Origin of the sequence: Chachezhania antarctica (genome assembly GCF_003646465.1) — a bacterium.
Lineage (GTDB): Bacteria > Pseudomonadota > Alphaproteobacteria > Rhodobacterales > Rhodobacteraceae > Chachezhania > Chachezhania antarctica.
The window spans coordinates 115,343-171,299 of the sequence record NZ_QZEX01000007.1; the positions used below are offsets into that span (position 1 = coordinate 115,343).

The window sequence follows — 55,957 nt, forward strand, 5'->3', positions numbered from 1 at the left end:
CGCAAGGGCACGACGCTGACCAAGGAAATGTTCCTGAACCACCTCTATGGCGGCATGGACGAACCGGAACTCAAGATCATCGACGTCTTCATCTGCAAGCTCCGCAAGAAGCTGTCAAACGCCACGGGCGGCGAAAACTATATCGAAACGGTCTGGGGCCGGGGCTATGTGCTGCGCGATCCGCACCATGTCGAACTGCCCAGCCCGCAGGTCGCCATCGGCGCCTGACCCTTCCACATGCAGTGCAAAGGCCTGCGGCAGGACTCCTGCGGCGGGCCTTTGCATGCGCGGCTGCGTCTGGACCTGAGGGCAGGGGCGTCCTATCACGTTCGGGCAGAGTCTGAAGGACCAATCCCCAAGTGACCGACCGGATCGACCCCGACGCCTTGACCGAAGATGAAGCCGCGCAGGAACTGGCGCGGCTCGCGGCGCTTCTGGACCGGGCCAACACGGCCTATCACACGGAAGACGCACCGGAAATCACCGATGCCGACTATGACGCGCTCAAGGCCCGCAATGCCGCGATCGAGGCACGGTTTCCGACCCTTAAACGCGATGACAGCCCGTCCGAACAGGTGGGTGCCCGCCCGGCGGACGGCTTCGCCAAGGTCGCCCATTCGGTACGGATGATGTCCCTGTCGAACGCCTTCGATGACGACGACATCACCGAATTCGACACCAGTCTCCGCCGGTACCTGGGTCTGGACGCCGACGCGACGCTGGCCTACACGGCCGAGCCCAAGATCGACGGCCTGTCCCTGTCGCTGCGCTATGAAGACGGCGTTCTGATCCAGGCTGCCACCCGGGGCGACGGCGCCGTGGGCGAAAACGTCACCGCCAACGCGCGCACCATCGACGACATCCCCGAAACGCTGGAAGGCGCCCCCGCCGTGCTGGAGGTCCGCGGCGAAGTCTACATGTCCCACGAGGATTTCGCCGATCTTAACAAACGGCAGGAGGAGGCCGGCGCCAAGACCTTCGCCAACCCGCGAAACGCCGCCGCCGGATCGCTCCGCCAGCTGGACTCGCAGATCACCAAGTCCCGGCCGCTGAAATTCTTCGCCTACAGCTGGGGAGAGCTCAGCGAACCGCTCTCCGACACCCAGAGTGGCGCCTTGCAGCGCCTGTCGGACCTCGGCTTCGTCACCAACCCGTTAACCAAACGCTGCGACGGCCCGGCCGAGATGCTGGCCCAGTATGCCGAGATCGAGGCCCAGCGTGCGACGCTCGACTATGATATCGACGGCGTCGTCTACAAGGTCGACGATCTGGGCCTGCAAGCGCGGCTTGGGTTCCGGTCGACCACGCCCCGCTGGGCCATCGCCCACAAGTTCCCGGCGGAACTGGCGTGGACGCGGCTGGAATCCATCGACATCCAGGTCGGCCGCACCGGCGCGCTCAGCCCCGTGGCCCGGCTCTTGCCCGTCACGGTCGGCGGTGTCGTCGTGTCGAACGCGACGCTGCACAACGAGGATTACATCCAGGGCCGCGATTCCAACGGCGAGCCGATCCGCGACGGCAAGGATATCCGCGTCGGCGACTGGGTGCAGGTCTACCGCGCCGGCGACGTGATCCCGAAAGTGGCCGATGTCGACCTGACCCAACGTCCCGAAGGGTCCGAACCCTACACCTTCCCCGAAACCTGCCCGGAATGCGGCAGCGAAGCGGTACGCGAACCCGGAGATGCCATCCGCCGCTGCACGGGCGGGTTGATCTGCCCCGCGCAACAGGTTGAGAAACTGAAGCATTTCGTCTCCCGCGCGGCCTTCGACATCGAAGGGCTGGGCGCGAAACAGGTCGAACAGTTCTATACCGACGGCTGGATCGCCGAGCCCGCCGACATCTTCACGCTGGAAGACCGCTACGGATCGGGGATGCAGCAGCTGAAGAACCGCGAAGGCTGGGGCGAGAAATCGGCCACCAACCTCTTCGCCGCCATCAAGGACGCCGCCAACGTCCCCCTGGGCCGCCTGATCTTCGCGTTGGGGATCCGCCATGTCGGCGCACAATCCGCCAACCTGCTCGCCCGTCATTACGGCAGTTGGGAGGTCTTCTCGACCGCCATGTCCGACGCCGCGCCGCTGGAGGGCCCGGCCTGGGACGAACTTCTGGGCATCGATGGCGTGGGCGCCGTCATGGCCACGGCCCTTGTCACCGCCTTCAATCAGGAAGCCGAGCGCGCCTCCATCGACCGGCTGGCCGCTCACCTGACCGTTGAAGAGGCCGCGAAACCCGACACCTCGTCCAGCCCCGTCGCGGGCAAGACGGTCGTCTTCACCGGCACACTGGAAAAGATGACACGGGCAGAGGCCAAGGCCCGCGCCGAGGCACTCGGCGCCAAGGTTTCCGGCAGCGTCAGCGCCAAGACCGACCTGCTGATCGCGGGGCCCGGCGCGGGATCGAAGGCCAAGAAGGCCGCCGATCTGGGGGTGGAGACGGTGGACGAAGACGGCTGGCTGACCCTCATCGGTGACGCCTGAGGCATGGCAGGCCGTCCCGAACAATTGTTCCCGCTTTTCTCCAGCCTGGAAGCGCTGGAGGGGTTCGGCCCCAAGACGGCCAAGCTCTTGGAAGCCACGGGCGTCGAAACCCCCGGCGATCTGCTGCTGTCACTGCCCTATAACGTCATCGACCGCCGGAGGCGGGAGACGATCCAGGGCGTCGATCTGCCCGCCACGCTGACGGTCGAGGTCACGATCGGCCCCCACCGCGCGGCCAGCCGCAAGGGCGGCGCCTACCGGATCAATGTCGAGGACCGCGATTTCGCGTTCCAGCTGGTCTTCTTCCACGCCCGCGGCGAGTACCTGAAGAAGATCCTGCCGGAAGGCGCGCGCCGGGTCATGTCTGGCCGGGTCGAACTCTTCGACGGCATCGCCCAGATGGTCCACCCCGAACATATGCTGCCCGTGAAGGAGGCGGAGGATATCCCGCCGTTCGAACCTGTCTACCGCCTGATCCAGGGCGTGACCCAGAAGGCGATGTTCAAGGCGACGCGGTCCGCGCTGGCCCGGGTGCCGGACCTCGCGGAATGGATCGATCCCGGCGTCCTCAAACGCGAAGGCTGGCCCGACCGCAAGGCGGCGCTGGAACAGGCCCACGCCCCCGAAGGCCCACAGGATCTGGCGGCCGAGGCGCCCGCCCGCGCGCGCCTGGCCTATGACGAGTTGCTGGCCCACCAGCTGACCCTCGCGCTCGCCCGCCAGAACGCCCGCAAGAAGAAGGGGCTGGTGACGCGCGGCACCGGCGCATTGCAGGACAAGGTGCTGGCCTCGCTCCCCTACAGCCCCACGGCCGCGCAAACCCGCACGGTGGCCGAGGTCGCGGGCGACATGGCCGCGCCGGAACGGATGAACCGCCTGCTGCAGGGCGATGTCGGCGCGGGCAAGACGCTGGTCGCGTTCCTCGCGCTCCTGATCGCGGTCGAGGCCGGCGGGCAGGGCGTGCTGATGGCGCCCACCGAGATCCTCGCCCGCCAGCATATTGCCGGGCTCGCGGGCCTCGCCGCAACGGCCGGGGTCCGGATGGAGATCCTGACGGGTCGCGACAAGGGTACGCAGCGATCCGAGAAGCTGATGGCACTGGCAGACGGGCGGATCGATATCCTGGTCGGCACCCATGCCGTGTTCCAGCAGGACGTCGCCTTCAACGATCTGCGGCTGGCGGTGGTCGACGAACAGCACCGTTTCGGCGTCCGCCAGCGGATGGAACTGGCCGCCAAGGGCATCGCTGCCGATGTGCTGGTGATGACCGCCACGCCGATCCCGCGCTCCCTGTCGCTGGCGCAATACGGGGACATGGATGTCTCGGTGCTCGACGAAAAGCCACCCGGACGGAAGCCCATCACCACCGCCGTCGTCTCCACCGAACGGATCGGCGAGGTGGTGGCGCATCTTCAAAAGGCGATCGCCGAGGGGCGGCAATGCTACTGGGTCTGCCCGCTGGTCGAGGAATCCGAGGTCTCCGACCTGGTCGCCGCCGAAGACCGGTTCAAGTTCCTGCGCGCGGCTCTGGGCGAAGGTGTCGCGGGGCTCGTCCACGGCCAGATGGCGCCGGGGGACAAGGACGCCGCCATGGCCGACTTCCAGTCGGGCCGCACCCGCGTGCTGGTCGCGACGACCGTGATCGAGGTCGGCGTGGATGTCCCCAACGCCTCCATCATGGTGATCGAGCGCGCGGAAACCTTCGGGCTCGCCCAGCTCCACCAGCTGCGCGGGCGGGTGGGCCGGGGCGAGGCCGCCTCGACCTGCCTGCTGATGTACCAGGGGCCGCTGACGGAAACGGGTCGCAAGCGGCTCGACGTCATGCGCGAAACCGAAGACGGCTTCCGCATCGCCGAAACCGATCTTGAAATCCGCGGCGCGGGCGACCTGATCGGCACGGCGCAATCCGGCCTGCCGAAATTCCACGTGGCCGACCTGGAACGCCAGACCGGCCTGATGGCCACCGCCCACGACGACGCCCGCGCGCTTCTCGCCACCGATCCGGAGCTCAAGGGCGCACGCGGCCAAGCCGCCCGCACGCTCCTCTGGCTGCTGCGGCAGGACCGTGCGATCCGCCTGATCGGCGTTGGCTGACAGGTTCAGACACCGGCCGGGCCACGGGCCAATCCCCTGTTTCTTCTTTTCAAAAATACTCTGGGGGAGTCGCGCCGCACGGCGCGGCGGGGGCAAAGCCCCCATGCCCGACCCGTGAAATCTGCCTTCGTTCTCAGATGTTCTCATAAAGTTCTTTACACATGCCCTCCGATATGAGAACAAAGCGTTAACAGATGATGACCCACCGCTTGATGGAGGCCACGATGCTCAAGGAAATCCGCTTTGCTCTAACCCGGTCGCGCGCGACCGTTCTGCAGGACGCCGCGGGCGTCATGGCCATCGGCGTGATCCTCGTGGTGGCGCTGCATCTGCCCACGCTGATCTGAAAGATTTCCCGTTTCTGCCTGCGTTCTCGCGCCGGCGCCTTGCCCGCATCCTGTCCCAACCGATGCTTCAGGACCGCCTGATCCTGATCCGCCTGACCGGTCGCCTCAGCCTGTCACGCCAGCAAGGCCCCGTATCCCACGCGAGACACGCACAGCCTGCCGCCGCCATCCTGCCCGGGATGTGCGGCGGTTTTTTTGTCTGGAGTGCGGAGAAATCAGTCCGGGGCGCAGGCGCGGTTGCCGTCCGCGTCGGCCATCGCCTCTGCCGTCGCTTCCAGCGCCAGCAGGATCGAGGCATGGCGATTGCGGTATTCGCGCGCGGGCAACAGGACGCCCAGGCCATTGAACGGGGCTTCGGGCGCAGGGCCTTCGGATTTCAGCATGTCGCGCAGCTGGTCGCGGGCGGTCTCGATCTCGTCCCGCGTGCGCCCGACGGCGACGCTGCCCACCACGGATGCCGCCGCCTGTCCCAGCGCGCAGGCCTTCACGTCCTGCGCGTAATCGGCGATCCTGCCGTCTTCCAGCTTCAGATCCACCGTCACGGTCGATCCGCAGAGCGGCGAACGGCGCTTGACGCTGACATCCGGGTCCTCGAGCCGCCCCAGCCGCGGGATATCCGCCGCAAGCGCAAGGATGCGCGAGGAGTAGAGCTTGATCAGGTCGTTTTCGCCGGACATCTGGCTTTCCCTTGCAGTGCGTATCCTACATAAGGCGCGCATCGGCGGTTGCAAAAGGTTTTCACGGTCATGGCATTCGATCCCGCCACACTGAAGTTCAACGATCAGGGTCTTGTCCCGGCGATTGCCCAGGATCACGGCACGGGCGATGTGCTGATGATGGCGTGGATGAACGCCGAGAGCGTGGCGCAGACGCTGGCGACGGGCAACGTCACCTACTGGAGCCGCTCGCGTTCATCGTTCTGGGTGAAGGGCGAAAGCTCGGGCCATGTTCAGAAGCTGGTGGAGATTCGGGTGGATTGCGACCGGGATTGCTTGCTGCTGCTGGTCGATCAGGTCGGGCCGGCCTGCCACACGAACCGGCAGAGCTGTTTCTACACCGCGGTGCGGGACGGCGAAGAGGTCGAGATCATGGAGCCTGTGGACTGACGTCCGGCGCATGAATGGCCCTGCGGGCCATGCCTTCGGCGAGAGTATTTTCGGAAAGAAGAAGCAGGGGACGGTCTGTCATAGGCCGACCAGCTTGCGGATATCGGCCGGGCTCAGGCCGTCTTCGCGGTAGCGGGCGATGGCGCGGGCGTCGTCGCGTTTCGCCAGCCTTTTGCCGGCGTCGTCGCGGATCAGGCGGTGGTGGTGATAGGTCGGAGTCGGCAGACCCAGCAAGTGTTGCAGCAGGACGTGGATGCGCGTGGCGTCGAACAGGTCCTCTCCGCGGATCACGTGGGTGATGGCTTGCGCGGCGTCGTCGACCGTTACGGCGAGGTGGTAGGAGCCGGCCATCTGGCGGCGTTCCAGGATCACATCGCCGATGGTGGTTTGCAGATCGTCCGCGTTCAGCGCGTGGGTGCCGGCGAAGGCGGCGCCGGTTTCCGTGAATGTGAGCGCCGGCAGCGCTTCGGTGGCGCGGGCGATGTTCAGGCGGATGACATCTTCCGGTTGGCGGTCGGCCATGGGGCGATTGCGGCAGGTGCCGGGGTAGATGCGGCCGTCGGGGCCGAATTGCGGCACGCCTTCCTGCGGGGCGCCTGCGGCGGCGTCGATGTCGGCGCGGTTGCAGCGGCAGGGGTAGAGGAGTCCACGTGCTTCGAACTGCGCCAGCGCTTGCGCGTAGGCCGCGCCGCGATCCGATTGGCGCATGGCGGGCTCAGGCCAGGTGAGGCCCAGCCAGTGGAGGTCGTCCGCGATCTGCGCCTCCCAATGCGGGCGGGCGCGGGATTGGTCGAGGTCTTCGATCCGGAGGTGGAAGATACCCCCCGCCGCGTGCGCCATGTCATGGGCCAGGAGTGCCGAATAGGCGTGGCCCAGGTGCAGCGGCCCGGTGGGCGAGGGGGCGAAGCGGGTCGTGAAAGTCACATGCGTTCGAGCACGTAGACGCGGGATTTCAGGCCGCGCGCGGGCAGGTGATCGCCGTGGGCTTCGAACAGCAGCCCCGCATCGCCGGCGTCGAGCCGGGCTTTCACGCGCGCCTCGTAAGCGGGATCTTCCAGCGTGTGATCGTTGAAGGAGAAGACGAGGCGGCCGCCGGGGGCCAGAGCCTCCAGCAGCGCGTCGAAGACCGACAGGGGGGCCGCGCCCGCACCGATCACGCCCACGGCCGCGATGGCCGCGTAATCGCCGGGCTTGACGGGCAGGGGCGCGTCGGCCTCGATCCGGGTCAGGGTGCGATAGATGTCCTTGGCCTGCGCCTGGGCCAGCATCTCGTCCGACAGGTCCATGCCGTCGAGCGTGATGAAGCCCTGTTCGACGAAGGCCATGCCCGACAGGCCAGTGCCGCAGCCGAAATCTAGGATCGGCGCGCCGAGATCTGTCATGTGGGCGGCCAGCGCCTGCGCGCAGCGGACGGGTGTTGCGTAGCCGTTGCCGCCGACTTCGCTGTCATAGCCCGTGGCCCACTCGTCATAGAGCGTGCGGGTTTCTTCGGGCGTGCGGGCCTCGTAGACTTTTTCGAGATAGAGATCGGTCATTCGTGTCTGCCTTTCGCGTTCGTGTCGGCGCGCATTTTAGGCAGGGTCTCAGGCAGCGTCCACCGCTTGCGGGGCCAGCCATGCGCTCCAGTCCGCCTTGGCGCGGTCGGTATAGGCCTGGTAACGGTCTCGGCGCCCGCGGCGGCCGCCCTTCAGGCCCTCGACCGGCGGAAACAGGCCGAAATTCACGTTCATCGGCTGGAAGGTCTTCGCCTCGGCCCCGCCGGTGATGTGGGTGACAAGCGCGCCGGTGGCCGTGGTGGGTGGCGGTGCGTCTGCGGTATGGCCCAGGATTTCGGCCGCGGCCAGACGACCCGCCAGCAGCCCCATCGCGGCGCTTTCGACATAGCCTTCGACGCCGGTGATCTGGCCTGCGAAGCGGATATTGGGGCGCGAACGCAGGCGCATCTGTGCGTCCAGCAGCGTGGGCGAATTCAGGAACGTGTTGCGGTGAATGCCGCCAAGGCGCGCGAACTGAGCGTTTTCAAGGCCCGGGATCGTGCGGAACACCTCTGTCTGCGCGCCGTATTTCATCTTCGTCTGGAAGCCCACGATATTGTAGAGCGTTCCCAGAGCGTTATCGCGGCGGAGCTGGACGATGGCATGGGCCTTCACGTCCGGCTGGTGCGGGTTCGTGAGGCCCACGGGCTTCATGGGCCCATGCCGCAGGGTTTCGCGGCCGCGTTCGGCCATGACTTCGATGGGCAGGCAGCCGTCGAAATAGCCGGCGGTTTCGCCTTCGTGGAACTCCGTCTTGTCGGCGCCCAGCAGCGCGTCGATGAAGGCGTCGTACTGCGCCTTGTCCATCGGGCAGTTGAGGTAGGCGGTGCGCTCTTCCTCCGTCTCGCCCTTGTCGTAGCGCGATTGCATCCACGCTTTCGACATGTCGATCGAATCGAAATAGACGATGGGGGCGATGGCGTCGAAGAAGGCCAGCGCCTCGGACCCGGTTTCCCGCGCGATGGCTGCACCCAGGGCGGTGGAGGTCAGCGGGCCGGTGGCGAAGATCCAGTGGCCGTCGGCGGGAAGCTCCGTCACCTCCTCGCGTGAGAGCGAGATCAAGGGGTGGGACAGCAGTTTCTTGGTCACGTATTCGGCGAAGGGATCACGGTCGACGGCCAGCGCTCCGCCTGCGGGCAGGCGGTTGGCGTCGGCGGCTTCCATCACAACGCCGCCGGCGGCCCGCATCTCCCAATGAAGCAGACCCACGGCGTTCTGTTCGTCGTCATCCGACCGGAAGGAGTTCGAGCACACCATTTCGGCCAGATGTTCCGTCTTGTGCGCGAAGGTGGCGACGAGCGGGCGCATTTCGTGGATGACCACGGGAATGCCCTGTTTGGCTGCGGCCCAGGCGGCCTCGGACCCGGCCATGCCGCCGCCGACGATGTGAAGCGTATCTGTCATGGGCGGCATGTAGGGCAGGGCGCGCGTTGGCGCAATGGTTTCACTGGTCCCACGCGGGGGGGCGTTTTTCCAGGAAGGCGGAAATCCCTTCGGCGGTGTCGCGGTCGATCATGTTTTCGACCATCACGGCACCGGTATAGGCGTAGGCCTCGTCCAGCGGAAGCTCGAGCTGCTTGTAGAAGGCTTCCTTCCCGATGCGGACCGCGCTGCCCAGCTTGGAGGCCAGCGTTTCGGCCAGATCAGAGGTGGCGGTTTCAAGATTCTCGGGGGCTACCACGCGGTTGATCAGACCCAGCTCCTCGGCCCTTGCGGCGTCGATGAACTCGCCCGTCGTCAGCATTTCGAACGCCTTCTTGCGGGGGATGTTGCGGGAGAGGGCGACCATGGGCGTGGAACAGAAAAGGCCGATATTGACGCCGTTCACGCCGAAACGTGTGCCTTCGGCCGCGACCGCCAGATCGCACGAGGCGACAAGCTGGCAGCCGGCCGCGGTGGCGATCCCGTGGACGCGGGCGATGACGGGCTGGGGTAGGTCGCGGATTGCGGTCATCACTTGGCCGCAGCGGGTGAAGAGATCAGCGAAATAGGCCTTGCCGCCGTCTTCGGCCTGCCGGCCTTGGGTCATCTGCTTCAGGTCGTGGCCCGCGCAGAACGCCTTGCCTTCTCCTGACAGGATCACGACTCGGATGGTCGTGTCGTCCTTCAGCGCGGCGAAAGCATCGGCGAGATCCGCCAGCATCTCGTCCGACAGGGCGTTCAGCCGCTCGGGCGCGTTCATGTGCAGATGCGCGATTGCGCCGGTGTCGTGACGTTCCAGAATTGCCATCTTGCGTCCTCCCTTGGGCCGGGGACAATTCTAGGCCGAAGATGAGGCGAGGGAAAGAATGGTGCTGGCACTGAACCGCGACGAATTGCAGACCTTCCTTGTGGAGGTGTTTCCGGAGGTCATGGACCTGTACCGTGTCGAGGCGTTGACCGAGGACACGGTCCAAATGCGGTTCAAGGTGGGCGCGGGCAATTTGCGCCCGGGCGGCACCGTATCGGGGCCGGCCATGTTCGCGCTGGCGGATGTCACGGTCTACGCGATGGTTCTGGCCAAGATCGGGCGCGAGGCGCTGACGGTGACCACCAACGCGACCATCGATTTCATGCGCAAGCCCGAAGGCGGGCGCGACCTGATCGCCGACTGCCGTTTGTTGAAGCTGGGCCGGGCGCTGGCGGTCTGCGATGTGCTGATCCGGTCGGACGGGTCCGAGGGAATCGTCGCGCGGTCGTCGATGACCTATTCCATCCCGCCGCGGCGCTGAATCCGGCGCGGCTGTCAAAAGGCCGGGACTGCGTCCCGACACGATGTCTGGCCGGGACGCGGTCCCGGCGTGCGGAAGCTGCCGATCGGTCTGACAAAAAAAGGCCGGGGCGAACCCCGGCCAGGAGAGGTAGTCCTCTCGGGGAGTGGTGTCAGACCTGCCAGAAGGGGCGGCGTGCCTCGGTGCGTGCCTGGCGGTAGGTCAGCCCGATATCTTCCAGCATGCGGTCATCGAGACGCGACAGCGCATTGCGGCTGCGTTTGCGATAATGCCATTCGGTAATCACTGTTGCGATCTTGACTGCCAGCACAGCGGCAAGCGGCAGCGAAGGCGCCGCGGCAAGGGGGGTCAGGTCATGTGCAGTCAAAACGCGTGTCATCGTATCGTCCTTTCGATTGTATTGACACAAAGTGATCGTACCAAGTACAATGATTGATACACTCTGAAATGTACCGAGAAAAGCGAAAGATTGTAATGGATACAATTTGGGCCACGCCGCTGCCGGATGCCAAGGGACCGAAATACACGCTTGTTGCCGAAACGATCCGGCGGGCGGTGAGTGATGGGCAGCTGGAACACGGCGCGAAGCTGCCCCCGGTGCGGGACCTGGCCTTTCGGTTGCAGATCACGCCCGGCACGGTGGCGCGGGCCTATTCGATGCTGACGGACGAAGGCCTGCTGGTGGGCGAGGTCGGGCGCGGGACCTTCGTGGCCGAACCGCGCGCCGTCGCGTTGGACGAAGACAACGAATGCCTGCTGGAGATCGACGTGATCGCCCACGGGTCGGAGCATCGGAACGCGGGCGACGTCAACCTGTTCTCGCCGCATCTGCCGGCGGTGGGGCAGACGACGCTGATCCGGAAGCTGCTGGCCGATATCGCCAAGGATCCGCCGTCGGGCCTGATGCACTATCCCAGCCGCCAGTCGTCACGCCCCGCACGGCAGGCCGTTGTCAGCTGGATGGAAGGCGCGCCCATCGGGCCGTTCGGGGCCGAGGACGTCGTGCTGACCAATGGCGGGCAGAACGCGATATCCCTGATCCTGCAGGCCGTGTTGAAGGGGCGGCGGCCTGCCGTGCTGGTCGAGGAGCTGTCCTATCCCGGGTTCCGGCGTGCCGCCGAGCTGCTGCGCGCCGACGTGGTGCCGGTGGCGATGGATGCCGACGGGATCGACCCCGCCGCGCTGGAGGCCGCGATCCGCAGTTGCGACGCGCAGGTGCTGTGTACCTCGCCCGAAGTGCACAACCCGACGCTCCTGCGCACACCGCTGGCCCGCCGCCGACAGATCGCCGAGATCTGCCGCCGTCATGACGTGCAGATCATCGAGGACGAGGTCTATCGTACCACCCGCGCCGAAGTGCCGACCTACCGGATGCTGGCGCCGGAGCGAGCGTGGTATGTCTCGTCGATCTCAAAACTGATCACGCCGTCGCTGCGGGTGGGATTTGCCGTGGCGCCCGAAGGCTCCGTCGCCGCCGTGCGCCGGGCCAGCGAACACGGCTTCTTCGGCGTCGCCACCCCGATTGCCGACCTGACGGCCATGCTGCTAGGCCACCCCCGCATCGGCGATCTGCGCGATCAGGTCTGCGAACGGATCGGGGCCTACGTGCAATGCGCCGTCAACGTGCTGGGCATGTACGATCTGCACTGGCGCGAGGACGTGCCGTTCCTGTGGCTGGTCCTTCCGCTGGGCTGGCGCGCGGGCGCCTTCTGCCGTGCCGCGGAAACCCAGGGCGTGCAGATCCGCTCGGCCGAGGACTTCGCGACCCGCAACACCAACACCCCCCACGCCGTGCGCATGGCCATCAACGCAGGCGTCCCGCTGCCCACCTTCGAGGCCGCCTTGACACGCCTCCGCCGCCTTCTGGACGAGCCGCCAGAGCAGCTGGAGGTTTAAAACATGTGGTATTATGATACCATATTTTCAAGCCATTGATTTCGTAAGGTTATTTCAGGCATAGCGGTCTTGACTGTCATGCCCACAGCCCGTAAATCCCGCAAATCCGAATTCAGGCCGGCCCCATCGGTGCCGGTCTTTCCATCAGAACCAGGACCGACTGCAATGAAAACCTTTTCTGCAACGCCTGCAGATATCGACAAGAAATGGATCCTGATCGACGCGGAAGGCGTCGTTCTGGGCCGTCTTGCCTCGATCGTCGCGATGCGTCTGCGCGGCAAGCACAAACCGTCGTTCACGCCGCACATGGACATGGGTGACAACGTCATCGTCATCAATGCCGACAAGATCCAGATGACCGGCAAGAAGCGCGACGAGCACTTCTACTGGCACACGGGCTATCCCGGCGGGATCAAGAGCCGCACCAAGCAGCAGATCCTTGACGGCAAGTACCCCGAGCGCGTGGTCATGCAGGCCGTCAAGCGCATGCTGCCCGGTAACAAGCTGAGCCGCACGCAGATGACCAACCTGCGCATCTACGCCGGTGGCGAGCATCCCCACGAGGCCCAGTCGCCCGAAGTGCTCGACGTCAAGGCGATGAACAAAAAGAACACCCGGAGCTGACCCAGAAAATGGCTGATCAGATCAATTCCCTGGAAGAACTGGCGTCCGTCGCCGGTATCGAGTCGACCCCGGTCGCCGATGAAACCATCATCTACGAAGCCAAGCGCGACGAGCTTGGCCGTTCCTATGCCACCGGCAAGCGGAAGGACGCGATCGCTCGTGTCTGGATCAAGCCGGGTTCGGGCAAGGTGACGGTGAACGGCAAGGAACTGAACAAGTACTTTGCCCGCCCCGTTCTGCAGATGATCCTGCGCCAGCCGTTCCAGGTTGCCGGCGTCGATGGTGAATTCGACGTGATGGCAACCGTCAAGGGCGGTGGCCTGTCGGGGCAGGCCGGTGCGGTCAAGCACGGTATCTCGAAAGCGCTGCAATACTACGACCCGGCCCTGCGCCCGGCGTTGAAAGCGGCAGGCTTCCTGACCCGCGACAGCCGCGTGGTGGAACGCAAGAAGTTCGGCCGCCGCAAGGCCCGCCGGAGCTTCCAGTTCTCGAAGCGTTAAGCTTTGCCGGATTACGTTTTGGAAATGGCCCCCTTGTGGGGCCATTTTTGGCTGTTTGGTTAACGTGTGCCCAAGCCGAGATAAACTAAACTAGTACTCCTTCTATTTCCTGCCAATTCATCCAGCAGGTCGATCAAGCTATCAGTTCTCTCCGTGTGCTCAAGGAAGTCTTTTTGTTTGAAGGCTTCGTTTATCTCCGGAGGACTGCCATGAAAAAATATTTTGTCTTTGGAGTATATCTGGGTAATCTGATTTATCCGCTCGACCATCCAAGGAGCCGCACTAAAAGATGCGCAATTTGGCGACCTTGTCATGGATGTCGGCGTGCAGAAATAGATACAGATATGGGGCGTTAAAGGCACCAATGCCTTTCCTCGGAAGGAATTGAAAGTTAGCCCGCTGGTCAGCCAATCCAAACACCCATCACCAAAAACAAATTTTTTTATTGGCGAGTGAAGTAGCACAAAGAATTGATTGGTGATGAAGCCTTCTTTGCAAAGCTTAGTTGCAAAATGATAGCTTTGCGACATGTTGCCCTTTCCGACGTTTTCGTTGGGAGGGAGTCCGAGCATTTGAGGATAGGATTCATATCTTGATCGCGATGCTGGGCTTCTTATCAAGAGCGAGAAAATAAAAAGTAGCAATTTTCGGTGTAGATCTTCTTCCAGCCGATAGAATTTGCACATATCTTTGAGCTTGCGATCTTTCTTTGTAAAAAGTCTTAGCAGCTGAAAAAATTCCTTGGCGTTTCGGCCAAATGGTTTTAGCTCTTGGATCTGCCCGATGATATTCGGAATGTCGTTGTCAATTTCGAAATCCTTCTCGAAATTACTTTCCCATTCAGTGCCTTGGAAAATCGTGTGTCCGTGAAGGCTGTATCCAATTTTGCGGTTCTTGGCTTTCTTTCTGTCGACCGTTCCATCTGGCTCTATCCAGTGTAAGTTACCTTGCCTGTCGGTCCAGTGTTTCTGTAGGGTGACCGGCCACCAGTGATGATTTCTTGATTTTCTTGCTCGCGCCACTGGCTACCCCCCGAGAACGTTTCAGGCTGTGATACTGCTAGACTGCAGCAAAATGCCGCCAGTTGGGCCCTGGCGTGAGGTTTTGCTGAGCTTTGCGCAGAGTTTCATGGATGCGAAGCCTTCGAAAGGTGACTTGGAAGCCCAGCTCAGTTTCACTGATCCGGCGGTATCAACCCCAGCCCCCGCAGGTAGATCCCGATCCCGGTCTCCAGCAGATCCTCGGGCGGATAGGGGGATTGGGCGCCCGGGGCGGCGCGGGCGTATAGCTCGACCACGCCGTGGCTCATCGCCCAGATATGGGCGCTGAACATCGTGGCCGGGGGGCGGCGGTCGGCCGGGATGTGCTGGGACAGATCGACGGCCGCCTTTTCCAGCACCCCGCGCGCGCGGGCGGAGGCGGCGGCGAGCTCCGGCGTGCGGTTCACCGACAGGCCGCTTTCGAACATCGCGATGTAATGGCCCGGGAACTTGCGGGCAAAGGCAAGGTAGGCGCGGCCCGTGGCCTCGAACGCCGCAAGGGCCGAGGGCTGGCCGCTGTCATAGGCGTGTTGCATCAGGTCGGCGAAGATCTCGAACCCCTGCCGCGCGGCTTCTGCGATCAGGTCGTCGCGGCCTTCGAAATGGCGGTAGACGGCCGCGGGGGTGACGCCGGCCTGTTTCGCGGCCTCGGACAGGGTGAAGCCCTGCGGCCCGCGTTCCTCGATCAGGGGCAGGGACGCGTCGATCAGCGCCTGCCGCAGGTTCCCGTGATGATAGCCGCGCTTAGGCATCGTAAAGTTCGGGCCCACCGCAGATCAGGGGATCGGCCGCACCGATGGCCGTTTCGTCCTTGCCGTCATACTCCAGCGCCATCAGCACGTGCCGCATCGTGGCCAGCCGCGCGCACCGCTTGTCATCGCCGCGAACCACGGTCCAGGGGGCAAGTGCGGCGTGGCTGCGGGTGAACATTTCCGAAATCGCCTGGGAATACGCATCCCATTTCGCCAGCCCTTCGACATCGATGCGCGAGAGTTTCCACTGTTTCAGCGGGTCCTGTTCGCGGGCAAGGAAGCGCGCCAGCTGTTCGGCGCGCCCGATGGTGATCCAGAACTTGAACAGGTGCATCCCGTCGGCGACCAGCGCCTCCTCCAGCGGGAGGACCTGCCGGAAGAAGCGTTCGCGCTCATCCGCGGTGCAGAAGCCGAAGACGTGTTCGACAACGGCGCGGTTGTACCACGACCGGTCGAAGAACACGATTTCCCCCGCGGCGGGCAGATGCGCGATGTAGCGCTGGAAGTACCACTGGCTTGCTTCCGTCTGCGACGGTTTGGGCAGGGCGGCGACACGGGTTCCGCGTGGATTAAGGTACTCCGTGAACCGCTTGATATTGCCGCCTTTTCCCGCGGCGTCCCGGCCTTCGAACAGAAGCGCGATGCGCTGGCCGGTCCGCTTGGCCCAGGCCTGCATCTTCACCGCCTCGACCTGCAGCGCCTCCAGCGCGTCATGGTAGGCGTCGCTGTCCATGTCTTTCTTGTAGGGATAGGCGGGGTTCATGACCCGGTGCTTCTTCGCGCCCTCGATCTCCCGGCGCACCGTCTTGGGGGCGTGGTTCTCGAAATAGTCGGTTATGGCACCGTCGAAGGGCAGGTCCATGGTGGCTCCTTGGGGCGATTGCGGGATCTGTTTCGCAGAGCGACTATGGAATGTTAAGGCTGTTCACGCAAACCCGCCCGCGCGGCGGCGCGGGCGACGGCGGCGGTGACGGTTTCGGTGGCGGTCTGGTGCGGCATGTGCCCCGCTTCGGGCACCCGGGTCAGCGTGGCGCCGTCGACGGTTTGCGACAGCGGGATCGCGTGGATCTTCATCCCGACGGTGGTGTCGGCGGTGCCGTGCACGATCCCGGTCGGGACGCCGATGGTGTCGAGCCGCGGGGCCAGCGCGGTGATCTCGTCCAGCAGCGTCGCGCGCTGAACGGCGTTCGCGCGCATCGACACACGGCGGAGCGTGAGGCCGGGGCCCAGATGGTCGGCATAGCCATCGGGCGGCGTCTCCGGATCGAAGATCGATTCCAGCGAGGACGCGACATAGGCGTGCGGCGCGAAGGCGGTGATCAGGGGGACGACAACGGCCTGTCCGAACCCGGACGACGTGATGCGGTAGAACGGATCGAGCGGCGCGTCCCACGGGTGAGAGGGAGAGGAGACAGGGATGAGACCGGACAGGCGGTCGTGATGCTCCACCGCCCAGGCCAGCGCAACGGCGCCGCCATAGGACTGGCCCAGCACCAGCGGCGTCTCGGCGCCAAGCTTCACGGCCGCTTGCGAGAGCAGATCGGCCTGCGCGAAGATGCTCTCGTCACCCTCCAGCCGGTCGGTGTAGCCGAAGCCGGGACGGTCGAAGATGATGACGCGGTAATCCTCGGCCAGTGCGGGGGCAAGGCGGAAGGTCATGTCGCGGGTGTTGCCGCCCGAGCCGTGGATCAGGACAAGGTCCGGGCCTTCGCCCATCACCACCGCATGGACCCGCGTGCCGTTCACGTCGACGAACCGGCCTTGCGGCGGGTAGGCGGCCTCGGCCTTCGTTTCGCGGGCCTGCGCGCGCCACAGGACGACGCCCCAGATCAGCACCAGGGCGGCGGCAAGGGCGAGGAATATCTTAATGGCCAATCTCGCTCGTCTCGTAAGGCGTGGACTGATAGATCTCGTTGATCCAGTTGCCGTATAGGAGATGCGCCTGGGATCGCCAGCGGTTCTGCGGCGGCAGGGTGGGATCGTCGAACGGATAGTAGTTGACCGGCACCTCGATCGGGACACCGGCCGAGACGTCCCGGTCGTATTCCTGCTTCAGCGTATCGCTGTCGTATTCGAAATGGTTGAAGATATAGAGCGCCCGGTGCTCGGGATCGGCCACAAGGCAGGGGCCGACCTCGTCACTGCCGACAAGGGTTTCGAGCGCAGGCACGGCGTCGATCTCGTCCTGCTTCATCTCGGTCCAGCGGCTGACAGGGATCACGAAGTTGTCGGAGAACCCGCGCAGGAAGGGGGACGATGTCGACCGGCAGGCGTGGCGGTAGCAGCCGAACGCCTTTTCTCCCAGGATATGCTTTTCGATCCCGTGGAAATGCTGGATCATCGCCATTCCGCCCCAGCAGACGCCGAAGGTGGAATGCACGTTGGTCTGGGTCCAGTTCATGATCTCGGTCAGCTCGTCCCAGTAGGTGACCTCGTCGAAGTCGAGCGTCTCGATCGGAGCGCCGGTGATGATCAGGCCGTCGAACTTCTCGTGCTTCACCTCTTCCCAGGTCCGGTAGAAGCTGTCCATGTGCTCGGGCGCTGTGTTCTTCGGGTTGTGGCCGGTCATCGAGATCAACTGGAAATCGATCTGTAGCGGCGTCGCCCCGATCAGGCGCGCGAACTGGGTTTCGGTCTGGATCTTGCGGGGCATCAGGTTCAGCAGACCGATGCGGAGCGGGCGGATATCCTGGCGCATTGCCTCGTCCTCCGTCATGACCATGACGCCTTCGCGCTTGAGCACGTCGAAGGCGGGCAGGTCGGCGGGAAGCTTGATGGGCATTGCATAATGTCCTCTGACTCTCTGGCTCGATTTATACAGACCCGGGCCATAGTCAACGGCCCTGAGCGAAGACCCTTACGGGTATGTGAACCAAGATCCGCGGGCAGGGAATCGCGCGCGCGGCGGCCCGCCCGCCCATCCCCCGTCGGATCCCGCGGGCGGGATCCTCCTTGCCGCCGCGCGCGCGATTCCAGTGACCGGCCGAAAGGCAGGACATGTTCGCGCGGGCATGGCGAAAGGTCGGGCGCGATCCTTCTTGCCGGGACCGTCGAATTGGGGCGGGCAACGCTGGCCGGAAGTGGCCGGGCCCTTGGGGTCAGGCGCCGTCGCCCGTGTTGCGGGCATCGATCGCCTTGGCGATGATGTCGACGAAGCCCTCGGGATCCGAGATCTGCTCCATCTGCGCGGCGGGCACTGTCACCCCCCATTTCGCCATCGCCTCGTAGCGCGGCTGGCGGTGGGCCAGCGCACGGGCATACGCATAGCGGATGAACCCGTCGGGGTCCACCTGATCGGGTGCCGCACCCGTCTCGTCCAGGTAGGATTCCCATGTACGTGCCAGAAATTCCGGCTGGTATGACATAGGTTTGGGCGCCCGGTCGAACCGGCGGACCAGCGCTTCGGTATGCGCATCGTCGCCTTTCAGCCAGATCATCAGCGTGCAGGCGGACAGGGCGGCCATCACTTCGTCGGCCGGATCGAAGGGATCGACCCATTCGCAGATCGACCCGCCGGTGTCGCAGATGAAGTGCGGATAGCCATAAAGACGTTCGGAGCGGCTGATGAAATACTCGGTATCCAGCAGTGCGCGCACCTCGGCGATGCGGAACTGATCCTGCCGTTCCTGGAAGTTCTCCAGCGGCAGGCCGCCGCGGTCGGGATCGCCCGGCTTGCCAAGATAGGCGGTGACCGCGTTCAGGTTGGAGAACGACAGGTTGGGGATCACGGAAATCGAATCCGTCATCAGAAGGTTCCGCAGGAACGGGACCTGCATCATGTAGGCGCGGGCATCGTCGGTGATGTATTCGCCCATGTACCGGGTGCCGATGCGGTAATCGATCGAGTAGTGAAACCAGTCGCCGCTTTCGCGCAGGATCTGCGACAGGAAGGTCTTGCCCAGCCCAGACATGCCGAAGACAAGCACGCGTTTCTGCGGGGCGGCCCGCCATTCGTCACCGGTTTCGTAGATCATGACTTGCCCTCGATTGATCCGCCGGTCTTTAGCAGAGCGTCAGCGGGGGTCAATCGCAGGGTGGCGGAGGCGGCGGAGCAGGGCGCCCCGGAAGAGCGTTCCGTTCAGGGTCAGCAGCCCAACGGCCAGGATCGCAAAGCCCGCGAAGGCGCGGGGGGCCAGTTCCTCGTCCAGTCCCACGGCGCCGATCACGATGGACACGGGCGCAACCAGAAGCGTGACGATCAGCAGGTTCCCCGACCCGGCCGAAGACAGGATGCGGTAGTACAGAAGGAACGCCCCGGCGGTCGCGATCAACGCATAATAGGACACCGCGGCCCAAGTCTGCGGTTGCAGGTCAAAGCTGGGCAGGCCGTCGGCGGTGATGGCGATGGGCAGCATCCAGATCGTGGCGCCCGTCAGCATGCCGGCAGCGGCGACGATCGGGGACAGACCGCCCAGATAGGTCCGCGCGAAGGCCCCGGCAAAGGCATAGCTGACGGTGCCCGCGATGACCGCCAGTTGCGCCAGGCTGTGGAGGTCGAGCGCCATCAGGTTCGACAGGCCAACGGTCGTGGCCACGCCCAGAAAGCCCAGCACCACGCCCGCCAGCTTGCGCGTCGTCAGCCGTTCGTCGGCAAAGACCAGCGCCGCCACCAGCACCCCGAAGATCGCGGTCGAGGCATTGAGGATCGCGGCCAGCCCGCTTTCGATATGAAGCTGGCCCCAGGCTTGCAGCGAGAACGGGATCGCGTTGTTTATCAGGCCCATGACAAGGAACGCGGCCCAGGTGCCCGGGTTTCTGGGCAGTTTCTGCCGCGTGACCAGCGCCAGCACCCAAAGCGCCAGCGCCGCCCAGAACGTGCGATGCAAGACGGCCGTGAGCGGCGTCAGTTCGAACAGGGCCACGCGGACCGACGGGAACGTGCCGCCCCAGATCAGGGCCAGCAGGAACATGAGACCCCAGTCGCGCGGGGAAAGCGATTTTTGCTGTGTCATGACACAGGATTACTCGGCGCCGGCAGAGGAGACGATCCGAAGCTTGCGGTTCTCGGCCACGATGTTGATGTAATTGCCGGCAAAGATCACGACAGCGCCGGCCAGCACCCACAGGTCCAGCGCCTCGCCATACAGCAGCATGCCGATGACTGCGATCACGGGCAGGCGGACGAAGTCGAACGGAACCACGGTGGACGCCGGCGCGATCTTCAGCGCGTTGGTGACGCAGAAATGCGCCGACAGCCCGCACAGGCCGATCAGCGCCAGCCACGGCAGGGATTGCAGCGTGGGCAGCGCGATATCGCCGTCGATGCCAGAGGCCAGCAGCCCGAACACCGCTTGCATCCCCGTCAGCCAGAACAGGATGCAGGCCACCGTTTCGGTGTTGGTCAGGCGCTTGGTGAAGATGAAGGTCAGCGCGAAGAACACCGCCGCCGCCGCGCCGAAAATGATGCCCGTATCGATGCCCGACACGTCGGGCCGGGCCACCATCAGCACCCCGATGAACCCCAGGACGGCCGAGGCCAGCCGCACCACTGTCAGCTTCTCGCCCAGCAGGAACGGCGCCATGAACACCACCCACATCGGCGACGTGAATTCCAGCGCGAAGACCTGCGCCAGAGGGATCATGGTGATCGCGGCCAGCCACAGGTTCTGCGCGGTGAAATGCGCCCCGTTCCTGAGGATCTGTTCGCCGAACCGGTTGGTGGTTACCTGGCGCCAATGCCCGGTGACCGTCAGCACCGCCGACACGATCACGATCCCCACGATGGAGCGGTAGAGCATGATTTCGAAGGTGTCATGCACCTCGGCCGCGATCCGGCCTGACACCGCCATCAGAGAGAACGAGACGATCGCGCCGATCATCCAGATCCCAGCCTTGATGACCGGGCTCATGCGCATGTCACGGGATTGGGGCCACAGATGGACCGACCCCTGTCAGGCTGGCTGTCGCTCGGCCCCATGCCTCATTCCCACTCGATGGTGCCCGGCGGTTTCGAGGTGATGTCGTAGGTCACCCGGTTGATGCCCTTGACCTCGTTGATGATGCGGGTCGCGGTTTCGCCCAGGAAATCGTGGCTGAAGGGGTAGAAATCGGCCGTCATCCCGTCGACGGATGTCACTGCCCGCAGCGCGCAGGCGAAATCGTAGCTGCGCGCGTCGCCCATCACGCCCACGGTGCGGACAGGCAGGATCGCCGCGAAGGCCTGCCAGATCTCGTCATAGAGCCCGTGCTTGCGGATCTGGTCGATATAGACGGCATCGGCGCGGCGCAGGATCTCGAGCTTCTCGCGCGTGATCTCGCCCGGGCAGCGGATCGCAAGGCCGGGACCGGGGAAGGGGTGGCGACCGATGAAATGCTCGGGCAGGCCCAGTTCGCGGCCCAGTTCGCGGACTTCATCCTTGAACAGTTCGCGCAGCGGCTCGACCAGCTTCAGGCCCATCTTTTCGGGCAGGCCGCCGACATTGTGGTGCGACTTGATCGTGTGCGACGGCCCGCCCGAGAACGAGACCGATTCGATCACGTCCGGATACAGTGTCCCCTGCGCCAGGAAGGCGGCGCCTTCGATCTCGTTGGCATATTTCTGGAAGACGTCGATGAACAGGCGCCCGATGATCTTGCGCTTGGTTTCGGGGTCCGACACGCCGTCGAGCTCGCCCAGGAACAGCTCCTGCTCCTGCGCGTGGATGACCGACAGGTTCATGTGGTCGCGGAACATGCCCACGACCTCGTCAGCCTCGTTCAGGCGCAAAAGGCCGTGATCGACGAAGACGCAGGTCAGGTTTTCGCCGATGGCCTCGTGCAGAAGCGCCGCGGCGACCGAACTGTCGACACCGCCCGAGAGCGCGCAGATGACTTTTGAATCGCCCACCTGATCGCGGATGATCTGGACCATCTCGTCGCGGTAGGCGGCCATCGTCCAGTCGCCGGTGAAGCCTGCCATCTTCACGAAGTTCTCGTAAAGCTTCGGTCCGTTCGGCGTGTGGTGCACTTCGGGGTGGAACTGCACGGCGTAGAAATGCCGGCTTGCATCGGCCGTGACCGCAAAGGGCGCGTTGGGCGAGGTGCCGTAAACTGTGAAGCCCGGCGCCAACTTGCTGACATGGTCGCCATGGCTCATCCAGACCTGCTCGGGTCCTTCCACGAACCAGCCGTCCAGAAGATCCAGCGGTTCGACCGCAGTCACCTTCGCCCGTCCGAATTCGGCGGTGCCGTCGCCGGACAGCACTTCACCACCTAGCTGGTGCATCATCACCTGCTGGCCGTAGCAGATGCCAAGGATCGGCACGCCAAGGTCGAACACCTCCTGCGGGGCGCGCGGGCTGTCGGGATTGGTGACCGATTCCGGGCCGCCGGAGAAGATCACCGCCTTGGGCTTCAGCTCGTCCAGCAGGTCGGCCGTCACCGTCTGGTAGGGGCGGATTTCGCAATAGACGTTCAGCTCGCGCAGGCGGCGCGCGATCAGTTGCGTTACCTGGCTTCCGAAGTCGATGATCAGAAGGAGTTCGTGTGAGGTCTCTGGCATGGCAACGCACTAGTCCGGCGGGCCGATCTGCGCAAGAGGGCGCGGTCGCCCGAACCACCTTGCCGCACAGGTTGTATCACCCCCGGCACCCGATTACTTATTATTTGAAAGCAATATTTGTTCCGGGGGAACGGGCACGATGTTCAAGCACATCCTGATGGCATCAGACCTGTCGCCTCGGTCCGAACGCGCGTTGCGCCGCGCCTTTCTGCTGGCGGAAGAGTTCGATGCAAAGCTGACCGTATTGTCGATCGTCGATTCGGACCTGCCGGAAATGATCGCGGCCCAGCTCATGGCCGATACCGAATCCGCCCTGTCGTCGCTCTGCGCGACGGTCTCGGACCGCGGGGCCGAGATCCTGGTGCATGTGGACAACCCGGTCGAGGGCATCGTGGGCGCCGTATCCGAGTTCGATACCGATCTTTTGTGCCTGGGCGTGCATCGCCCGCGGCCCTTCTGGGACCTGTTCTCCGGCACCACGATGGAGCGCATCGTGCGCGGATCGCGCTGCCCCGTGCTGTTGGTGAAGGATCCCGCCGATCACACCTATGACCGCGTGCTGGCGGGAATTGACCTGTCGCCGGCCTGCGTGGCGGCCGTCAACACCAGCTGCGCCATGGCGCCCGATGCCGATGTGACCGTCTTCCATGCCTACCACGTGCCCTACAAGGGCATGATCGCGCCCATGTCGGGCGATGCGGCCTTCGCCCCGTTCGAACGTGAAGCGGCCCGTGCGCTGGACGACTGGTGGGAGAAGGTCGACCTGCCGGACCGGATCACAAAGCCCGAGCCGGAGCCCACCAACCGCGCCCATGCCCTGTCGCAGCATCTTTCCGCGATCCGGCCGCAGCTTCTGGCCGTGGGGGCCCATGCCCGTCACGGGCTGGCGCCGACGATGCTGGGCAGCTTCACCGAACAGATCCTGCGCGATCCGCCCTGCGACGTGCTGGTTGCACGACGCGCCGAAACCCTGGTCTGAGGCGCGGGCCGGGGGCGTTCAGAACGTCCCGGTGTCGCTTTCACCCCTCACGCGCCGCAAAAATCGCCTTCGCCCGCCCCGGACATGCGCTATCACGGGCTGACCCCGGGCTATGCGCGCTGGGACAAGGACCACGAGGACCGATCATGAGCGAAGAGGGCGGGCGTGCACGACGCGCCAGAGGCGGCGGCGGAGCAGCACGGCGGGCGGAACGGTCCGGCGTGCGGATCGAGGCGGCACGCTACATCGAACGAAACATTCCCATCATCGAGCTCCTGAACGAAGAGGCGCTCGAGATCATCGAGACCAACGCCGAAACGGTGCTGGCCGAGATCGGGGTGAATTTCGTCAACAATCCGGCCGCGCTGGACCGCTGGCGGGACGCGGGCGCCGAGGTTGAAGGCGAACGGGTGAGGATCCCGCGCGGTCTGGCCCGAAAGCTGTGCGCCACGGCCCCGGCATCGTTCACGCAGCACGCCCGCAATCCGCAAAGGAACGTGGAGATCGGCGGCAAGACCATGGTCTGCGCGCCCGTCTACGGCCCGCCCTTCGTGCGCGACCGGACCATGGGCCGCCGCTATGCCACGATGGAGGATTTCCGGTCCTTCGTGAAGCTGGGCTACATGTCGAAATACCTGCATCATTCCGGCGGGACGGTATGCGAACCGACCGACATCCCTGTCAACAAGCGCCACCTGGACATGCTGCATGCCCACATGACGCTGTCCGACAAGCCCTTCATGGGCTCGGTGACCGAACCGTCGCGGGCGCGTGATTCGGTCGAGATGTGCGAGATCCTGTTCGGCAAGGAGTTCGTCGACCAGAACTGCGTCATGACATCGCTGATCAACATCAACTCGCCGCTCACATTCGACGACACGATGATGGGCGCGCTGGAAATCTACGCCGCGGCCGGGCAGGCGGCGATCATCTCTCCCTTCATCGTCGGTGGCGCGATGTCGCCGGTGACGGTGGCCGGGACGCTGACGCAGGTGCTGGCCGAGGTGCTGGCCGGCATCGCCTATTCGCAGCTTGTCCGCCCCGGTGCCCCGGTGATCTTCGGCGCCTTCGTGGCCTCGATCGACATGGGCTCGGGCGCGCCGACCTTCGGCACGGCGGAAGCCAGCCAGGTGCTTTACGGTGCGGGCCAGCTGGCGCGGCGCCTTGGTGTGCCGTTCCGGTCGGGCGGCGCGCTGTGCGGATCGAAGCTGCCCGACGCGCAGGCAGCGTACGAGACGGCGAACACGCTGAATGCCGCGCTGATGGGGGGCGTGAACTTCATGCTCCATTCCTGCGGCTGGCTGGAAGGCGGGCTCGTTGCCAGTTTCGAGAAATTCGTGATGGATGCCGACCAGCTTGGCGTGCTGCACCGGATGGCCGAAGGCGTGAAGATCGACGAGAATGCCCAGGCCATGGACGCCTTGGCCGAAGTCGGCCCGGGCGGGCATTTCCTGGGCTGCGAACACACGCAGGCCAACTTCAAGACGGCGTTCTGGACGTCGGACATCTACGACACGAAACCCTTTGAAACCTGGTCGGAAGAGGGGTCTCCCGACACGTTCGAACTGGCCGCGCGCCGGGTCGACAAGCTGCTGGCTGCCTACCAGCAGCCGCAGATGGATCCGGATCTCGCCGGAGCCCTTGCCGCCTACGTGGCAGAGAAGAAGGCCTCGGCGCCCGACGCCTTCATGTAAGCTGCGCGGTCTCGACGGGGGCGAGGCGCGTGCGCCCGCCCCTTGAGGCCGCCTGCGCCACCAGTTGGTCGGCCTTTGCCGCCTCGCTAGCACGCGCGCTTTGCAGGATCTCGGCCTCGCCCATGATCGCGATCAGCAGGTCCAGATGCCGGGGCAGGGAATAGCTGGCTTCGTTTGCCTTTCGCCAATCGTCCTGCTCGCGCTCCAGTTCCATCAGACGCATCAGCGCCGTGGCCGGCCGCGGCAACGCGCCATAGCCCAAAATCCGTTGCAGATGCCGTTCCCGGCGGTATTCGCGTGCCCCGAACCGGGCGGCCCTGATCAGCAGCCGCGGGCGTCTCAGGCTGTTCAACATGCTCAGAATATCTTGCATCGCGAAACTGTCCCTTTTCGGATTCGATGTGGACAGAAAATATACAACGCCGACCGGTGTTGCGTATTGTCGATGACTCGCGAACGATGGATTCAGCACTGTTTATTATTTGCAAACAATGATCTGCACTGTCTCGGTTTGTTAAGCGTTTGGTAACAGGTAGCCTCCTAGGGTTGTGGATAAAAAAGGGATAAGTTGACTAAAACTGTGCATAACCGACGGTCGGACTGGATCATGCCCGAACCCGACCCTTTGCCGGGTGAGGCGCCCGATTGGGTGCCGGCAGAGGTGCGGCGTTACATCGAACATACGGTGTCGGGCATTTCCATTCGTACATTGGCGCGCATGGCGGGATGTCATGCGTCGACGGTTCTGCGGCAGATTCGCAGGATCGAACATCGGCGCGACGATCCGCTGGTGGACGCGGCATTGGACCGGTTGGCCGCACTGCATGGGCTGGATGGGCCCCAGGCAAAGGATTCAAAGGGAATGACAGCAACGGAGACCCAGCCCGGAATAACGGGTGCGGCGCCGGTCCGCCGCGCGGATGGCGTCGCGCAGGTCAAGACGCCGGGGGCAGCGACCCCGAGCGATGCAGTCCTGGAGCGCGAGGCGCCGCGGATCCTGCGGCGGCTGTGCGAACCCGGCGCGGTGATGGCCGTGGCCGAGAACATGGAAAAGGCCGTGGTGGTCCGCGACGACGCCGAAGGCACCAGCACGCGCACCGCGGTGATCGATGCCGCGATCGCGCAGGCCATGGCACTGAAGGAATGGATCGTCTGCCCGTCTCCCGGGCGGGTCAGCAAGTACCGCATCACGGGCGCAGGCCGGGCGGCGCTGAACCGCTTTCTGGCAAAGCTGGAAAACTCGGCACGCGAGGTCAATGACCACGGTTTTGCCGACGCGCAGCGCGGGTTCTCGGGCCCCCGGGTCATTATCGAGGAGCGCGACGATCGCGACAGCGGCAGCCGACGGCTGCGGTTTTCCCAGGCCGAAAGCCCGCTCACGGCCCTGTCGCGGCGGCGCGACCGGGACGGAAAGCCGTTCCTGGCGTCGGATCTTGTCCGCGCGGGCGAACGCATGCGCGAGGATTTCGAGCTGTCGCAATTCGGCCCGCTGGCGATCCACGACTGGGACGGGGTCCTGGCCGGGATGATGTCGGACGGGGCCGATCCCGGGACCGCCAACGCGCGCAAGCGGTTGCACCGGGCGCTGTCGGATCTTGGCCCGGGCCTGGGCGACGTGGCGCTGCGCTGCTGCTGCTTTCTGGAAGGGTTGGAGACGGCGGAAAAGCGGCTGGGCTGGTCGGCGCGGTCGGGCAAGATCGTGCTGCGCATCGCGCTCCAGCGGCTGAAGCGGCACTACGACGAAGGCGCAATCCAGGACCGCATGATCGGGTGAACGGGCCCAGGCGCCCCTGCGGCGCCCGGACCGGTCCGGGTCAGGCTGCCAGCGACGACAGGCTGTCCATCAGGTTCTCGGGCGAGCTTTCGCCGTACGGGTCCTCGCCATGGTTGTCGCAGCGGCCCGGTTCCTCGAACCATGCCTCGACGACGCCGTCATTGATGATCGCCGCATAGCGCCATGACCGCTGGCCGAAGCCCAGGTTGTCCTTGGCCACCAGCATGCCGATCTGGCGGGTGAATTCGCCCGATCCGTCGGGGATGACCTTCACGTTCCGGATGCCCTGCGCCTCGGCCCACTTGTTCATGACGAAGCTGTCGTTGACCGACATGCAGTAGATCTCGTCGATGCCCTGCGCCTTGAAATCCTCGGCCATCTTCTCGAAGCCGGGAAGCTGGTAGGTCGAGCAGGTGGGCGTGAACGCGCCGGGCAGCGAGAACAGGATCACGCGCTTGCCGGCGAAATAGTCGGCCGTCGTCTTGTCTTCCCAGCGGTAGGGGTTGGGTCCGCCGACGCTTTCGTCGCGGACACGGGTGTGGAACGTCACTTGGGGGAGCGTGTCACCAGGCTGCATGTCGGGTCTCCTGAACGTGTAAGACAGTTGCGTCGGCAACCTAGAAATCTTCCAAAAACCTGCAAGACCTATCCTGCTGCACTGCGGCAATCGGGCCGGGTTTCCGTAACGGCAAGGTGTAACCGCATATTATCAGTGCAGATTTTCCATGTGCATGCTGCAGAAAACGCCATGCGCGCCGATGCCGGGAAGGTCACTGGTTGTCTATGCCTCAGTGACCTATATTGAAGGGTACGTTCTTACCCTTGCAGCAAAGGCCAGGTGCCCCATGCGCGATCTCAAACTGCCCGACCAGCGTCATCCCGAAAAGGCCCACCGCGTGTCCAACGCGCAGCCCAAGAAGCCCTCGTGGATCCGGGTGAAGGCCCCCGGCAGCGAAGGCTACCGCAAGACGGCCAAGATCATGCGGGAAAACAACCTCGTCACCGTGTGCGAGGAAGCGGGCTGCCCGAATGTCGGCGAATGCTGGAGCCAGGGCCACGCCACCATGATGATCATGGGCGAGATCTGCACCCGCGGCTGCACCTTCTGCAACGTGGCCACCGGCCGCCCCGACGCGCTCGACGCGTTCGAACCGGGGCGCGTGGCCCATGCGGTGGAAAAGCTGGGGCTGAACCATGTCGTGATCACCTCCGTCGACCGGGACGATCTGGACGACGGCGGGGCCGAGCACATGGCCCAGACCATCCGCGCCGTCCGCCACCGCAGCCCCGACACCACGATCGAGGTGCTGACCCCGGATTTCCTGAAATGCGGACCGGACGCGCTGGAAACCGTGGTCGAAGCGCGCCCCGACGTCTTCAACCACAACCTCGAAACTGTCCCGGGCCTTTATCCCGAAGTCCGCCCCGGCGCCCGCTACTTCCATTCCCTGCGCATCCTGCAGCGCGTGAAGGAGCTTGATCCGTCGATGTTCACCAAGTCGGGCATCATGGTGGGGCTGGGGGAAGAAACCTCGCCCGTGCGGCAGGTGATGGACGACCTGCGCGCCGCCGACGTGGATTTCCTGACCATCGGCCAGTACCTGCAGCCCACCCCCAAGCACCACGCCGTCGTCCGCTTCGTGACGCCAGAGGAATTCGCGGCCCACGAAAAGGCGGCCTATGGCAAGGGGTTCCTGATGGTCTCGGCCACGCCGCTGACGCGGTCGTCCTACCATGCCGGCGACGATTTCGCCCGCCTCCGCGCTGCGCGGCAGGCCAGGCTGGGCACCGCCTAGGTTTCCGGGCGTCCCGCAAATTCTCCCCGCCGGACCGCCTCCGGCGGGAGTACTTGGGAAGAGAAGAAAGCGGGGAAAGCGCCTGTTTTTCTTCTCTTCTTTCCCGAAATACTCCGGGGGAGTCCGCTCCGCAGGAGCGGGCGGGGGCAGAGCCCCCGTGCCACGCGCGCCATCCCGGTGCAAAGCCTGCCTTATTGCGCAGGCAGCGCCTTCAGGTAGGCGGCGATGGCGGCGCGATCTTCCGGGGCAAGGTGGCTCAGGTTGGTCACGACCTTGGCCATGTGACCGCCCGCGGAATCGAAGTCCGGGGTGAAGCCGGTTTCCAGATAATAGGCGATATCCTCGGCGCTCCAGTCGAGCTGGCCGGGTGTCAGCCCCGGGATGCGGCCGTCGCCGGTGGGGTTCTCGGCGCCTGTCAGCCATTGGCCGCGCTCCAGCCCGCCGATGGGGCCGCGGGGCGTGTGGCATTCGCTGCAATGGCCCGGACCTTCGACAAGGTAGCGGCCGCGGGTCCGGGCCTCGGGCAGGTCGCCCGGTATGGCCCAGTCCTCCGTCAGGTAGAGCATGTTCCACAGCCCGAGTCCCCGCCGTATGGTGAAGGGGAACGAAATCTCGTGCGGTTCATTTGGCGTGGCATCTGCGGGCAGGGTGCGCAGGAACGTGTCGAGATCGGCAATATCCTGCAATTCCATGTGGATATAGGATGTATAGGGGAAGGCCGGGTAAAGGTGCCGGCCGGCCGGGTCTGTCCCCCGGGTCAGCGCGTTGGCAAGATCGGCGCGCGTCCAGTCGCCGATGCCGTGAGTCGGATCGGGGGAGATATTGGGCGCGATGAACGTCCCGAACGGAGAGGCCAGCCGTTCGCCCCCTGTCAACACCAGCAGATCGTCGCCTTCCGCCTCGGGCGCGGCGTGGCAACTGGCGCAGCCGCCGGCCCAGAACACGGTCTCGCCGCGGGTGGCGTCACCGGACAGGCCGTCAAGTTCGGCCAGTTCGGCGGCGGGCAGGGTGGCCGGGCGGGTCAGCACAAGGAAGACCGCCGCCCCGGCCAGGGCAAGCGCGACGCAGATGATCAGGAGGCGCCGCATCGGCCCGGATCAGTTCTTGGACACGCGGTAGACCTTGTGGCAGGCGCTGCATGCGCCGCCGACATCGCCCATGGCCGCGCCGATGGCCTGCTGGCCTTCACCGGCGGCTGTCTTCATCGTCTGGGCGGCCTTGTGGAGATCCTCCCACTTGGCAGTGAAATCGGCCTTGTCGCCCCAGATCTCCGGCTTGGCGCTGCTGCCTTCCATCGTGCCGGTCTCGGTGCCTTCGGGCCACAGCATGCTCTGGTCGATGCTGGTCACGGCGACGAGCGTGTCGGCGGCCACTTCGGCGCGCAGCTTGTCGTATTCGATCTGCCCCTTGGCCATCCCGCCCAGCACGCCAAGGCTGTGGGCAAGCAGGCGCATTTCACCGTGGCGCGCGGCCATCGCGGCCTCGTTCGCGATGACGGGAGCCGCGGTCAGCGACATGGCGGCTATGGCGGCGGAAAACAGGATGGATTTCATGACTTTCTCCCAAAAGGCAGCACCGTTGGGGCGGTGCGTCGGAAATGGCTTTGATCCCGAGACTGACGATGCGTAAACCGCGGCGACCTGTCCACCCCGCACAGAAGGCGGGCCTGCAGAAAGTCATGACATTTCCGCGAGCGTTGCCCCGTCAGTCCCCGTTGCCTGTCGTCTCGGCGGGAGCCTTCTGGACGGGGACGGAGCGGTGGCGTTCGGCCGTGGCCCAATCGGGCCAGTAGCCAAGCTTTTCGATCCCCGCGACAAGTGCCGCCAGCCCGATCATCACCGCCATGACGATCATCTTCCTCGTCGATGGCGGGTGCTTTGCCAGCCGCGACATCTTCACGAAATGGCGCGGGTTCATCATGTGAAACGGACCTTGCCGATATAGGGCAGGTTGCGGTTGCGCTGCGCGTAGTCGATCCCGTAACCCACCACGAATTCGTCGGGGATCTCGAACCCGATCCAGTCGGCGCGGAAATCGACCTCGCGCCGGGATGGTTTGTCCAGAAGCGCAATGGTCTTCAGCCGCGCGGGCTGGCGGCTGCGCAGCAGGTTCACGACATGGTGCAGCGTGTGCCCGGTGTCGACGATGTCTTCCACCACCAGCACGTCGCGCCCTTCGATGGCGCCACGCAAATCCTTCAGGATCTTCACCTCGCGCGAGGATTGCATTTCATTGCCGTAGGAGGATGCCTCCAGGAAATCCACCTCGATCGGCAGGTCCAGTTCGCGCACCAGATCGGCGATGAAGATGAAGCTGCCGCGCAGAAGGCCCACGACGATCAGCTTGTTCGTATCGGCAAACTCGGTCTCGATGAGGCTGGAGAGGTCCTCGATCCGGGCGGCGATGGCCTTGGCCGAGATCATCTGGTCGATGACATAGGTCGTGCTCTTGTCGGTGGTGGTCGTCATGTGTCGATCGGAATCCTTTGGCCGCAGCCCCTTGATCTTTGCGCGCAAGCATAGGACAGAACGGTCCGATGTCACCCGTCCGTCGCCCGATTGCGCCCGTTTCGCCATGACCAAACACTCTGAAACCCGTACGCTGCCCTACAGCGCCCAGCAGATGTTCGATCTGGTGGCCGATGTGCAGCGCTATGATGAATTCCTGCCGTGGTGCTCGGCCGCCCGCATCAACCGCCGTACCCCCATCGAGGGCGGCGAGGAGATCGAGGCCGACCTGATCGTGTCCTTCAAAGTCTTCCGCGAGAAGTTCGGCAGCAAGGTGCAACTTTACCCCGAAGAAAAGCGGATCGAGACCGCCTATATCGACGGACCGTTCAAGTACATGAACTCAACCTGGATCTTCCGCGATATCGAGGGCGGGTGCGAGGTGGATTTCCACGTGGATTTCGAATTCCGCTCGGCCATGTTGCAGCGGCTGATCGGCGTCGTGTTCAACGAGGCGATGCAGCGGATCGTCCGCGCCTTCGAACAACGCGCGCACAAGCTTTACGGCTGAGGCGTTCAGCCCGCGTCTGTCAGGGCTGCGGCCAGCAGGTTCAGCGCGTGATCGCGGGAGACGGCGCGGACGGCGGCACGGCCTAACGCGCCGAAATCCTTCGATTCCGTGATCGTTTCGCGCCCGTCATACGCCACGGCAAAGCACACCCGGCCTTCCGGCTTGTGCTCCGACCCGCCCGGCCCGGCAATGCCGGTGATGGCGACGGTCAGCTGCGCGTGGGAATGCTTCAGCGCGCCGTCGGCCATTTCGCGGGCGGTTTCCTCGGACACTGCGCCGTGGGCCTCCAGCGTATCTTCCGTCACGCCCAGCATCTCGCGCTTGGCGGCGTTGGAATAGACCACGAACCCGCGTTCCACCACGGCGGACGATCCCGGTACGTCGATCAGGGCCGATGCGACCATGCCCCCGGTGCAGCTTTCGGCGGTGGCGATGCGGATGCCCCGGGCCTTCGCGGCCTCCAGCAGGGCGGGGATGTCTTCGGCGCCGGGTCTTGTCATAGGCCAAGTGCTCCGTGTGCGATGCCGGCCAGGATGATCACCCCGATGGCCGCCATGACGCCGGCGATCAGGTCGTCGGCCATGAGCCCGATTGCGCCGTGCTTCCGGTCGGCCCAGCCGACGGGGCCGGGTTTCCAGATGTCGAACAGGCGGAACAGCACGAAGGCGGCGATCAGCCCCGGCCAGAGCGCCAGCAGCGACACGCCGTTGTTGGCCGCCCCGAACGAGATCGGGAGGAGTGCGATCAGCTGCCCCGCGACCTCGTCGATGACGACTTCCGAAGGGTCTTCGCCCCATCCGTCACGGCGCATCCGGTCGGCCGCCCAAAGACCTGCGCCGACAAGGAGGCAGATGAGCGCGATCAGGATGTAGGGCGTGCCGACGCCGAACAGGACATGGCACAGGAACAGGATCGGGTAGGCGAGAGCCGATCCCCAGGTTCCGGGCGCCGGGCGCAGGTGGCCGACACCGCCGCAGGTGCCGATGAAGTGGGCAAGCTTGCTCATGCGCGCACCAGAAGGGCGGTGGCTTGCGCCGCGATGCCCTCTCCCCGGCCGGTGAAGCCCAGCCGTTCGGTTGTCGTGGCCTTGATGGATACGGCCGATGGGGGAAGGTCCATCAGGCCGGCCATCGCCTCTTGCATGGCAGCGGCATGGGGGCCGATCTTGGGCTGTTCGCAGATCAGCGTGCAGTCGATATTGGCGATCCGGTAGCCATGTTCGGCCACGCGGGCCACGGCGTGCTTCAGGAAGATCGCGCTGTCGGCGTCCTTCCATTGCGGATCGGACGGCGGGAAGTGCCGCCCGATGTCGCCATCGGCCAGCGCGCCGTAGATCGCATCGGTCACCGCGTGCATGCCGACATCGGCATCGGAATGACCCGAAAGCGTGCGGTCGTGGGGCACTTTCACGCCGCACAGGATCACGTGATCCCCGGGGGCGAAGCGGTGCACGTCGAACCCGTTGCCAAGCCGCATGGGCGGGACATCGACGCCGCCCGCAAGGATGCGTTCGGCGCGGGCGAAATCCTCGGGGCGGGTGATCTTCATGTTGTCGGATTCTCCGGGCACGATGGCGACCTCCATGCCGGCGGCGCGGGCGACTTCGACGTCGTCGGCGGCCTGGCCTGTGTATTGTGAATGCGCTGCCCGGATCGCGTCCAGCGCGAATCCCTGCGGCGTTTGAGCGGCATAGAGACCGGTGCGGTCCTGGACCCCGGTGACGGTGGCCCCTTTGCCCGTCCACAACGCATCCGTGACGGGCAGGGCGGGGGCTGCGGCCGGATGGGTGTCCAGCGCCTTCGCCACCGCCTCGATCAGCGCGACGGAAATGCAGGGCCGGGCGGCGTCGTGAATCAGGACACGCGCGGCCCTGGTGCCCTCCAGCGCGGCAAGGCCCGCGGCCACGGACGCGGCCCGGGTTGCGCCGCCTTCGGTCAGGATCAGGTCTGCTTGGCCCGTAACACGGGATTCGGTGTCGCCCTGCGGCAGCACCACGACGATGGGGCCGATGGACGGCGCGGCGCGGAAGGCGTCGAGCGTCCAGTCGATCACCGGGCGTCCCGCGACGGTCTGCCATTGCTTGGCCAGCCCGCCCCCGGCACGGATGCCGCGTCCGGCGGCGACGATCAGGGCAGCGGTCAGCGGAGCGGTCATCGGAAAGGGACTTTCGGTTCGCGCGGCCGACGCAAGGGGCGGCAAACGCCAGAGTTGTAGTGCCGCGATAAGGTTACCAAGGGGCAGCCGACCGCCGTCTGTCGCGACTGTTTACGGCGTGGCGCAGGGAGGAGCAATCGACCGGTCATATGTGCGCAATAATTGGGCGTTAAGCTGAGTTGGCACAAAAGAGCATCCCGGATTCATTGTAAGATGCCGCTGCAGGCGGTAGGCCAGACGAAACTGCTTAGGGATTAGGCATTGGGTCTCCAGATAGCGAACATGGACGTCCGGCCGCCGGTCCTTCTGGCGCCGATGGCGGGAATCACCGACAGGCCATTCCGCGATCTGGCGCTGCGTTACGGCGCGGGGATGGTGGTCAGTGAAATGGTGGCAAGCCAGGAGATGGTGCAGGCCAAGCCCGGCGTGCGCGAAAAGGCCGAGCTTGGCGCCGGAACGGCAGGCACGTCTGTCCAGCTTGCCGGGCGCGATCCGGTGTGGATCGCCGAGGCCGCGCGGCAGGTTGCGGACCGTGGCGCGCGGGTGATCGACATCAACATGGGCTGCCCCGCGAAGAAGGTCACGAACGGGTATTCCGGCTCGGCCCTGATGCGGACGCCGGACCACGCCCTGCGGATGATCGAGGCCGTGGTCGGCGCCGTCGATGTGCCGGTGACGCTGAAGATGCGGCTGGGTTGGGATGACGATTGCCTGAACGCGCCGTCTATCGCGCAGCGCGCGGAATCGGCGGGCGTGGCGATGATCACCGTCCACGGGCGCACGCGGTGCCAGTTCTACAAGGGCCGTGCCGATTGGGCCGCTGTGGCGGGGACCAAGGCAAGCGTAGGCGTGCCCGTCGTGGTGAACGGCGATATCGTCGATGCGACGTCGGCCCGCGCGGCGCTGAAGGCATCTGGCGCGGATGGCGTCATGATCGGGCGCGGCGCACAGGGGCGGCCGTGGTTGCCGGGGCAGGTGGCGCATCTGCTCTACGGCACGTCGGCGCCGGATGTGCCGAACGGGGCGGCCCGCGGTGACGTGGTGGCCGCGCATTACGAGGCGATGCTCGAATTCTACGGTCTGGACCTGGGCGTTCGCGTCGCCCGGAAGCACCTGGGCTGGTATCTGGATGCGGCGGCGGAAGATGCCGGAACGGACGTTCCCAAACCGCTCCGCAGGGCGATCCTGACATCGACCGATCCCCGGGCCGTCATCGGCCTGATCCGCGCGGCCTTTGCCGACGCGCTGGCAGACACGCAGGTTGCGGCATGAGCAAGAAGTCGAACACCTCCGCCGCGAAGCCCGACAAGACAGCCAAGGCCACGAAGATCGAACCCCTGGCCAATTCCTATGTCTCGACCTACAGCGACACCGAACCGGGCGCGCCCGTGGCGTCGAAGGACGGGGACGGGACGCTCTGGGCCTCGATCCCGGTGCCGGCGGTCCTGATCGACGCGAAAGACCTGATCGCCGATGTGAACCCGGCGGGCGAGGGGTTCATGAACGCCTCGGCCAAGGCGCTGGCGGGAACGCCGGTCTGGGACCAGCTGGCCATCGACGCGCCCATCGAACAGGCGCTCGAACGCGCGCGGGCCGCCGGGTCGCCATTGTTCGTGAACGATGTGGATGTCGGCAACGGTAACCGCGCGCCGATGCAATGCGCGCTGCAATTCGCCCCCGTGCAGGGACGGCCGGGCGAGATGCTGTTGATGATCGCCCCGCGCGAACTGGCGGGGCGCGTGTCGCAGAGCCTTTCGGTCAAGTCCGCCGCGCAATCCGCCATCGGCATGGCGGAGCTGCTGGCGCACGAGATCAAGAACCCGCTGGCCGGCATCACCGGTGCGGCGCAGCTCCTTAGCATGAACCTCGAACCCGGGGATCAGGAATTGACCGACCTGATCGTGGCCGAAAGCCGGCGGATCGTGAAGCTGCTGGAGCAGGTGGAACAGTTCGGCAACCTGTCGCCGCCGGACCTGAAGCCCGTGAACCTGCATGACGTGCTGGACCGCGCCCGGCGCTCCGCGCTGCTGGGCTTCGGCGCGCACATGAAGATCATCGAGGATTACGACCCCTCGCTGCCGATGGCCGTGGGCGACCCGGACCAGCTTTTGCAGGTGATCCTGAACCTTCTGAAGAATGCCTCCGAAGTGGCCGACGCCAAGGGCGGCACGATCCGGCTGCATTCCTACTACGAACATTCCTTCTCGTTGCGGCGGTCGGACGGGCAGGGGCAATCGTTGCCCTTGCAGATCGAGATCATCGATGACGGCCCCGGCATCTCGGAAAAGATCAAGGCCGACATCTTCGAGCCTTTCGTCTCCGGACGCGAGAATGGCAGCGGGCTGGGCCTGGCGCTGGTATCGAAAATCATGTCCGATCACGGCGGCTGGATTTCTCTCAGCTCGGTGCCGGGGCACACCGTGTTCCGGCTCTCCCTCCCCCGGGTGCCGACCGAGAAACCCAGGAAGTCGGACAAGGTTGAAGAAGGGGCCGGTGGCAAAGCTGCGCAAGGCCCCGACGATGGTACCGACCCCGACCGGAAGGCTGGCGGCAGGACAGACAAGCAATCGAGCGGGCGCGTCTCTGGGGGAGACGATGCCAATAAGGAGGCTCACTGATGGATGGAACGGTACTGGTTGCCGATGACGACCGCACGATCCGAACGGTCCTTACGCAGGCTCTGACACGCGCGGGCTGCAAGGTGCACGCGACGTCTTCGCTGACAACGCTGCTTCGCTGGGTGGGCGAAGGGAAGGGCGATGTCGTCATTTCCGACGTCATGATGCCCGATGGAAACGGGCTGGAAATGCTGCCCAAGATCGCGCAGGAGCGGCCCGGCCTGCCGGTGATCGTGATCTCGGCGCAGAACACGATCATGACGGCGATCCAGGCGGCCGAGGCGGATGCCTACGATTACCTGCCCAAGCCCTTCGATCTGCCGGACCTGATGAAGCGGACGGCCCGGGCGCTGGAACTGCGCCAGCGCGCGCCCACGCCGCAGGCGACGCCCGGTCATGTCCCGTCGCTGTCGACGCCGATCGACGATGACGGTCCCGACGATCTTCCGCTGGTGGGCCGCACGCCCGCGATGCAGGCGCTGTACCGCCTTGTCGCGCGGGTGATGAACACCGATCTGCCGGTGCTGATCACAGGGGAAAGCGGCACTGGCAAGTCGCTTATCGCGCGGGTTCTGCACGATTTTTCCGACCGGCGCTCGCTGCCGTTCATATCCGTCGATGCGAACGACCTGACCGATCTGGAAGGCCCCGCCAAGGTCATGGCGCGTGCCCGTGGCGGCACGGTCCTGATCGAGGAGATCGCGGATATCCCGGACGAGATCCAGGCCCGCATCGTGCGCATGATCGATGCGCCGTCGGACGAATCGGCAAGGTTCATTGCCACCTCGCAGCGCGATCTTTCCCCTGATGCCTCGGGCGGCGGACGGCGGGTGCGCGATGACCTGTACTACCGGCTGAGCGGCGCCACCATCGAAGTGCCGCCGCTGCGGGAGCGCGTCGACGACATCGCGCTGCTGACGGAGCATTTCCTGGCCCGGGCCCGCCGCGACGGCGCGCCGGAACGGTTCCTGAGCCAACCTGCCGTGGCGCTCTTCCGGTCCTACGTGTGGCCGGGCAACGTGCGTCAGCTGGAAAACGCCGTTCGGCGGCTTGTCCTGACCTCGCGCACGGAAGAGATCAGCAAGGCCGATGTCGAAGCGGTTCTGGGCGCCCAGCCCGACGTGACCCCGGTCACCGGTGGCGGCGATACGCAGAAGCTTTCGGCCTCGGTCGCGCAGCACCTCAGGCGGTATTTCGACCTTCATGGCAACATGTTGCCGCCTCCGGGCCTCTATGGCCGGATCCTGAAGGAGGTCGAGACTCCGCTGATCGAAATCGCGCTGGAAGCGACCGGCGGAAACCAGGCGAAATGTGCCGAACTTCTGGGGATCAACCGGAATACGCTCAGGAAAAAAATCACACATCTCGATATTCACGTGACACGGCGGCGCAAGATGATGTAAATCGGCCACAGAAGCGTGGCGAAGAATCCCCTGCAATGGGGACGGCCACGACATGTGGCGTCCGGTAAGCAGGCCGACGCATCATCAATGAGGTCGGCTGGTGGCAAGCCTGTCACAATTCGGAGCAGTTCCGGGCTTTCGCCGTTGGCGGCGGACCCGGCGCGGTTCCACCATCCTGACGCTCAGCCTTGTGGGGCTGGGCCCGCTTCTGGCGATCAGCACTTTCCTTGTGATCGGTCCGTTCAACGCGGGCGGTGTGGGATCGGGCCTGTTGCAGCGCGCCGTGCTGCTGGCGGATCTGGTCTACGTGCTGGTCATCGCGGCGATGGTGCTGGGGCAGGTGGGCCGGCTGTTCGCCGCCCGCCGCGCCAAATCCGCGGGTTCGGCCCTGCACCTGCGTCTGATCGGGGTCTTCACGCTTCTGGCGCTGCTGCCGACCGTGACGGTGGCCATCTTCGCCGGGCTGACGATCAATATCGGGCTTGAGGGCTGGTTTTCCGACCGGGTGCGCAACGTGGTGGGATCGTCCCTTTCCGCGGCGCAGGCCTACAAGGACGAGCTGTCCGATGGCCTCGCCGAAGATGCCGAGGCGCTGGCCAATTTCCTTGATCGCGAACGCTCGCGCACCTTCTTCATGGATGCCGGGCGGATCCGTCAGCTTCTGGGCACCGGGCAAAGCCTTGTCCAGCGCGGCCTGCGCGAGGCTTACGTGATCGACGGCGCGGGCGAGGTCTGGGCGCGCGGCGAAGGATCGTACCTGTTCGATTTCGAGAAACCCGCCCCCGAACTGATCACCCAGGCCCGGCAGGACGGGCTGGTGATCATCGAGGATTGGGACAACGACGAATTCCGCGCCCTGATCCCGCTGCGCGCCTTCGTCGACCGGTTCCTCTATGTCAGCCGCGAGGTCGACGGCGACATGCTCAACCTGCTGGATGAAACGCAGGAAACGGTGCTGCTGTACCAGCAGCTGGAACAGGAACGCGGGCGGGTTCTGTTCAATTTCGGCGTGCTCTACGTGGGCTTCGCGCTGATCCTGATCCTGGCTGCCGTCTGGCTGGGGCTGTGGTTCGCGGAACGCCTGTCGCGGCCCGTGGGGCGGCTGACCAACGCGGCGCAGAAAGTCGGCTCGGGCGATCTGGACGTTCGCGTCGTTGAAGACGAAGGCGATGACGAAATTTCCATGCTGGGCCGCTACTTCAACCAGATGACGCGGCAGTTGAAGGCCCAGCGTCAGACGCTTCTGGACAACACTCGCCAGATCGAAGACCGGCGACGTCTGTTCGATTCCGTTCTGTCGTCGGTCACGTCCGGCGTCGTGGGTATCGACCGTGACGGAAAGGTGACCTTCGTCAACCGCTCCGCCCGGCGCCTGCTGAACTGGGAGGACGACGGGCACGACGTGTCATTGTCCGTCGCCGTGCCGGAATTCATGGCCCTGTTCGAAGACCTGAAAGCCGACCGGAACGAAAGCATCCAGGGGTCCGTCAAGGTGATCCGCGGCGGTCGTCAGGAGAACCTGCTGGTGCGCGTGGCCGTGCGGCGCGGGGTGGGCGGGACGCTCGATGGTTATGTCGTGGCCTTCGATGACGTGACCGACCTTGTCAGCGCCCAGCGGATGGCGGCCTGGGGCGATATTGCCCGGCGTATCGCGCACGAGATCAAGAACCCGCTGACGCCGATCCAGCTGTCGGCGGAACGGATCAAGCGCAAGTTCGCGCCGATGGTGGGCGACGAGTCCGACCGGTTGGAATCGATGACCGATGTCATCATCCGCCAGACGGGCGACCTGCGCCGGATCGTGGACGAGTTTTCGAAATTCGCCCGGATGCCGGAACCCGAACGCCAGCCCGAAGACGTAACCCGCCTTGTCCGCGATGCGGTGTTGCTGCAGCAGGACGGCCAGCCCGGGGTGACGTTCGAGGCGAACCTGCCCGACACCCCGATGATGGCCGAAATCGACGCGACGATGATCAGCCAGGCGCTGACCAACCTTATCAAGAATGCCGGCGAAGCCATTGGCACATTACAGGAAAAAGGCGCGCCCGAGGGGCATGTGCCGGCAATCCGTGTGCAACTTTCGCAGAATTCCGACGGCCCCGGCCACCGCTGCGAGATCACGATTGCCGACAACGGCATCGGCCTGCCGGAAGATCGCGCGCGGCTGTTCGAACCCTATGTGACCACCCGCGACGCCGGCACCGGCCTTGGCCTGCCCATCGTCAAGAAGATCATCGAAGAACATGGCGGAACGCTGACCCTCGAGGACGCGCCGCTGCTGACCCCTGGCCAGACCCACAAGGGCGCCATGGCGGTCATCCGACTGCCTCTGCCCGAGGCGCACTAGACAGAGAAGAAGAGCAGGACCGATATGACCGACATTCTGATCGTCGACGATGAACGGGACATCCGTGAACTGGTGTCCGACATCTTGGAAGACGAAGGCTATGCCACGCGGCTGGCCGGGAACTCCGAAGAGTGCATGGCGGCCATCAACACAGAGCCGCCCGCGCTGCTGATCCTGGATATCTGGCTGAAGGACAGCAAGATGGACGGGATCGACATCCTGAAATGCGTCAAGCGCGACAACCCGGAAGTACCGGTGGTCATCATCTCGGGCCACGGCAACATCGAAATCGCGGTCGCCGCGATCAAGCAGGGGGCGTACGATTTCATCGAGAAGCCCTTCAACATCGACCAGCTGATGGTGGTGATCAAACGGGCGATGGAAGCCTCGCGCCTGCGGCGAGAGAATTCCGCGCTGAAGCGGCAGGGCTCCACCGGCGCCGACATGATCGGGGCAAGCCCCGCCTATCGCGGGCTGATCGGGCAGCTGGACAAGGTGACGAAGTCGAATGGCCGGGTGATGCTGACCGGGCCGGCGGGGTCGGGCAAGGAGATCGCGGCGCGCTACGTGCATGCAAGGTCCAACCGCGCGCGGGGGCCGTTCATTTCCGTCAACTGCGCGAGTGTCGAGCCCGAGCGGATGGAAGAGGTCCTTTTCGGCCGCGAAACCTCCGCGCGCGGGGTAGAGCCGGGCCTGCTGGAACAGGGCCATGGCGGGGTCGTCTATTTCGACGAAGTGGCAGACATGCCGCTGGGCACGCAGTCCAAGATCCTGCGGGTGCTGGTCGACCAGCAGTTCCAGCGCGTCGGGGGCACCGACAAGGTGCGGGTGGATCTGAGGGTGATCTCCTCCACCAGCCGCAACCTTGAAGACGAAATCGCCGCCGGGCGCTTTCGCGAGGAGTTGTATCACCGTTTGAACGTGGTGCCGATCGCGGTGCCCTCGCTGGAAGACCGGCGCGAGGATATTCCGCTGCTGGCCGAACATTTCATCTGCCAGTGCCACGAGGCGCAGGGCCTGCCCAAACGGGTGCTGAGCGACGAGGCCATCGCGCTGATGCAGACGATGATCTGGCCCGGCAACGTGCGCCAGCTGAAGAACCTTGTCGAACGGGTGCTGATCCTGGGCGATGGCTCGGGCCCCATCGAGGCGCGCGAATTGCCGGGCGACGATCACCGCCCCGAGGACAACGGGCGCGTCGTGCTGACGGGCGCGCTGGCGACGCTTCCCCTGCGCGAGGCGCGCGAGGCGTTCGAACGCGAATACCTGCTGACCCAGATCAACCGTTTCGGCGGCAATATCAGTCGCACGGCCTCTTTCGTGGGGATGGAACGCTCGGCCCTGCACCGCAAGCTGAAATCGCTGGGCGTGGTGACGTCCAGCAAGTCGGGTGCGCGGATCGCCAGGGTCGATGAAAAACCGGACGAGGAAGAAGACGCGCGTCAGGTCAGCTAGGCGCCGACCTGGCCCGCTGCGGGCTCGCCGGGCAACATGCGAACGACATGCGGACGGGATGCACGAGGACCCGGAAAAGCCAGGGCACTAGTCCCGAAGGTGCCCGGAATACGGACAACGGCAGCAAGCTAGCCGCTTTACGAGACCGAGAAATCCGCGACCCTCGCGCCCGCCATCTTTGCCAGACGCTGCGGTTCGGACGCGAAGACATGATGCGGCGTGCCGGCGGCGGCCCAGATCGTGTCGAAAGCCAGCAAGCGGCGGTCGAAGAAGGCGCGGGGCGGGGTCAGGTGGCCCACCGGGCTGACGCCGCCGATGGCAAAGCCTGTCTGAGCGCGCACGAGGCCAGCGTCGGCCTTGCCCAGCCGCTCGCCCGCAAGGGCGCTGGCGGCGTCGGCATCGACGCGGTGGGCGCCGGCGGTCAGGAACAGGATGGCCTCGCCGCTGGTTTCCCCGGCAAAGATGATCGACTTGGCGATCTGGTCGACCTCGCACCCCAGCGCGTTCGCTGCATCGGCGGCGGTTCGGGCAAGCGCGGTTTCGCGGATATCAGGCTCAAGTCCCGCGGCTTCCAGCGCGGCGCGGACGCGTTTCAGGCTCTTGCTCATGGCGCGCAGTTCTGGCGCCGGAGCCAGGGATTGGCAAGACGGGTTCTTCGCGAAGCCGTAACCAGACTGCACTCGCCCATTGACCCGGACAGACCGAAGCCGCACAACCGCAGACGGTCGAGACGGGTCCGGCGATAACCGGCCCACACACATGCAGAAAGGCCCTCATGTCGCTGACCCATTCTCTGGTCACCCGGATGACCCGCATGCCGCGTGCCTACGATGCGGATCTGGGCCGCGGCATCATGGATGCCGTGCCGCAGCTGACTGGCGATCTGGCGAAGCTGGCCTGCGGGGCAGGTGGGTCCAGCCCGTTCCTTGGCTCCCTTCTGCACCGTGAAGGCGCCTGGTTTGCGGAGGCCGCCGAAGACACCGACGCCGCGCTGGCGAAACTGTCCCACGACCTGTCCGAACTGGCGCCTGACAAACTGCCATCGGGCCTGCGTCAGGCCAAGCGCCGGGTGGCGCTGCTGACGGCGATGGCCGATCTGTGCGGCTCGTGGCCCCTTGAAAGCGTGACCGCCACGCTGACCGATTTCGCGGATCTTGCCCTGTCGTTGGCCATCCGGGCCGAAACGGGCAAGCTGATCCAGCGCGGCAAGCTGCCCGGCATGACGATGGACGATGCCGAAACCGGCGCCGGGCTGGTCATGATGGCCATGGGCAAGATGGGCGCTTTCGAGCTGAACTATTCGTCAGACATCGACCTGATCTGCCTCTTCGACGAAACCCGTTATGACGAGGATGCGTTCGCCGACGCCCGCCAGTCCCTGATCCGGGCCACCCGCAACATCTGCGCTATGCTCAGCGACCGGACGGCCGAAGGCTATGTCTTCCGGACGGATCTGCGGCTGCGGCCCGATCCGTCGGTGACGCCCGTCTGCCTGTCCATCGGCGCGGCCGAGCAGTATTACGAAAGCCTTGGCCGTGGCTGGGAACGCGCGGCCTTCGTCAAGGCGCGCGCCGCGGCCGGTGACATCGCGGCTGGCGAACGTTTCCTTGAGGCGATCAAGCCCTTCGTCTGGCGCCGTCACCTCGATTTCGCGGCGATCGAGGACGCGCATCGGATGCTGCAACGCATCCGTGACGCCAAGGGCACCCACGGTCCCATCACCGTGCGGGGCCATGACATGAAGCTGGGCCGCGGCGGCATCCGCGAGATCGAGTTCTTCACCCAGACCGGCCAGCTGATCGCCGGGGGCCGCGACCCAGAACTGCGGCTGCGGGCGACCGTCCAGGCCCTTGGCGCGCTGGCGGGGAAGGGCTGGGTGTCGAAGGACACCGCGGACAAGCTTTCGGTCCATTACCGCCAGCACCGCGAGGTCGAGCACCGGATCCAGATGATCTATGATGCGCAGACGCATTCGCTGCCCAGTGCCGACACCGAACTGGACCGCATCGCCTGCCTGATGGACACCGATACGCAGACGATGCTGGGCGATGTCCGCACCCGCCTGACCGAAGTCCATGCGCTGACGGAAGAATTCTATGTGGGTGACATAAACCCGCTGCCGTCCGATCCGCTGCCGGCCGATGTCTTCGACCCGGCGATCCTCGCCCGCTGGACGACCTATCCGGCCTTTCGCACCGAACGGGCCGTGCGCATCTTCGACCGCCTGAAGCCCGAACTCCTGGGCTGGCTCGCCCGCACCGCCAAGCCCGAGGAATCGCTGCTGGCGCTCGACAAGTTCCTGTCGGGGCTGCCGGCGGGGGTGCAGATCTTCTCGCTGTTCGAGGCCAATCCCCACCTGATCGACCTTCTGGCCGATATCGTCGGCACCTCTCCGTCGCTTGCCACGTATCTTGGCGAAAACGCGGCCGTGTTCGACGCGGTCATCGGCGGTGGCTTCTTCGCCGACTGGCCGGGCATCACCGGGCTGGTCGAAGACCTGCAGGGCATCCTGTCGCGCGAAGGGGATTACGAAGGCCGGCTGGACGCGATGCGGGGGTGGAGCCGGGAATGGAAGTTCCGCGTCGGCGTTCACCACCTGCGCGGGCTGATCGATGCCGCCACCGCCGCGGAACAATATGCCGAGCTGGCCGAGGCCGCGATGCGCGTGCTGGTCCCCGTGGTGACGGACCAATTCGCGATCCGCTATGGCCCGCCGCCGGGCCGTGGCGTGGCGATCCTTGGCATGGGCTCGCTGGGGGCCGGGCGGCTGACCTCGGGCTCGGATCTCGACCTGATCGTGGTCTACGATCCGGACGGGGTGGAAAGCTCGGACGGGCCCAAACCGCTGGCTTCGCGCACCTACTACGCGCGGTGGACGCAGGCGCTGATCACCGCGCTGAACGCGCCCATGGCCCGCGGCCGGCTCTACGAGGTCGACATGCGGTTGCGCCCGTCGGGCAACCAGGGACCGGTGGCGACAAGCTGGGCCAGCTTCCAGAACTACCAGGAACACAACGCCTGGACGTGGGAGCACCTGGCCCTGACCCGCGCCCGGGTCATCGCGGGGAGCGACGATCTGGGCCGGGATGTCGAGGCGTTCCGCGAAAAGATCATCGCCCGCCCGCGCGAAGTTGCGGCGGTGCTCGAAGATTTCCGCACCATGCGAAACCGGATCGCGGCGGCCCGGGGCCCGTCGCTGGTGCTTGACCCCAAACCGGGCGCCGGGCGCTTGCAGGATATCGAGCTTGCGGCGCAGGCCGGCACGCTTCTGGCCGGATCGCCGGACCGGGACATCGTCGAGGGCCTGAAAGCGGCCGAGGCGCAGGGCTGGATGCCGCCCGGGATCCGCGCAAAGCTGGAGGAGAGCTATGCGCTCTACTGGACGGTCCAGATGGCGGTGCGGCTGATCTCGGACAAACCGGTGACAGCGTCCGAACTTGGCGAAGGCGGGGCGGCCTTCCTGACCCGCGGCACCGGGTTCGGCAGCCTTGCCGAACTGGGACAAACACTTGAAACCCGCTATGACGACGTGGCCGAAGCCATTTCCGGCCTGATCGGCACCAATGAGGAGACCGCGCCATGACCGATGAGCGCAACAGTGCGGACATGCTCGAAGATCTCGACCCGCGCGAACTGATCGCCGAATCCTACCGGATCGAAGGCATCACCGAACCCGAATGCCGGTCGATCTTCCTCGACTGGGTGCTGGGGATGCGTGACGGGGTCGACATGCGCGCCGCGGTCGCCAGCCTGTTGGCCCATTACGCGGACATCGCCCCCGATCACCCGATGACGAAAGTCTTGCGTTCCGGCACGGAAGAGGCCACTGAGGCGCGCCGTCGCGGGGGTGCCCGCGGGCGGCAGCGGCCATAGCCGCACGACCATTTCAGGCACCGGACACCACAGGCAAAGGGGCCAGACGCACATGTCGGATACCGATGGCGGGGCTTCGGCCCATGATCTTGACGGCGCGGGGAAACGTCCGGTCGTCCGGCTGAAACCCAAGGCGAATGCACGCGCGATCCGGCACGGCAGCCCGTGGGTGTTCGAGAACGAGCTGGTCACCGACCGCCGCACCCGCGCGCTGGAGCCCGGCACGCTGGCCATTCTGGAAGATGCCGGCCGCGAAGCCCTTGGGCTGGTCGCCGTCAACATGAACTCGCGCATTTCCTGCCGGATGATCGACCGCGATCCCGCGGCCGAGGTTGATCAGGCCTGGTTCGCCCACCGCGTGGCCTTCGCGCTGGCCATGCGTGAGAAGATCTACGATGCCCCGTTCTACCGCCTGATCCATGCCGAGGCCGATGGCCTGCCCGGCGTGATCGTGGATCGCTTCGGCGATACGCTGGTGGTTCAGCCCAATGCGGCCTGGGCCGATGTGCTGTCCGACACGCTGACGCAGGCGCTGATGCAGGTCACCAGCTGCACGACGGTGCTGAAGAACGCCGCCGGACGGACGCGGGGGCTGGAAGGGCTCGACAACGAAAACGGGGTTCTGGCGGGCACGGCGCCGGGCGCGCCGGTGCACGTGCCGATGAACGGCGCGATCTACATGGCCGACCTGATCGGTGGCCAGAAGACGGGCCTGTTCTATGACCAGCGCCCAAACCATGCCTTTGCCGCCGGGCTGGCATCGGGCGCGCGGGTGCTGGACGTGTTTTCCCATGTCGGCGGCTTCGGTCTGGCCGCGTTGGCAGGCGATGCTTCAAGCGTACTGGCCGTCGATGGCTCGACCCCCGCGCTGGACCTGGCCCGCGGCGGGGCGCAGGCGATGGGCGTGAGCGACCGGTTCGAAACGCGCGCGGGCGATGCGTTCGACGTGATGACCGAACTGGGCGAGGCCGGGACCAAATACGACCTCGTGATCTGCGATCCGCCGGCCTTCGCGCCGTCGAAGCAGGCGATGGATGCCGGGCTGCGCGCCTATGAACGGGTCGCCCGGCTGGCGGCGTCGCTGGTCGATGCCGGGGGATACATGGTGCTGTGCTCGTGCTCCCATGCCGTCGATCTGCAGGCGTTCCGTCAGGCCTCGGCCCGGGGGATCGGGCGCGCGGGGCGGAAGGCGCAGATGATCCACACAGGCTTTGCGGGGCCGGACCACCCGCAATTGCCGCAACTGGCCGAGACGGGGTATCTCAAGGCCGTGTTCTACCGGCTGGACTAGGTGCGGCTGGTTCTGGATACCTGCGTTCTGTATCCCACCGCGATGCGGGGGCTGCTGATGGGCGCGGCGCGGCTGGGTGTGTTCCAGCCGCTGTGGTCGCAGCGGATCATGGGTGAATGGTACTACGCCGCGGCGCGTCACGGCGGGACGAGCGCTGCGATGGCCGAGGCCGAGATCGCCGTGCTGCGCGATGCCTGGCCCGGGGCCGAGGTGCCCGTGAAGGCGGGGCTGGAGGCGCGCCTGTCGCTTCCCGATCCCGCGGATGTGCATGTGCTGGCGGCGGCGATTGCTTCGTCCGCCGACGGGATCGTGACGATGAACGCCAAGGATTTCCCGCGGAACGTGCTGTCGGAGGAAGGCGTGATCCGCATCGATCCCGACGCGTTGCTGATGGACGCGCTGGATCATGATCCGGACGGCATGCGGCAGATCGCGGAGGCCGTGCTGGCCGAGGCGAACCGGCTGTCGGGCCGGTCATGGGAGATGCGCCCACTGATGAAGAAGGCGCGGTTGCCGCGGTTCGGGAAGGCCTTGGTCAGCTAAGCCCTTGCAAGGAAACCTGTAAATTTCGTCCCCGGAGCGCGAAGCGATCCGGTTCGCGCCCGACCGGCCCCGTCGTGCCGGAGGCACGCCTTCGGCGCGACGCGGGCGCGAATTGATGAGGCGTTCGACGAGTTTCAGAAGCCGTTCCCTCAGCAGGAGGCAGTACAGGCGTTTCGGCCCGCCCTCGGGTCGGGCGCGACCCTGCTGTTGGTCACAGGGTTGAACGTGTGGCTACTTCGCTGTTTCCCATCGCGCTTCCAGCGCATCCAGCGCGGCAATACGCTCTTCCGTCTTGGGATGGCTCAACAGCCACGCGGGTGCGCCGGCCATGCCGGAGCCGGTCAGGTCTCCCAGCTTCCGGAACAGCTCCTTCTGCGGGGCCACCCCGATCCCGGCTTTCGTCAGCAGCGCGGCGGCGTAGGCATCGGCCTCGTACTCGTCCCCCCGCGACAGCCGGGCGGACAGAAGCGATGTCAGCGCCGTGGCGATCAGGATGCCCACACCGGGGATCAGCCGGCCCAGCACCATCATCAGCGCCGTGCGGATCGCGTTTTGGCCGGAAAAGTCGATCATTCGCCGCCGCGCATGGCCCAGCGCGACATGGCCCAGTTCGTGGGCGATGACGGCGGTCAGCTCCTCGGCGGTGACCGAGCCCGAGCGATATTTCTCGTAGAACCCCCGGGTCAGGAAGATCCGCCCGTCGGGGGCGGCAAGGCCGTTGACCGGCTGGATCTCGTAGATGTGGACGGGCACGCGTTCGACATCCAGCGCCCGGGCCAGCCTGTCGGTCAGCTTCTTCAGGTGCGGATCGGCCAGCGGCGTCGACTTCGCGTCAAGCTCGCGATGGGTCCGCCAGACCGAGAACCGGTAGTAGGCGAGCCCGTAGAGAATGGCGAGCAGGATGGGCATGAACTTCAACATGTCACAGATATGGGCCGGCAAAGGGGCGCCGGCAAGCGCGTGATGCTTTCACAACACGGCGATTGACGGTATCGATGGTCCAGAGATCCCTTGTTGAAGCGGGACAGAGGCAGAGCAGATGCAAATTTCAAGACGGATATTCGTGAACGGGCTGGCCGCGGCGGCTGCCGTGGCGGCCCTGGCCGCGTGCGGCGGCGGCGGGGGCAGCATATCGAATGCGCCCGACAAGACATGGGCTGCCGTGCCCAATGCGGGCTACGACGCCTGGCTGCAGGGCTTCCGGGGCAGGGCGGCGGCACGGGGGATCAACGCCTCGGTTCTGGACCCGGCGCTGGCCAGTGCGGGCTATCTTCCGGGCGTCATCGAACGCGACCGGAACCAGACCGAATTCAAGCGCACGCTGGAAGACTACCTGGCCATCGCCGCCAGCCCCGAACGGGTGTCGGACGGCAAGAAGGAACTGAACCGCTACAACAACGTGCTGAGCCAGATCGAGGCGCGCTACGGTGTCGACAAGGAGGTCGTCACCGCGATCTGGGGCGTGGAAAGCCGCTATGGCACGCGCCGCGGCTCGGCGCCCGTGATCTCGGCCCTGTCGACGCTGGCCTATGACGGACGGCGCGGGGAGTTCTTCGAAAGCCAGCTGATGGGCGCGCTGAAGATCCTGCAGACGGGCGATACGACACCGGCCAAGATGAAGGGCAGCTGGGCCGGCGCCATGGGGCACACCCAGTTCATCCCGACCTCGTACCTGGCCTATGCCGTCGATTTCACCGGCGATGGACGGCGTGACATCTGGGATGCCGATCCGACCGACGCGCTGGCCTCGGCCGCGAATTACCTTGCCAAGGCCGGCTGGCGGACGGGCCAGCCCTGGGGGGTCGAGGTCGTGTTGCCCGCGGGCTTCGATACCTCGGTCGCAGGACGTGGCCGGAACCGCAGCGTGGCGTCGTGGAACGCGATGGGGGTGCGGAAGGCCACGGGCGGGCAGGTGCCGGATTACGGTTCGGCCTCGCTCCTTATCCCGGAAGGGCCGTCGGGCCCGGCCTTCGTGGTGTTCCGGAATTTCGAGGTGCTGGCGCGCTACAACAATGCCGTGAACTACGTGATCGGTGTCGGGCGGTTGTCGGATCGCCTCGGCGGTGCGGGGCCGCTCGTGGGCAGTTTCCCGGATGACGAGTACGGGCTGTCGATCGAGGACCGGAAGGCCCTGCAGGCCGGGCTGAACGCCAAGGGCTTCGATGCCGGCACGCCGGACGGTGTGATCGGATCGAAGACGATTTCAGCGATCGAGGACTATCAGCGCGCCAACGGTCTGGCCGTGACGGGGCAACCTTCGGTGACGCTGGTCCGGGCGCTGGGGTAGGGCGTCAGCTGGTGCAACAGCGGTTGGCCGGGGAGTGGTGCATGGAGACCACGCACCCTACGGCCAGCCGCACCACTTGGGAATAGGATGGCATGCAGGGCCAGTTTCACTTCGCCTACAACGTAACCGACCTTACCGTCGCACGGCACTTCTACGGGGAGGTGCTGGGCTGCCCCGAAGGCCGGTCGACCGACACGTGGGTCGATTTCGATTTCTTCGGCCACCAGATCTCGCTGCATCTGGGGGACCCCTTCGCCACCGCGCCCACGGGCCATGTGGGCAAACACATGGTGCCCATGCCTCATTTCGGCGCGATCCTTAGGGCGGAGGATTTCAAGGCCCTCGCCGCGCGACTGGACGGGCACGAGATCGATTTCGAGATCCCGCCCACGCTGCGGTTCCCGGGTGAACCGGGGGAGCAGTGGACGATGTTCCTCCGCGATCCTTTCGGCAACCCGATAGAATTCAAGAGCTTCACCGAAGCCACCTGAACGCGACAGCGGCGCCAGCGGGGCGCCGCTGTCCGTTTTACACGGGCCAGCGCCGGCGTGGGATGTCGCCGCGGGTCAGGCCCACGTCCGCCAGCAGGTAATCCGGCATGTCCTGCAGCCTGCGATAATCGCGCCGCATCTTGGCGGCTTGGCGCTGTGCGGCCCAGAGGCGGGCAAGCGTGCGCCGGACAGAGGTCCGGGGCGCGCGGAGGGTGGTATCGGTCATGAACATGGTCATTGGAAAAATCCTTTCGTCTCGGCATCTCACCACAGAACGTCCGCCAGGCGGCGGTCATCCAGATGGGACGGGCAGTGGGGGGTGTTTGCGGCAACCGGTGCGGGCGGCTGCGGCTTTCCAAACATCGCCAGCGCGCTTTCGCGGCTGTGGTGGACGGAAAAGAGGTGCGTGAAGCTGACCTTGCGCAGCCAGCTTTCCAGTTCGGCATCGGCCACGATGCGGAAACTGCCGCGGCCCGCGCGCACAAGGCTTGCGGCAATCACAAGCCCCCGGAAGCCGGTCCGGGCGATGGTCGTACCGGGCGCGCAGTCGACCAGCATGTCGCGCCGGCCCTTTCGGACTTCAGCGACCAGCGCATCGCACAGATCGCCGGTAGACTGTCCGTCGAAATGGCCGGACAGGTGGACGATCGTCATGTCGTCCATTGGCTCAAGTTCAATCGTCATGGTGGAGTGTCCTCCAGAAAGTAGAAAAACGCCCGGCCCCTTCTTTGCGGGGGCTGCACGGCTGCTTGAAGTGGCTGAATGGTCGTCCCGCGGGACGGTCGCCGGGCAAGACCGGTCGACGATCCGCTTTTGGAGGGCTACCGTTGACGCCACCGTTGTAATGACGGTTGTTTCAGCGAAACCGCAGCGTTGTATTCCGCCGGCCGGCCTGGCGGGGTAAGGTTAACCTTTATTGATTTCGCCCTTTGACAACGTCAGGCAGTCCCTCATGAACTCCGGTGTTTCGAGTATCTCTGTCCTGGGCGAACTGCGCGTCTGCGATTCCGCGGGCGAGGTGGCCCTGCCCGCGTCTAGGAAGGCGCGGGCGCTGCTGGCGTTCCTGGTGACCACCGACCGGCCACACCGTCGTGAACGGTTGTGCGAGATGTTCTGGGACCTGCCCGACGATCCCAAGGCCGCGCTGCGATGGGCGCTGAGCAAGCTGCGCAAATCGGTCGACACGCCGGACCGGGTGCGCATCATCGCGGATCGGGAGAGGGTGCGCTTCGACAGCGACGGATTGCAGATCGACCTGCGCGACATTCGCCGCCAACTGCGGGAGGGCCCGGACGCGCTTGGCCTGAGGGCGCTCGAGCAGGCGGCGGACCTTCTGGGGTCGGTCGTGCTCGATGGGCTGGACGGGGCCGGGGACGATGCGTTCGGATCGTGGCTGATGGCCGAACGGCAGGATGCCGCCGCCGACCGGACCGAGGTGCTGCGCCGGCTGGTCAACCACCCCGAGGCATCGCGCGCGGCGGCAGAGAAATGGTCGAGGCTATGGCACGCGGCAGACCCCGACGCCGCCCGGGCCACACCGGCCCGGCTGGCGGCCGTCCCGGTGCCGGAAACGGCCACCGAATTCCCGCCCGAAGACCGCCGCGCCCATCTGCGTGAGCAGCAGATCGGATTCTGCCGGTCACCCGACGATGCCACCATCGCCTATGCCGCGGTGGGCAAGGGGCCGCCGCTGGTGAAGGCCGCCAACTGGCTGACCCATATCGAACACGACTGGAACACGCCCATCTGGGGCGCCTGTTTCGCCGACATCGCCCGCGACAGGACCTTCGTGCGCTACGACGAACGGGGCTGCGGGCTGTCGGACTGGGACGTGGGCGCGCTGGATTTCGATGCCTTCGTGACCGATCTTGAAACGGTGGTCGACAAGCTGGGGCTGGGGCGGTTTCCGTTGCTGGGCATCAGCCAGGGCGCGGCGGTTTGCGTGGAATACGCCGTGCGCCATCCCGACCGCGTGTTGGGGCTGATCCTGATCGGCGGCTATGCCTCGGGCTGGCGCCACCATGCCACTGCCGAGGAGATCGCCCGGCGCGAGGCCGTCCGCCAGTTGACCACCGTCGGCTGGGGCACGGAGAACCCGGCCTATCGGCATATCTTCTCGCAGACCTTCATGCCCAGTGCCTCGCCCGAGGATCTGCTGTGGTTCGATGAATTCCAGCGGCTGACGACCTCGGCCGAGAATGCCGCGCGGTTCCAGGACGCGTTCGGCGAGATCGACGTGCGCGACCGCTTGCGCGACATCCGCGCGCCCACCATCGTGCTCCACGCGCTGGGGGACCGCCGCATCCCGGTAGAGCAGGGGCGTTTCATCGCGTCGGAAATTCCCGATGCGCGGTTCGTGCCGCTGGACAGCGACAACCACGTGCTGGTCGAATACGAACCCGCGTGGACCGCCTGTATGGGCCATATCCGCAGCTTTCTGGCCGATCACGGGATCTGATCGCGTCCGATAGCGCGCCTCGTCATATGCGTGTGCCAGAATCCCGGTTGCCCGCTTAAGCTGCGCGGCGGACGCAGCGTCAGCCCGATTGTCGATGAAACCGAAATTTGTGGCTGAAGAACCCGCTTAACAATGCATCGTGCGGCGGCTACCTTTTGGAAACCGGCGCTTTCTATGCTCAACCGAAGGGCGCCGTAAAAACACCACGGGCCGTGGCTCGGGCGCGCGCATCGCGATTGTGTCTTGCCCGACCGCAGCGATCCCTGCCCGACGTATTATGCCTGCGGAGGACCTGCGACATGGCCAAGACCAAACCTGTTGTCGTCAATGACACAACGCTTGAAATCACGCTGTCCCCGACGCTTCAGAAGACACTGAAGCATCCCGGCGTCGATGCCTATGCCGTTTTCTTCGACGCGAACGGATCCCCCAACTGGACAACGCTTGTCGCCAACGGTGCGATACAGGGCAGCGGGGTTCGTGACGTCGTTTTGACCAAGACGGTCAATGGCACGTTCCAGGAAATGAAGGCCGGCAAGGTCTACATCCTGATCGGATCGGGTTCCGACATCAAAACGGCCGTCAAGAAACAGAGCGACATCAACTGGGACAACGCGAAGTCGCACGACTTCCGATATGATAGCCTTGAGGTCACGCTGCAGAACAGTGCCGACGACAAGGCCAACCTGACGTCCATCGACGGGTTCGGCCTGCCCATGCAGCTGGAGGTGCCTTACGAGGGCGGCAGTTCGGCCAGTGTGGGCTACAAGATCGACGCGTCCACGTTGTTCACCAACCTGCAAAGCGCGGCCACACAGGGCACAGCGGTGGACAAGTACACCAAAGGCCCGCTCAAGGGCCAGGACCGCATGGCCATTTCGCCCACCGTCGCCTTGCCCGAAGGGCTGGACAACTACAGTGCGTCGGACTGGGATGCCTATATCGACATCCTGAAGACATCGAACGGCGACATCGTGATTTCCGGTTTCTTCAACGGTGCGCCGGATGCCAATGGCATTTACCACAATAGCGGCTACTACGCCTATTCGCTGGAATGGAGCACGCCGGAGTCCGTGTTCTGGCTGACACCAGAGGAGTCGAGCCAGATCAAGGGCGATATCCAGCTGACCGAGGCGGATCTCGCCAACAGCATCTATTCGACGCTGGGAAATGCCGGCGTCTACAATGGGGGAAGCCCCGCGCCGTTCGAGATCGAAAACCACAATGCGATCTTCAACAGCAATGGCTATCCCGCCACCATGAACACGGGCGAAAACAACCAGTGGGGCGCGGTGCTGGCGCAGTTCATCACCGGGTTCACGGGGGGCTACTACGGTCAGAAAGCGAATTCAATCAATGGTCAGGACACGACCGAGATCGACCTGAACACGAACACGAACTGGGATCCGACCTACGCGTTCGGCGAATACACGGCCTCTGGCGCACCGACGTTCTACGATCACTATTCGCAGGCCTTCTTCAACATCAGCAATTCCTACGGGTCGGGCTATTCCGACGCTCTGATGTCGCAATATCAGGAAGGCGGACCGCTTATTTCGGTGTCCGAGCCCAACCCGGCAGATCCCAAGAACGTCCCGACGCTGAAGCTGACGATCTATGACGATAGCGAAACGCCGGACGGGTATACCCCGACGAAGATCTATAATTACGTGGCGCCCAAAGGCGACGACTACACGTCGTCGGCCGCCGGCGACACCAACACCTCGGGGGCCTCGGTCGGGTTCAACTTCCAGAACGCCGACATGATCCTGAAGGACAACACGAAGATCACGCTGGAATTCTACGCCGGCAAGACTGCCAAGGGTAAGGAGATCTGGGATTCGGTGACCATCGATCCCGGGACGGATTCGCTGTGGCAGCAATGGGGCATCACCGCCGCCAATGGCAAGTATTCGGTCAGCAAGCCCGGGATCGACAAGACCGAAGGCTATATGCTGATCACCAATTTCCCGGGCGTGGATGCCGGCGTGCACTGGACCAGGATCACGGTCGGTGAGCCGGGCACGGCGGAGTCCAAAACGTTTAATCTTTACACCACGACCAACGGAACGGAGTTCGTCAATCCGCTCTACGAGGGTCAGGAAGGCGTGCTGGGCGTCGACGGGCTGGCAACCATTTCACCGTCGCAAGTGACGGGGAAGGGCACGATCACGTTCGACGTCAACTTCATGTATTCGACCACGTCGACGCTGCCGCCCGAACTGCTGGAGTTCAATACCGCCCAGAATTTCGCCACCCCCGCAGCGCCCGTCGTGGGCGTGATCGACCATGCCCTGTTCTTCGGGTTGGAGGGTCAGACCAGCATGACCAATCCCGTCGCCACGGCGACGAAAAACGCAGAGCTTGCGTTCGGCTGGACCGGCGACAACGATTTCCACGATACGAACACGATCAACACCAAGACGTGGATCGAAGGCTACACCAACAAGATCGGCGCACTGAACTTCGCGCAGGTTTCCATGGTCAAAGCCGGCGCAACCACCGCGGCGACACCTCTGGTGACGACGGCCGATCTGGACGGCGCGTGGACGACGACTCCCACGCATGTCGGCAACGGCACCTACGTTGTCACGATGAAGGAATATCTGGCCAGCGACACGTCCCAGACATCGGCGATTGGCAAAGAAAGCAGCCCGCTCACCCTGACCGTCGACGTGGCCGAGATGAAGCTGGGTGCGGCGCAGGGCGGGCAGGCGCTGAGGCTTGCGGCCGGTAACGGAGCGGGCGACGGGATCGACGGCAACTGGATCAGGATCGGGGCCCAGGAAACCCCGTCGGAGTCCGGGGCCGCCGTCGCCGTGGTGCTGACGGACGCCAGCGGCGCGCTGGTCCATGCCCGCACGGGGCAGACGGGCGACGTTTCGGTCGAAGACGCAACGCTGACAACGGTCGGCGGCCTGTCGATGCAGGGCGGGTCGGGCCTGAAGGGCGCGCAGAGCGTCTACCTGCCGACCGAGATGCACCTTCGTTTCATCTCCCTCGCCGCCGATGACTGGGACAGCGAAGCCCACGACGCCACCGTGACCACCCGGGCCAATGGCAAGGCCGTTGTGCAGGTCGGTGATCACCGGCTCAGCGCCCAGGTCGACAACACGCTGTCGGGCGCGGCGTTGCTGGCCGATGCGCAACGCCAGATGGGCGAACCCTTTGTTTATGTCCAGAAGGGCCAAAAGATCAAAGTTGATCTCGC

The 55,957-nt window shown here is 65.2% G+C and carries 55 protein-coding genes (2 of these 55 cut by a window edge); 27 read left to right on the forward strand and 28 right to left on the reverse strand.

Annotation, left to right across the window (positions count from 1 at the left end; genetic code table 11):
• The 4 genes from ctrA to D4754_RS24040 all read left to right on the forward strand — a co-directional run.
• Nucleotides 1-228: the end of a response regulator transcription factor CtrA gene (gene ctrA / locus D4754_RS14985; protein WP_121064998.1), read on the forward strand. The gene continues 489 nt to the left of window position 1, outside the view; only the last 228 of its 717 coding nucleotides appear in the window; its start codon lies off the left edge, out of view; the stop codon is at nt 226-228.
• A 131-nt stretch (nt 229-359) separates the two neighbouring features.
• Nucleotides 360-2,480: an NAD-dependent DNA ligase LigA gene (gene ligA, locus D4754_RS14990; protein ID WP_121065000.1), complete on the forward strand. Its 2,121-nt coding sequence runs from the start codon at nt 360-362 to the stop codon at nt 2,478-2,480.
• A gap of 3 nt (nt 2,481-2,483) precedes the next feature.
• Nucleotides 2,484-4,574 (forward strand): ATP-dependent DNA helicase RecG, encoded by a 2,091-nt coding sequence (recG, locus tag D4754_RS14995; protein WP_121065002.1) that lies wholly within the window; start codon nt 2,484-2,486, stop codon nt 4,572-4,574.
• Nucleotides 4,575-4,771: 197 nt separating this feature from the next.
• Nucleotides 4,772-4,921, forward strand: coding sequence for a hypothetical protein (locus D4754_RS24040; RefSeq protein ID WP_163025922.1), 150 nt, complete (start codon nt 4,772-4,774; stop codon nt 4,919-4,921).
• A 215-nt stretch (nt 4,922-5,136) separates the two neighbouring features.
• Here the strand turns inward: D4754_RS24040 and D4754_RS15000 are convergent, their stop codons facing one another.
• Entirely contained in the window at nt 5,137-5,598 is a 462-nt protein-coding gene (locus tag D4754_RS15000; protein WP_121065004.1) for an iron-sulfur cluster assembly scaffold protein, read from the reverse strand.
• Between the two features lie 69 nt (nt 5,599-5,667).
• On the opposite strand from D4754_RS15000, the gene hisI reads away from it, so the two are divergent.
• A complete protein-coding gene (gene hisI, locus D4754_RS15005; RefSeq protein WP_121065006.1) occupies nt 5,668-6,027 on the forward strand; it encodes a phosphoribosyl-AMP cyclohydrolase in 360 nt (119 codons plus the stop codon).
• 78 nt (nt 6,028-6,105) lie between these two features.
• On the opposite strand, the gene gluQRS is transcribed toward hisI, so the two are convergent.
• Genes gluQRS through D4754_RS15025 form a run of 4 tightly spaced genes read right to left on the reverse strand, consistent with a single transcriptional unit; the run spans nt 6,106 to nt 9,792 of the window.
• Nucleotides 6,106-6,951 carry a tRNA glutamyl-Q(34) synthetase GluQRS gene (gene gluQRS, locus D4754_RS15010; protein WP_121065008.1) on the reverse strand — a complete coding sequence of 282 codons (846 nt, stop codon included), beginning with the start codon at nt 6,949-6,951 and terminating at the stop codon, nt 6,106-6,108.
• Nucleotides 6,948-7,562, reverse strand: coding sequence for a class I SAM-dependent DNA methyltransferase (locus tag D4754_RS15015; RefSeq protein WP_121065010.1), 615 nt, complete (start codon nt 7,560-7,562; stop codon nt 6,948-6,950). The genes gluQRS and D4754_RS15015 overlap by 4 nt, the downstream gene beginning before the upstream one ends.
• A 48-nt stretch (nt 7,563-7,610) precedes the next feature.
• Nucleotides 7,611-8,966 (reverse strand): methylenetetrahydrofolate--tRNA-(uracil(54)-C(5))-methyltransferase (FADH(2)-oxidizing) TrmFO, encoded by a 1,356-nt coding sequence (gene trmFO / locus D4754_RS15020; RefSeq protein ID WP_121065339.1) that lies wholly within the window; start codon nt 8,964-8,966, stop codon nt 7,611-7,613.
• A gap of 40 nt (nt 8,967-9,006) precedes the next feature.
• Nucleotides 9,007-9,792 carry an enoyl-CoA hydratase gene (locus D4754_RS15025; protein ID WP_121065012.1) on the reverse strand — a complete coding sequence of 262 codons (786 nt, stop codon included), beginning with the start codon at nt 9,790-9,792 and terminating at the stop codon, nt 9,007-9,009.
• Nucleotides 9,793-9,850: 58 nt separating this feature from the next.
• Between D4754_RS15025 and D4754_RS15030 the strand changes: the two genes are divergently transcribed.
• Nucleotides 9,851-10,273, forward strand: coding sequence for a PaaI family thioesterase (locus tag D4754_RS15030; protein WP_121065014.1), 423 nt, complete (start codon nt 9,851-9,853; stop codon nt 10,271-10,273).
• A gap of 151 nt (nt 10,274-10,424) precedes the next feature.
• Here D4754_RS15030 and D4754_RS15035 read toward each other — a convergent pair whose 3' ends face one another.
• Complete coding sequence (locus D4754_RS15035; protein ID WP_121065016.1) at nt 10,425-10,652, reverse strand: DUF1127 domain-containing protein; 228 nt, start codon at nt 10,650-10,652, stop codon at nt 10,425-10,427.
• Nucleotides 10,653-10,747: 95 nt separating this feature from the next.
• Here D4754_RS15035 and D4754_RS15040 point away from each other — a divergent pair, with 95 nt between their 5' ends.
• The 3 genes from D4754_RS15040 (at nt 10,748) to rpsI (ending at nt 13,293) form a co-directional block, all read left to right on the forward strand.
• Nucleotides 10,748-12,169, forward strand: a complete 1,422-nt coding sequence (locus D4754_RS15040) for an aminotransferase-like domain-containing protein (RefSeq protein ID WP_121065019.1) — start codon at nt 10,748-10,750, stop codon at nt 12,167-12,169.
• 165 nt (nt 12,170-12,334) lie between these two features.
• Nucleotides 12,335-12,793 carry a 50S ribosomal protein L13 gene (gene rplM / locus D4754_RS15045; protein WP_121065021.1) on the forward strand — a complete coding sequence of 153 codons (459 nt, stop codon included), beginning with the start codon at nt 12,335-12,337 and terminating at the stop codon, nt 12,791-12,793.
• 8 nt (nt 12,794-12,801) lie between these two features.
• Nucleotides 12,802-13,293 carry a 30S ribosomal protein S9 gene (gene rpsI / locus D4754_RS15050; protein ID WP_121065023.1) on the forward strand — a complete coding sequence of 164 codons (492 nt, stop codon included), beginning with the start codon at nt 12,802-12,804 and terminating at the stop codon, nt 13,291-13,293.
• A 59-nt stretch (nt 13,294-13,352) separates the two neighbouring features.
• Here the strand turns inward: rpsI and D4754_RS24045 are convergent, their stop codons facing one another.
• The 9 genes from D4754_RS24045 to guaA form a co-directional block, all read right to left on the reverse strand.
• Complete coding sequence (locus D4754_RS24045; protein ID WP_163025934.1) at nt 13,353-14,315, reverse strand: hypothetical protein; 963 nt, start codon at nt 14,313-14,315, stop codon at nt 13,353-13,355.
• Between the two features lie 152 nt (nt 14,316-14,467).
• Entirely contained in the window at nt 14,468-15,085 is a 618-nt protein-coding gene (locus D4754_RS15055; RefSeq protein ID WP_121065025.1) for a TetR/AcrR family transcriptional regulator, read from the reverse strand.
• Nucleotides 15,078-15,947 carry a polyphosphate kinase 2 gene (gene ppk2 / locus D4754_RS15060; RefSeq protein ID WP_121065027.1) on the reverse strand — a complete coding sequence of 290 codons (870 nt, stop codon included), beginning with the start codon at nt 15,945-15,947 and terminating at the stop codon, nt 15,078-15,080. The genes D4754_RS15055 and ppk2 overlap by 8 nt, the downstream gene beginning before the upstream one ends.
• A 53-nt stretch (nt 15,948-16,000) precedes the next feature.
• On the reverse strand, nt 16,001-16,960 hold the full coding sequence (locus D4754_RS15065) for an alpha/beta fold hydrolase (RefSeq protein ID WP_121065029.1): 960 nt from the start codon (nt 16,958-16,960) through the stop codon (nt 16,001-16,003).
• Nucleotides 16,950-17,867, reverse strand: a complete 918-nt coding sequence (gene metA, locus D4754_RS15070) for a homoserine O-acetyltransferase MetA (protein ID WP_121065031.1) — start codon at nt 17,865-17,867, stop codon at nt 16,950-16,952. The genes D4754_RS15065 and metA overlap by 11 nt, the downstream gene beginning before the upstream one ends.
• Before the next feature lie 316 nt (nt 17,868-18,183).
• Nucleotides 18,184-19,059, reverse strand: coding sequence for an ATPase (locus D4754_RS15075; RefSeq protein ID WP_121065033.1), 876 nt, complete (start codon nt 19,057-19,059; stop codon nt 18,184-18,186).
• Nucleotides 19,060-19,098: 39 nt separating this feature from the next.
• On the reverse strand, nt 19,099-20,037 hold the full coding sequence (locus D4754_RS15080; protein WP_121065034.1) for a DMT family transporter: 939 nt from the start codon (nt 20,035-20,037) through the stop codon (nt 19,099-19,101).
• Between the two features lie 9 nt (nt 20,038-20,046).
• Nucleotides 20,047-20,934 (reverse strand): DMT family transporter, encoded by an 888-nt coding sequence (locus tag D4754_RS15085; protein ID WP_121065341.1) that lies wholly within the window; start codon nt 20,932-20,934, stop codon nt 20,047-20,049.
• Between the two features lie 71 nt (nt 20,935-21,005).
• Nucleotides 21,006-22,565 (reverse strand): glutamine-hydrolyzing GMP synthase, encoded by a 1,560-nt coding sequence (guaA, locus tag D4754_RS15090; protein WP_121065036.1) that lies wholly within the window; start codon nt 22,563-22,565, stop codon nt 21,006-21,008.
• 139 nt (nt 22,566-22,704) lie between these two features.
• Here guaA and D4754_RS15095 point away from each other — a divergent pair, with 139 nt between their 5' ends.
• Together D4754_RS15095 and D4754_RS15100 are read left to right on the forward strand one after the other, a co-directional pair.
• Nucleotides 22,705-23,544 carry a universal stress protein gene (locus D4754_RS15095; protein WP_121065038.1) on the forward strand — a complete coding sequence of 280 codons (840 nt, stop codon included), beginning with the start codon at nt 22,705-22,707 and terminating at the stop codon, nt 23,542-23,544.
• Nucleotides 23,545-23,690: 146 nt separating this feature from the next.
• Nucleotides 23,691-25,238: a trimethylamine methyltransferase family protein gene (locus D4754_RS15100; protein ID WP_121065039.1), complete on the forward strand. Its 1,548-nt coding sequence runs from the start codon at nt 23,691-23,693 to the stop codon at nt 25,236-25,238.
• Here the strand turns inward: D4754_RS15100 and D4754_RS15105 are convergent.
• On the reverse strand, nt 25,231-25,611 hold the full coding sequence (locus D4754_RS15105) for a DUF6477 family protein (RefSeq protein WP_240453897.1): 381 nt from the start codon (nt 25,609-25,611) through the stop codon (nt 25,231-25,233). The genes D4754_RS15100 and D4754_RS15105 overlap by 8 nt on opposite strands.
• Nucleotides 25,612-25,845: 234 nt before the next feature.
• Here D4754_RS15105 and D4754_RS15110 point away from each other — a divergent pair, with 234 nt between their 5' ends.
• Nucleotides 25,846-27,012 carry a DUF6456 domain-containing protein gene (locus tag D4754_RS15110; protein WP_121065041.1) on the forward strand — a complete coding sequence of 389 codons (1,167 nt, stop codon included), beginning with the start codon at nt 25,846-25,848 and terminating at the stop codon, nt 27,010-27,012.
• A gap of 40 nt (nt 27,013-27,052) precedes the next feature.
• Here D4754_RS15110 and D4754_RS15115 read toward each other — a convergent pair whose 3' ends face one another.
• The gene (locus tag D4754_RS15115; protein ID WP_121065043.1) at nt 27,053-27,589 is read right to left on the reverse strand and encodes a peroxiredoxin; all 537 of its coding nucleotides are present in this window, start codon (nt 27,587-27,589) and stop codon (nt 27,053-27,055) included.
• A gap of 268 nt (nt 27,590-27,857) precedes the next feature.
• Here D4754_RS15115 and lipA point away from each other — a divergent pair, with 268 nt between their 5' ends.
• On the forward strand, nt 27,858-28,808 hold the full coding sequence (gene lipA, locus D4754_RS15120) for a lipoyl synthase (RefSeq protein WP_121065045.1): 951 nt from the start codon (nt 27,858-27,860) through the stop codon (nt 28,806-28,808).
• A gap of 191 nt (nt 28,809-28,999) precedes the next feature.
• Here the strand turns inward: lipA and D4754_RS15125 are convergent, their stop codons facing one another.
• From D4754_RS15125 to hpt, 4 genes are all read right to left on the reverse strand, one after another.
• Nucleotides 29,000-29,896 carry a c-type cytochrome gene (locus D4754_RS15125; RefSeq protein ID WP_121065047.1) on the reverse strand — a complete coding sequence of 299 codons (897 nt, stop codon included), beginning with the start codon at nt 29,894-29,896 and terminating at the stop codon, nt 29,000-29,002.
• Nucleotides 29,897-29,905: 9 nt separating this feature from the next.
• Nucleotides 29,906-30,361 carry a c-type cytochrome gene (locus D4754_RS15130; protein WP_121065049.1) on the reverse strand — a complete coding sequence of 152 codons (456 nt, stop codon included), beginning with the start codon at nt 30,359-30,361 and terminating at the stop codon, nt 29,906-29,908.
• Between the two features lie 151 nt (nt 30,362-30,512).
• Complete coding sequence (locus D4754_RS15135) at nt 30,513-30,728, reverse strand: hypothetical protein (protein WP_121065051.1); 216 nt, start codon at nt 30,726-30,728, stop codon at nt 30,513-30,515.
• On the reverse strand, nt 30,725-31,276 hold the full coding sequence (gene hpt / locus D4754_RS15140; protein WP_121065053.1) for a hypoxanthine phosphoribosyltransferase: 552 nt from the start codon (nt 31,274-31,276) through the stop codon (nt 30,725-30,727). The genes D4754_RS15135 and hpt overlap by 4 nt, the downstream gene beginning before the upstream one ends.
• Before the next feature lie 106 nt (nt 31,277-31,382).
• Between hpt and D4754_RS15145 the strand changes: the two genes are divergently transcribed.
• A complete protein-coding gene (locus D4754_RS15145) occupies nt 31,383-31,826 on the forward strand; it encodes a type II toxin-antitoxin system RatA family toxin (protein WP_121065343.1) in 444 nt (147 codons plus the stop codon).
• 5 nt (nt 31,827-31,831) lie between these two features.
• Here D4754_RS15145 and D4754_RS15150 read toward each other — a convergent pair whose 3' ends face one another.
• From D4754_RS15150 to D4754_RS15160, 3 genes are read right to left on the reverse strand one after another with little or no spacing between them, the layout of a single operon-like run.
• Entirely contained in the window at nt 31,832-32,326 is a 495-nt protein-coding gene (locus D4754_RS15150; protein ID WP_121065055.1) for a CinA family protein, read from the reverse strand.
• Nucleotides 32,323-32,832, reverse strand: a complete 510-nt coding sequence (locus D4754_RS15155; RefSeq protein ID WP_121065057.1) for a phosphatidylglycerophosphatase A family protein — start codon at nt 32,830-32,832, stop codon at nt 32,323-32,325. The genes D4754_RS15150 and D4754_RS15155 overlap by 4 nt, the downstream gene beginning before the upstream one ends.
• On the reverse strand, nt 32,829-33,980 hold the full coding sequence (locus tag D4754_RS15160) for a bifunctional 2-C-methyl-D-erythritol 4-phosphate cytidylyltransferase/2-C-methyl-D-erythritol 2,4-cyclodiphosphate synthase (RefSeq protein ID WP_121065059.1): 1,152 nt from the start codon (nt 33,978-33,980) through the stop codon (nt 32,829-32,831). The genes D4754_RS15155 and D4754_RS15160 overlap by 4 nt, the downstream gene beginning before the upstream one ends.
• A gap of 261 nt (nt 33,981-34,241) precedes the next feature.
• Between D4754_RS15160 and dusB the strand changes: the two genes are divergently transcribed.
• From dusB to ntrX, 5 genes are all read left to right on the forward strand, one after another.
• A complete protein-coding gene (gene dusB / locus D4754_RS15165) occupies nt 34,242-35,252 on the forward strand; it encodes a tRNA dihydrouridine synthase DusB (RefSeq protein WP_420837212.1) in 1,011 nt (336 codons plus the stop codon).
• Nucleotides 35,249-36,598, forward strand: coding sequence for a two-component system sensor histidine kinase NtrB (locus D4754_RS15170; protein WP_121065063.1), 1,350 nt, complete (start codon nt 35,249-35,251; stop codon nt 36,596-36,598). Before dusB ends, D4754_RS15170 begins: the two co-directional genes overlap by 4 nt.
• On the forward strand, nt 36,598-38,001 hold the full coding sequence (locus D4754_RS15175) for a response regulator (protein WP_121065065.1): 1,404 nt from the start codon (nt 36,598-36,600) through the stop codon (nt 37,999-38,001). The genes D4754_RS15170 and D4754_RS15175 overlap by 1 nt, the downstream gene beginning before the upstream one ends.
• Before the next feature lie 100 nt (nt 38,002-38,101).
• Nucleotides 38,102-40,348 carry a sensor histidine kinase NtrY-like gene (locus D4754_RS15180; protein WP_205589644.1) on the forward strand — a complete coding sequence of 749 codons (2,247 nt, stop codon included), beginning with the start codon at nt 38,102-38,104 and terminating at the stop codon, nt 40,346-40,348.
• A 24-nt stretch (nt 40,349-40,372) separates the two neighbouring features.
• Nucleotides 40,373-41,803, forward strand: coding sequence for a nitrogen assimilation response regulator NtrX (ntrX, locus tag D4754_RS15185; RefSeq protein WP_121065069.1), 1,431 nt, complete (start codon nt 40,373-40,375; stop codon nt 41,801-41,803).
• Nucleotides 41,804-41,940: 137 nt separating this feature from the next.
• Here ntrX and D4754_RS15190 read toward each other — a convergent pair whose 3' ends face one another.
• Complete coding sequence (locus tag D4754_RS15190; RefSeq protein ID WP_121065071.1) at nt 41,941-42,411, reverse strand: YbaK/EbsC family protein; 471 nt, start codon at nt 42,409-42,411, stop codon at nt 41,941-41,943.
• A 167-nt stretch (nt 42,412-42,578) separates the two neighbouring features.
• On the opposite strand from D4754_RS15190, the gene D4754_RS15195 reads away from it, so the two are divergent.
• The 4 genes from D4754_RS15195 to D4754_RS15210 are packed head-to-tail and all read left to right on the forward strand — an operon-like array spanning nt 42,579 to nt 47,510.
• Nucleotides 42,579-45,386 (forward strand): [protein-PII] uridylyltransferase family protein, encoded by a 2,808-nt coding sequence (locus tag D4754_RS15195; protein WP_205589645.1) that lies wholly within the window; start codon nt 42,579-42,581, stop codon nt 45,384-45,386.
• Nucleotides 45,383-45,676 (forward strand): hypothetical protein, encoded by a 294-nt coding sequence (locus tag D4754_RS15200; RefSeq protein WP_121065073.1) that lies wholly within the window; start codon nt 45,383-45,385, stop codon nt 45,674-45,676. The genes D4754_RS15195 and D4754_RS15200 overlap by 4 nt, the downstream gene beginning before the upstream one ends.
• A gap of 52 nt (nt 45,677-45,728) precedes the next feature.
• Nucleotides 45,729-46,967 carry an RSP_2647 family RNA methyltransferase gene (locus D4754_RS15205; protein WP_121065075.1) on the forward strand — a complete coding sequence of 413 codons (1,239 nt, stop codon included), beginning with the start codon at nt 45,729-45,731 and terminating at the stop codon, nt 46,965-46,967.
• Entirely contained in the window at nt 46,968-47,510 is a 543-nt protein-coding gene (locus D4754_RS15210; protein ID WP_121065077.1) for an RSP_2648 family PIN domain-containing protein, read from the forward strand.
• Between the two features lie 231 nt (nt 47,511-47,741).
• On the opposite strand, the gene D4754_RS15215 is transcribed toward D4754_RS15210, so the two are convergent.
• Complete coding sequence (locus tag D4754_RS15215; protein WP_121065079.1) at nt 47,742-48,431, reverse strand: M48 family metalloprotease; 690 nt, start codon at nt 48,429-48,431, stop codon at nt 47,742-47,744.
• 118 nt (nt 48,432-48,549) lie between these two features.
• Between D4754_RS15215 and D4754_RS15220 the strand changes: the two genes are divergently transcribed.
• Both D4754_RS15220 and D4754_RS15225 read left to right on the forward strand, forming a co-directional pair.
• Complete coding sequence (locus D4754_RS15220; RefSeq protein WP_121065081.1) at nt 48,550-49,797, forward strand: lytic murein transglycosylase; 1,248 nt, start codon at nt 48,550-48,552, stop codon at nt 49,795-49,797.
• Between the two features lie 92 nt (nt 49,798-49,889).
• The gene (locus tag D4754_RS15225) at nt 49,890-50,288 is read left to right on the forward strand and encodes a VOC family protein (RefSeq protein WP_121065083.1); all 399 of its coding nucleotides are present in this window, start codon (nt 49,890-49,892) and stop codon (nt 50,286-50,288) included.
• Nucleotides 50,289-50,325: 37 nt separating this feature from the next.
• On the opposite strand, the gene D4754_RS15230 is transcribed toward D4754_RS15225, so the two are convergent.
• Nucleotides 50,326-50,526: a YjiS-like domain-containing protein gene (locus tag D4754_RS15230; protein ID WP_121065085.1), complete on the reverse strand. Its 201-nt coding sequence runs from the start codon at nt 50,524-50,526 to the stop codon at nt 50,326-50,328.
• A 26-nt stretch (nt 50,527-50,552) separates the two neighbouring features.
• Nucleotides 50,553-50,972: an STAS domain-containing protein gene (locus tag D4754_RS15235; RefSeq protein ID WP_121065087.1), complete on the reverse strand. Its 420-nt coding sequence runs from the start codon at nt 50,970-50,972 to the stop codon at nt 50,553-50,555.
• Between the two features lie 268 nt (nt 50,973-51,240).
• Here D4754_RS15235 and D4754_RS15240 point away from each other — a divergent pair, with 268 nt between their 5' ends.
• Nucleotides 51,241-52,746, forward strand: a complete 1,506-nt coding sequence (locus D4754_RS15240) for a bifunctional AfsR/SARP family transcriptional regulator/alpha/beta hydrolase (protein ID WP_121065088.1) — start codon at nt 51,241-51,243, stop codon at nt 52,744-52,746.
• A 299-nt stretch (nt 52,747-53,045) separates the two neighbouring features.
• A protein-coding gene (locus D4754_RS15245) for a calcium-binding protein (RefSeq protein WP_121065090.1) crosses the window boundary here: on the forward strand, nt 53,046-55,957 show its 5' portion. Its footprint extends 1,378 nt past the window's final position; 2,912 of the gene's 4,290 nt are visible here — the first part of the coding sequence; the start codon lies at nt 53,046-53,048; the stop codon falls past the right edge of the window.

Excerpts from the sequence above, each read along its gene's own strand:
- recG (WP_121065002.1), top strand. The coding sequence starts at position 2,484 with ATGGCAGGCCGTCCCGAACAATTGTTCCCGCTTTTCTCCAGCCTGGAA.
- D4754_RS24040 (WP_163025922.1), top strand. The coding sequence starts at position 4,772 with ATGACCCACCGCTTGATGGAGGCCACGATGCTCAAGGAAATCCGCTTT.
- D4754_RS15000 (WP_121065004.1), bottom strand. The coding sequence starts at position 5,598 with ATGTCCGGCGAAAACGACCTGATCAAGCTCTACTCCTCGCGCATCCTT.
- hisI (WP_121065006.1), top strand. The coding sequence starts at position 5,668 with ATGGCATTCGATCCCGCCACACTGAAGTTCAACGATCAGGGTCTTGTC.
- D4754_RS15015 (WP_121065010.1), bottom strand. The coding sequence starts at position 7,562 with ATGACCGATCTCTATCTCGAAAAAGTCTACGAGGCCCGCACGCCCGAA.
- trmFO (WP_121065339.1), bottom strand. The coding sequence starts at position 8,966 with ATGACAGATACGCTTCACATCGTCGGCGGCGGCATGGCCGGGTCCGAG.
- D4754_RS15025 (WP_121065012.1), bottom strand. The coding sequence starts at position 9,792 with ATGGCAATTCTGGAACGTCACGACACCGGCGCAATCGCGCATCTGCAC.
- D4754_RS15030 (WP_121065014.1), top strand. The coding sequence starts at position 9,851 with ATGGTGCTGGCACTGAACCGCGACGAATTGCAGACCTTCCTTGTGGAG.
- D4754_RS15035 (WP_121065016.1), bottom strand. The coding sequence starts at position 10,652 with ATGACACGCGTTTTGACTGCACATGACCTGACCCCCCTTGCCGCGGCG.
- D4754_RS15040 (WP_121065019.1), top strand. The coding sequence starts at position 10,748 with ATGGATACAATTTGGGCCACGCCGCTGCCGGATGCCAAGGGACCGAAA.
- rplM (WP_121065021.1), top strand. The coding sequence starts at position 12,335 with ATGAAAACCTTTTCTGCAACGCCTGCAGATATCGACAAGAAATGGATC.
- rpsI (WP_121065023.1), top strand. The coding sequence starts at position 12,802 with ATGGCTGATCAGATCAATTCCCTGGAAGAACTGGCGTCCGTCGCCGGT.
- D4754_RS15055 (WP_121065025.1), bottom strand. The coding sequence starts at position 15,085 with ATGCCTAAGCGCGGCTATCATCACGGGAACCTGCGGCAGGCGCTGATC.
- ppk2 (WP_121065027.1), bottom strand. The coding sequence starts at position 15,947 with ATGGACCTGCCCTTCGACGGTGCCATAACCGACTATTTCGAGAACCAC.
- metA (WP_121065031.1), bottom strand. The coding sequence starts at position 17,867 with ATGCCCATCAAGCTTCCCGCCGACCTGCCCGCCTTCGACGTGCTCAAG.
- D4754_RS15075 (WP_121065033.1), bottom strand. The coding sequence starts at position 19,059 with ATGATCTACGAAACCGGTGACGAATGGCGGGCCGCCCCGCAGAAACGC.
- D4754_RS15080 (WP_121065034.1), bottom strand. The coding sequence starts at position 20,037 with ATGACACAGCAAAAATCGCTTTCCCCGCGCGACTGGGGTCTCATGTTC.
- D4754_RS15085 (WP_121065341.1), bottom strand. The coding sequence starts at position 20,934 with ATGAGCCCGGTCATCAAGGCTGGGATCTGGATGATCGGCGCGATCGTC.
- guaA (WP_121065036.1), bottom strand. The coding sequence starts at position 22,565 with ATGCCAGAGACCTCACACGAACTCCTTCTGATCATCGACTTCGGAAGC.
- D4754_RS15095 (WP_121065038.1), top strand. The coding sequence starts at position 22,705 with ATGTTCAAGCACATCCTGATGGCATCAGACCTGTCGCCTCGGTCCGAA.
- D4754_RS15100 (WP_121065039.1), top strand. The coding sequence starts at position 23,691 with ATGAGCGAAGAGGGCGGGCGTGCACGACGCGCCAGAGGCGGCGGCGGA.
- D4754_RS15105 (WP_240453897.1), bottom strand. The coding sequence starts at position 25,611 with ATGCAAGATATTCTGAGCATGTTGAACAGCCTGAGACGCCCGCGGCTG.
- D4754_RS15110 (WP_121065041.1), top strand. The coding sequence starts at position 25,846 with ATGCCCGAACCCGACCCTTTGCCGGGTGAGGCGCCCGATTGGGTGCCG.
- D4754_RS15115 (WP_121065043.1), bottom strand. The coding sequence starts at position 27,589 with ATGCAGCCTGGTGACACGCTCCCCCAAGTGACGTTCCACACCCGTGTC.
- lipA (WP_121065045.1), top strand. The coding sequence starts at position 27,858 with ATGCGCGATCTCAAACTGCCCGACCAGCGTCATCCCGAAAAGGCCCAC.
- D4754_RS15125 (WP_121065047.1), bottom strand. The coding sequence starts at position 29,896 with ATGCGGCGCCTCCTGATCATCTGCGTCGCGCTTGCCCTGGCCGGGGCG.
- D4754_RS15130 (WP_121065049.1), bottom strand. The coding sequence starts at position 30,361 with ATGAAATCCATCCTGTTTTCCGCCGCCATAGCCGCCATGTCGCTGACC.
- D4754_RS15135 (WP_121065051.1), bottom strand. The coding sequence starts at position 30,728 with ATGATGAACCCGCGCCATTTCGTGAAGATGTCGCGGCTGGCAAAGCAC.
- hpt (WP_121065053.1), bottom strand. The coding sequence starts at position 31,276 with ATGACGACCACCACCGACAAGAGCACGACCTATGTCATCGACCAGATG.
- D4754_RS15145 (WP_121065343.1), top strand. The coding sequence starts at position 31,383 with ATGACCAAACACTCTGAAACCCGTACGCTGCCCTACAGCGCCCAGCAG.
- D4754_RS15150 (WP_121065055.1), bottom strand. The coding sequence starts at position 32,326 with ATGACAAGACCCGGCGCCGAAGACATCCCCGCCCTGCTGGAGGCCGCG.
- D4754_RS15155 (WP_121065057.1), bottom strand. The coding sequence starts at position 32,832 with ATGAGCAAGCTTGCCCACTTCATCGGCACCTGCGGCGGTGTCGGCCAC.
- D4754_RS15160 (WP_121065059.1), bottom strand. The coding sequence starts at position 33,980 with ATGACCGCTCCGCTGACCGCTGCCCTGATCGTCGCCGCCGGACGCGGC.
- D4754_RS15170 (WP_121065063.1), top strand. The coding sequence starts at position 35,249 with ATGAGCAAGAAGTCGAACACCTCCGCCGCGAAGCCCGACAAGACAGCC.
- D4754_RS15175 (WP_121065065.1), top strand. The coding sequence starts at position 36,598 with ATGGATGGAACGGTACTGGTTGCCGATGACGACCGCACGATCCGAACG.
- ntrX (WP_121065069.1), top strand. The coding sequence starts at position 40,373 with ATGACCGACATTCTGATCGTCGACGATGAACGGGACATCCGTGAACTG.
- D4754_RS15190 (WP_121065071.1), bottom strand. The coding sequence starts at position 42,411 with ATGAGCAAGAGCCTGAAACGCGTCCGCGCCGCGCTGGAAGCCGCGGGA.
- D4754_RS15195 (WP_205589645.1), top strand. The coding sequence starts at position 42,579 with ATGTCGCTGACCCATTCTCTGGTCACCCGGATGACCCGCATGCCGCGT.
- D4754_RS15200 (WP_121065073.1), top strand. The coding sequence starts at position 45,383 with ATGACCGATGAGCGCAACAGTGCGGACATGCTCGAAGATCTCGACCCG.
- D4754_RS15205 (WP_121065075.1), top strand. The coding sequence starts at position 45,729 with ATGTCGGATACCGATGGCGGGGCTTCGGCCCATGATCTTGACGGCGCG.
- D4754_RS15215 (WP_121065079.1), bottom strand. The coding sequence starts at position 48,431 with ATGTTGAAGTTCATGCCCATCCTGCTCGCCATTCTCTACGGGCTCGCC.
- D4754_RS15220 (WP_121065081.1), top strand. The coding sequence starts at position 48,550 with ATGCAAATTTCAAGACGGATATTCGTGAACGGGCTGGCCGCGGCGGCT.
- D4754_RS15225 (WP_121065083.1), top strand. The coding sequence starts at position 49,890 with ATGCAGGGCCAGTTTCACTTCGCCTACAACGTAACCGACCTTACCGTC.
- D4754_RS15230 (WP_121065085.1), bottom strand. The coding sequence starts at position 50,526 with ATGACCATGTTCATGACCGATACCACCCTCCGCGCGCCCCGGACCTCT.
- D4754_RS15235 (WP_121065087.1), bottom strand. The coding sequence starts at position 50,972 with ATGACGATTGAACTTGAGCCAATGGACGACATGACGATCGTCCACCTG.
- D4754_RS15240 (WP_121065088.1), top strand. The coding sequence starts at position 51,241 with ATGAACTCCGGTGTTTCGAGTATCTCTGTCCTGGGCGAACTGCGCGTC.